Origin of the sequence: Hydrogenobacter hydrogenophilus, assembly GCF_900215655.1 — a bacterium.
Lineage (GTDB): Bacteria > Aquificota > Aquificia > Aquificales > Aquificaceae > Hydrogenobacter > Hydrogenobacter hydrogenophilus.
Genome location: NZ_OBEN01000003.1, coordinates 1 through 57,671, shown reverse-complemented (window position 1 = coordinate 57,671; position 57,671 = coordinate 1). Strand labels below are relative to the sequence as shown.

The window sequence follows — 57,671 nt, the reverse complement described above, 5'->3', positions numbered from 1 at the left end:
TTTATCAGGACCTCCACAGGTGGTTTTGGGAAAAGGTGAGCGCTTCTGCTTACCGCTTCAAGAGCGCTCCTATCAAGAATCTCATAACCCGAGCTTTCAAGCACATGAAGGTCCTCAAGTCTTCCATCAGGTGTTAGCCTAAAGCACACCACCACTCTTCCTTCCCAGCCCATCTTGCGAGCAAGCAAAGGGTATGTTATGCTCTTCTGTACCAAAGAGGATATAACCGATAGTTTTTCCTTAAGAAAAAGCTCCTTCTGAACATTAGATGTTGAAGAAGTGTCCCCACCGCCTGATCCTGCTTCTGCCTTTTTGTTTGATGGTTGAGAGCCTTCTGTGTGCGAGTCTGTGCCTCCTCTTTGATCCTTTCCCTGTGAGATGTTTGTTGTAGGAATAACTTGATTCTGTTCTTGAGCTGACCGCATAGGAGCTTCATGGACCTGGGATGTGCTTTGAATGGCTTGTGTTCTTTGTTTATGGACTACTTCCTGGCGTTTTTCTCTTTTTTCTCCAGTAAGATGTGGAGGTTCTTTCCTTTCTAATTCTTTTTCATATTCAAGAGTTAGGTCTATCTCCACCACTTTAGGGCTTTTGAGAAGCTCAGAATTCTTGTAAAGGGGGGTAAGGACAAGAGGGTACATAAGGAAAAAAAGAAGGTGCAGTAAGAGAGATACTATATAAGCCTTTACGCTCACTTGCATACTTTTACCTCAGTGATGATGGTGGGATGGTGGGAAGTTCATCATCACCCAAATCTGAAAGACACTCACTAAAAGGTATATTATAGGCAAAGCTGAGGCAGCCATAAACACTAAAAGCCTATTTTTATCTGTCAGCAACTTCACCCTATGCCAAAGAATGTGAAGACTCCAAAGACCCGCTATAAAGGGAAACACTTTGAAAACATTAAGCCAAGCTTCTCCTCTTCTTGCGAGAGGTTCTACACTAACACCAAGCCCAAAAGCTTGGGAAAAGCCGTTTACTATGTGGTGATAGTAATCAATGAAGAAAAACTCAAGAGCATGCGACAGCCCACCTACTATCATAAGAGGAGCAAAAGCGCAGCCAAGTATTAGAAGGTTTTCCTTAAATCCCTTCCTTGAAATCTTCTCTACCAACTTAAAGCTTACATAAACAGTAGAGAAGACCAAGACAAGAGCCATAAGCATGGCAACAAAACCTGTCATGTCAACCCACTTGGGAAGTCCAAACGCATTTTGGATGTACTTACCCAAAATTACCCAAGGCATATATTCCGAAAGCCCACTTCTTGAAAGTCCGTGATGGAAACGCATGGTGAAAGTTATAACCGCAACAAGAAGCAGGTAAACCATAACCTCTATGAGTTTGGGATTTTTAATTTCCTTATAAAGGGAGCTTCCCCACTTTCTTATCTCAAACTTTACAGCATCACATACATGAGCACACTCCATACACAAGGTACAGTTAAACATGGAGTTCTTATGGTCAAACTTTGAAGGGTTTAACTCGTAAGGACAGGCAAGGGCGCATTCGGGTTTTTTACACTCTTTACACTCTTCCTGATAAGTGGAAAGCCAAGTAAAAGAAGTCCTTGAAAAGGCAGAATTTACCGAACCTATGGGACATACATACTTGCAGTAAGCCATGCCTCTAAAAAGGAAAAAGAAAGCAAAGGAAAGAAGGGTAAAGAATAGGAAGAAAAGAGCTGTATTAAGGGGACTTCTCAGAAAGTTGGGGAATGTGTAAAGCACAAACCAGTAAGCTGTTATGTTAGAGAAAATAAGCCCTATGTAAGGATTGGCAATCCATCTGGGAGGTCTGAGCTTTAAGCCAAACTTAGTAATGTATTTACCTACAAAGCCATGTGGACACACCATACAGAAAACATTTCCAAGGGTGGGAAGGGTTATGACCATAAAAAAGGGCCAAAAGAGTGACCAAAAGAGTGCTGTAGTGAATATATTTTCCTTGTTTGGTTTTATAAGACCGTATATTATGGCATAGAATAGTAAAAAAAGGGTAAGTAATCTGTAAAACATAAGCATATACCTATTTTTAAAAAGGAAGCCAAGCAGTGGGAAGTTAAATATATCCCTCCTATCCCTTTTTGCTATGAAATGAACCTTCTCTACATGCATGATAAACCTCCTCAAAAGTTATAGCTAACTCTCACCAAAAAGGTCCTTGGTGGTCCAGGTGTGTACCTTTTAACACCAGATGTGTCTTTGGAAACTTCAACAGCGTACTTTTTGTTAAACACATTATCAACCATAAGGCTGACATCAAAGTTCCTCTTAGCGTATCCTAAGCTGAGGCTTGTAAGAAAATGGTATCCTCCGTACTTCTCCGTATTGGCATTGTCCATGTAGTACTCACCCCATGTGTCCGTCTGGAGTCTTGCCCTAAAACCCGAAGGGTGAGAATAGACTGCAAACAGTGAATATTGATGCATGGGTATGTAGGGAAGTCTGTTTCCGTTCCTGCTAATATTCTTCCCTCCAACAAGCTCAGAGAACTCTTTAAACTTATAGTCCGAATAGGCATAAGAAACTCCAACATCTAAACCCTGAAAGAGTCTATAAGAACCTGAAAGTTCAAAACCTTTCTTCTCCGTCTTTCCTGCATTGGTAAATTGGGTGTATCCGTCCGGCTGTATTACCCTTACCACCTCGTCTTTCACACGCATAAGGTAAAGCGCAGTATCCAACGAAAACCTATGATGTCTTGCTTTGAGACCTACTTCATAGTTAATAACTTTTGCAAGCTTCAGGTTTGGGTTAGAAGACAGCTCACTGCTTGAAGGTGTATTAGCACCTGTTGCAACAGCTCCATATATGTTTATTACAGGCGTAAACTTGTATACCAAACCTATCTTTGGACTAAAAGCAATATAAGTCTTTTCCCTTGAGTAAGAAAAGCAGTTTTCTATTGTGCGAGAAGGACACATGCGGTAGTTCCCTGACACAAAGTCGTAGTCTCCCCACTTGTAGCCTGATATATCAAACTTCACCTTGTCAATTCTCACGCCCATATCCAGTATCCATCTATCTTTTTGAATGGATTCTTGGAGGAACGCACCTGCGAGTGTAGTTTTCTGGTTTTGCTTTTCAAGTAGGTCTCCCTTTCTATCAGAAAGGGTACTAACGATTCTACCTGAGACAACTTTTACATCTCTGTACTTGAAGTAATCAGTGTTCTGGTTATCGTGCCTTAAGGTAAAGCCAGAGGTGAGCACACCAAAACTATGTCTATAATTTGCCTGAAGGTCAAATCCGTAAATCCATGTGTTAGCGTCGTTTATCCTACCGATCACTGGGTGGTAGTGTTGCCAGTGGTTGACATAAAAAAGGGGTGTAAGATCAAGGTTTCCAAAGCTTTTGTTAAGCTTGGAACTTAAGAAGAATATCTCCGAGTACCTTCCCATGTGCTTCCAAGGGTCTGCCGTCTGAGGCACTGTGCCAGTACTTTTAAACTCTGACCACTGATCTATACCCTTAGAAGGGTTTACTACAAGAGAGCCCGGAAGCTCAAGCCATGCCTTTGTGTAGCTTATATAGTTTTCCCATGTTCCACCATCTTCAAAGAGATAAGAAGGTTGTAGTGTTATCTGGTTAGTCCAGAACTTGTTGTGGGGTCTCCATGAGTTGTCCGTCTGTCTCCTACTCGCATTAAAGCCCATATAAAAGCCTTTACCCAGTGGTGTTGAGTAGTAAAGGTTATGGTTTTGAGTGTTGTAATCCCCAAGACTCAGCTTTATAAAACCCCCCTTTCTTTCAAAAGGAGAGCGCGTTATAACATTTATAACACCGCCAGAAGCGTTCACCCCCCACAAGGTGGAGTTGGGACCTTTGACTACTTCTACCCTTTCAATGAGGGATGTGTCCACAAAGTCAAGGCGTGTTAAGCTATCTGGGTCTGTGATGGGTACACCGTTTAAAAGCACCATTATTTCCCTCACACCGTAAGGTGCTTTAAGACCCGCACCCCTTATTATCAGTCGTGTGTCGTAGCCTTGGTTTCTTGATGTGATGTTAATTCCAGATATTCCCTGTAGAGCGTCGTAAAGGTTAAACATAGGCTTCTGCTTGAGCTTTTCTTCACCTACCACGCTCACGCTTGCAGGCACTTCTTCCGTTTTCCTCTCGGTCCTGGTTGCGGTAACGCTAACCTCTTCCAGCTGTACTTCCTTAGCCAGCGCACCACTCAAGACCATTAGTATCATCGTCCCTACCATGCGCTCTTTCATTGTTAAACCTCTGATATTTTATAAAATAATAATAACATAAATTTAAAGTTATATTCTCGTTAATATAATACAAAAATTGAAATGGGAGCTGATTTAAAATGATCCCCATGCTCATAGCTCAGGGCGTGAGGAAAAAGTACAAAGGAAGAGAGGTTCTGAAGGGAATAGACCTTAGCGTTGATAGAGGACAAATTGTAGGGCTTTTAGGACCCAATGGAGCTGGAAAAACCACCCTCTTTAACTGTCTTGTGGGTTTCACTTCTGTAGATGAAGGGAGCATATCCCTTGATGGAAAGGACATAACCCACATGCCAGCACATAGAAGGGCAAGGGAAGGAATAACCTTTCTACCTCAAGAGCACACCCTCTTTGAAGACCTCACGGTAATGGAGAACCTCCTCATATTCCTTGAGTTTTTTGAGGATAGCAAGACACGGAGGCTGGCAAGAGCGGAGGAGCTTCTTACGGACTTTGGGCTCTACGAGATAAAGGACATAAAGACAAAATACATATCTGGCGGACAAAAGAGGAGGCTTGAGATAGCCAGATCTCTCATACCCAAACCCAAGTATATTCTTTTTGATGAGCCTTTTGCGGGAATAGATCCCATATTAGTAGCAGACATAAGGCTTATGATCATAAACCTAAAATCCCAGAACATAGGAGTGCTTATAACGGATCACAATGTAAGAGAGACTATAAGGATAGTGGATAAGGTCTATATAATATCCGAAGGAAAGATAATCGCAGAAGGCTCACCTGAGCAGGTAGTTCACCAGAGAGAAGTAAGAGAGGTGTATTTGGGTAAAGACTTCTCTTTTTAACAAGCGGTTATTTAAGAAGAGATTTGAGTTGAAGCAATTTTTGATAAAGACGGAGGGATACTGTTTTCATAGAATTTACTTGTTCCTGCAGAGGGTTAAGGGGGTTTATGGTTTTTGAAACTTCGTGAAATTCACAATGAAACTCTTCTATTTCCATGACTATTCTCTTTACTTCATCAGATGCATCTTGGAGTGTAGGAAGTATTTCCGTGTATAACTTCTTTCCAAAATGGCACGCATTCTCCAATCCTTTGCGCCCACAGTCTTTGTGTTGAAATTCTTTTCTATGAAGAATAGCAAATTTTAGCCTTTTGAGGTATAGCTCATGCTGAGCAATAATTTCTTCTATCATATTCCTTAACTTATCATTCATGTTGCCCATTGGACCTTGTTAACTTACTTATCTGACCAAAGACTCCCTTAAGGAAAAGAAGCCATACAATCGCGTAAGGTATTGCTGAAAAGTAAGTAAAATAGCTACCAAGCGCATCGCAAAACACCATCCACGCTATGCTTATTGCAACATAAGGAAGTAGCTTCCTCAAAAGCGATTCATCTACAAGCTCCTGTATGCTTACATTAATCCCCCTTGACTGTAGCCAATTGTAAAGCATCCTTGGGTTTAGGTGTGATATCCCTCCCATTATAGTCGTGGCGGTAAAACCGTACACAAGAAGGTCCATATGTACCTTTATTAAGAAGGATACGAGGTTTTCGCCTGCCATGAGCACACCCACAAGCACACCAAAAGGTAGGAAAAACATACCCAGTATAAAGTATCTTACTACTAAAGGGATCTCTTTTGGCATACGCCTGTTTGAAAAGACGGAGTAAATGATCCAAAGGAAGTAAGCTATGAGGACTGCTGGCAAAAAGCTTGCCAAAGCTATCAGCCTGTAATTTAATGTGTAAAAAGCTAAGAGGAAGGGAGGCAGTGAAATCAAGCTCGTGTAGAATAAATACTTTCCGTATTTGATGTTCAGTGGCTCCATGTAAAGCATAGGTATCCACGCCAACTGAGTTCCCATCACTGCGTTGAGCATAAATCCCAAGGTAAGGGTGTGTATAGCAAGTTGTAAAGGCACATAACCCATCTGAGAAAGCGGTAAAAAAATAGAGGAGAGAAGGAAGTAAAGATTAGAGAGTCCAAGAAACTTAACAGTTATAGGTTGCCAATTTCTTACGGAAGAGAGCACATGGAAGAAAAAAAGAGTAGAGGTAAATGCGTAAATGTAGCTCGCATAGTAGAACCATCCTGCATAGAAAAGTAAGGAAGTCAAGAGGCTAAGCAAGAATACAAAATAGGAAATAAAAGGAAACTTCAAGGACATGTTTTGGGAGTTTGGGATAAGTTGGTACATGGCGGACATGATTGTGTGTGCTATAAAGCCAAAAACTGCAATTATCCAGACAAACTGGGTGTTTGCATTTAAAGATTTATAGACGAGTGATACAAACAAGTCTGTTATGGCAAGAAGGAAGAAGAAAGGGCTCACCTTTGAGATGTAAAACATATATTAATAGTAAGTAATTACTTATTCTTTGTCAAGAGGTCGTAAGTCAGGGGGACCATCTTGATGGTGTATAAACTCAACAGTAAGAAGAGAAGTAAGGAGAATACTTTTTCCAAATAAGGATTTACCACATCTCCAAAGATAAGTCCCGTTATTAGAGGAGGCAAAGAAAGTAGCAGTCTTTTTACTATCTTTATGTCCATGATCTCTTTGAGCGTAGGGATCTTTTCCTTACCCATCTTTGGGGCATAGAGCCTCCACCAAAGAAGGAAGGGCATTATGTGATAGGAAGCACCTACACTTATAGCGGTCAAAAAGCCGTAAAGCATGCCGTCAGAGTGCAATTTAACAAATCCCAAGTTCAAGCTACCTGCCATCAATACACCCGTAAGAAGAAAAAACCAGCACATAAAAAGACCCAAAATCAGAAACTGCACCGATATATCCAGACCTTTTAGAGGGCTCTTTCTCTGACTGAGCATGCTGTACACACCATAAGATAAGACACCCAAAGAGAGGAGCTGAAGTAAGCCTGCATAGGACACATACATGTAGTTAGAAAGATACCACGCGATGGGAACGAGCAAAGAGCTTAAAAACTGGAAGAAAATATTTATCCATACAATGCTTTTACTTTCAAGGGCTTCGATCTGTAGCATAGGAACAAAAACATAGTAAGAGCCTATCACCACAGGCATAAAAAAGCCTACCGTTATAAGGTGCTTCACGAAGATGGGGTTCTGCTTTAAGAGTAAACCCGCAATAAGATAAAACACGCTACCCATTAGGAAGAATAAAACTATTGGATCTTTGATCTTTCTTGTGTTCATGATTATTAGGGTGGTATGCGCTGTAGTAAGGAGAAGATACATGTGTGGATTTACTTCGTATTTGTATAGAAAGTAGAGAGTGTTCACCAACCATAGGAGTATGTGTAGGTGTATTAGCTTTTCTCCTCTTACAGGATAACCCTGAATGGTAGGGTAGAGCTGGAAAAGAGTACCGGAGATAAGTCCAGGAAAGGCAAAGAATACCAGAAGGTCTATGTAGTTTTTATCCATCAGCTTTAGAAGCAACGACAGGAGTAGAAGGGAAAAGAATAGCAATATATACAGCGAAGTAGACCTCAGAAAAGAAGCAGGCCTTATCATTTTTTGATAAGCTCCCTGAGCTCTTTTAGCATCTCTTGGAACTTTTCGTCTGAAAGCCTCCTTATCTTCTTGGCTTGCCCGAGAGTTACTGTATAAGGCAGTATTTTCCTCAAAAGGGGGTTTTTCAAAGGTGTAAAGCCATACTTTATGAGCACACCAAGAGCCTCTGGAACTCTTTTGAGGAGTTCACCTACATTCGTGTTTTCGTCTATATTAAACTCCAGCTCTTTATCATACTCCTGTTCCTTTACTTCTTTGACCTCACCGCCGTACCATATCCTCAAGAGGTATCCTTCTTCCGTTTCTTTAAGTTCGTACTGGTATCCCATCTCGGATAGTTTGGGTAAAAGGTGAGTAAAGGGTCTTGAACCAAGCACTTCAAGTACATCATCTTTTGAAAGTTTTTCAAGAGCTTGAGCTATTCTTATCATCGGTTGAGGTGGTTCAAGGTTTCTAACATCTATCCTCATGGAGGGTCCTCCCCAAAAGCGTAATCTTGAAGTTTTACATCTGCCGAAAATCCCATGGAATTTATAACCTCTTCAACCGCTTTTAGTAGATAGTTCCCCACAGGGCAGAAGGGGCTGGTTGGCTTTATGACCACTTTAACTTCATTCCCTTTTATCTCAAGCTCCTTTACTAATCCCATTGAAACTATGTCCATGCCAGTGTGCGGATCTATAACGGTTTTTAGCTTTTCCAGAAGATCCCTTTCCATGATTATTTCCTGCCAAAATCCCTGAAAAGGCTATGGCATGCCATACATCCTCTCACCATATGATTAAACTTTTCGTAGGCTTCTTCCTTCTTTTTCTCCTTTATCAGTCGCACTATCTCCTCCGCCGAGCCGTGTACCTCTCTCTCAAAGGTAGGCATAGCTTTTGCAAATTCTTCCCTTTTGGAAGGTTCTATGTAAGCAAGGGGACCTCCTTTGGGCATAGGGTGGTTGGCTATCTCCTTAGCACCACGAATTACAAGCTCGTCGTTGTTCATCAAAAATCCTTCAAGTATGCGAAGCGTTGCGTTGTTTACTATCTGCATCACCTGTCTGAAGGTAATTTCTTCTTGCGCTGATGCTATTGTGAAGAAAGCAAAAAGTACGAGCATGGCAGTAAAACTTCTCATCCTTTCCACCTCCACCTATAAAAGGTAATTCCTATCACTGGCCTAAATTATGATAGTAATCATTTACATATTTATAAAACCTTGGAAGCTTTAACGCCCTGTAAAGATCAACTGTCTTCCAGCTCACCCCTTAGATACTTGTCGTAAGCTGATAAATCAAAATATCCGTGTCCCGAGAGGTTAAAGAGTATAACCTTCTCTTCTCCAGTCTCTTTGCATTTTAGAGCTTCATCTATGGCTGCCTTTATTGCGTGGGAAGACTCAGGAGCTGGAACTATCCCTTCTGTTCTTGCAAAGGTAATCGCTGCTTTGAAAACCTCTGTCTGCTTGTAAGCTACTGCCTCTATGTGTCCAAGATGGTAGAGCTTACACACGAGTGGAGCATCTCCGTGGTATCTAAGCCCACCAGCATGTATGGGTGGTGGGACAAACCCGTGTCCAAGCGTGTACATTTTTATAAGAGGCGTTAAGCCTACTGTGTCACCAAAGTCGTATCTATACTCTCCCTTGGTAAGGGTAGGACAGGCAGAGGGCTCAACAGCTATAACCCTTAGATGGGGTTTATCACCTTTCAACTTATCCGCCAAGAATGGAAAGGATAAACCAGCGAAGTTTGAACCTCCTCCAACCGCACCTATGACTATGTCTGGATAAAAGCCTGCTTCCTCCATCTGCCTTTTTGCCTCTAAACCAATAACTGTTTGGTGAAGTAGAACATGATTAAGAACACTTCCAAGAGAATACTTGGTATCCTCTCTGGTTGCAGCCTCCTCTATTGCTTCACTTATAGCAATTCCCAGACTTCCCGGATGCTCAGGGTCTTTTTCGTAAAACTGCCTGCCTGCGTTAGTGTAAGGGCTTGGTGAAGGTATAACTTCTCCCTTCCAAGTCTCCATAAGAATCCTTCTGTAAGGTTTCTGGTTATAACTTACCCTAACCATGTAAACTCTGCACTCTATACCGAAGAACTGAGTTGCAAAGGATAGAGCGCTTCCCCACTGGCCTGCGCCTGTCTCCGTAGTAAGCCTCTTAACTCCAGAGACCTTGTTATAGTAAGCTTGTGCAACAGCGGTATTGGGTTTATGGGAGCCAGGAGGTGAAACGCTTTCATTTTTATAAAAAATCTTGGCAGGCGTTCCAAGGTACTCTTCAAGATTCTTTGCTCTGTGCAGGGGTGTAGGTCTCCAAAGGGAGAGTATATTCAGTACCTCCTCAGGAATATCTATCCACTCTTGGTCGGAGACTTCCTGCATAACTAATGGCTCAGGGAAGATCACCAATAGTTTTTCTGGAGATACGGGCTTCATTGTCTCTGGATCAAGGGGTGGCTCAAGGGGTTCTGGTAATAGGGGTGCTATGTTTAGCCATTTCTTAGGTATCTCTCCCTCAGGGAGCAAGTACTTTCTCATCTTGGCGCCTCCTTTTCAAGATTATACTCTTGACACTATCCTCTAAGAGCCTATAGTTTTAGGACTATGAAAAGGATAATAAGTTCTATAAATTTGCGTCAGGATAGGCTTCCACCGGGACAAAGATGGATAAGCACTCCGGTGGTTTACGATATAGTAGAGCAAATTCCTGATTGGGATATGAACTCCTACAGATTTAAGGTTTGGGGACTGGTAGAAAATCCTATAGAAATGACTTATGAGGACCTTTTAAGCTTACCATCTGTGGAGCTAATTGCGGACTTTCACTGCGTGACACGCTGGAGCGTTAAAGACATACTGTGGGAAGGTGTACCCACTGCATATATTCTCAACTTAGTAAAACCAAAGGAAGAAGCGCGTTTTGTGATGGTTCACTGTCTTGAGGGATACACTACTAACATGCCTATTGAGTATTTGTTTGAAGAGGACAGTATATTAGCTTACAAGATGAATGGACAGATTATACCCAAAAGGCACGGATATCCTTTGAGGCTGGTAGTACCAAAGCTTTATGCGTGGAAAAGCGCTAAGTATGTTTGGGGTATAGAGCTTATAGAAAGGGATATGCCCGGCTTTTGGGAACAGAGAGGCTATAACATGCGTGGAGACCCATGGAGAGAGGAACGCTATTGGTAAGACTCAACAGATTTATATCCATGTGCGGTATTACTTCAAGGAGAAAGGCAGATGAACTTATCAAAGCGGGTAGGGTAAAAGTAAACGGGCTTATCGTGAAGGAAATGGGCTACAGGATAGACCCATCAAAAGATGTGGTGGAGGTTGATGGAAAGCTTCTCAAATCACCCAAATACAGGTATGTGATTCTTAACAAACCTTGCTGTTATTTAACATCTCTGGCAGAGGGTAAGGATGGGAAGAAAAGCATAAAGGAACTCATAAAGGATATTCCCGAAAGGCTATACCCTGCAGGTAGGCTTGACTACAACGCAGAGGGGCTTTTGATACTTACCAACGACGGAGAGTTAGCTAACAGGATAATGCATCCCAAGTATAAACTTCCCAAAAAGTACCTCGTTTTAGTGGAAGGTAGGGTGGACACTGAAACACTCAAAAACATGAAAAAGGGTGCTGAGCTTGAGGATGGCTTTGCAAAGCCTGACAGTATAAAGCTTATAAAAATGGAAAAGAATCAAACAACCTTAGAAGTGGTCTTTCACGAAGGTAGGAAGCACATAGTAAAAAGGTTCATGGCACACTTTGGACACAAGGTAAAAAGACTAAAAAGGACTGCCATAGGACCCATACAGCTTGGTAAACTTCCACCCGGAAAGTGGAGGGACATGACCCAGCAAGAATTAAAAGCTTTAAAAAAAGCTCTAAACTTGATAACATGTTAAAAGTTGTTAAATTCTATAACCATAATGGGGCGGAAGATTAAAATAAAAAAAGTGTTTACCCCCCCCCCCCCCAACCGTAGAGGGCTTGGCAGACAAGTATTTTCTTGATAGGGAGGAGTATGGTCTATGAAACTTCTTGACTTTTTTAGAAAATCCTCTGAACTGTATTCTTTGGAAAGGGAAGAGTTTGTAAAGGGGCTTCTCAAACTGTGCGCTCAGTTTTTATCCGCTCAAAGAACAAGCCTTTGGAATGTAAAAGGGGACATACTCTTTTGCGAGTATATGTATACAAAAAGCGAGGATGATTTTATTGGTGGACTTCAGGTAAAGAAAGAGAATTGTTTAGAATTTATTGATTACTTACAAAAAGAAAGGGTAATAAGTGCAGAAAAGCCTTTTAATCTAAAGATAAGTGCTTGCATGGGAGAGTATTTGGGCTTCAGAAACACACAATCACTTCTGATAGCGTCCCTAACAACAGAAAAGGGAGAGCTTACTGACTTTATTATGTGCGAACATGATGTTAAAAAAGCCTACAGTGAAGAAGACATCTGTGTACTTCTTTTGTCATCAGTTTACTTAAAGAAGCACTACGAAAGACAAAGAGCGTTATTCATTGCAAATATGTATAAGGTACTGTCTGCGGTAAATAATATCGTGCTAAAGGCAAATAGTAAGGAAGAAGTTTTACAACAGCTCTGTCAGATAATGATTCAAGTTGCAGGATTTAGGATGGTATGGATAGGATTTCTTGACAGTGAGGGGAACCTAAAACCTCATTACACTTGCGGATCGGTAGAGGGTTATCTGGATGAGATAACCATCAATATATACGATGAAAAGCTTAACAAAGGACCTTCCGCAAGAGCTATTTTAGAGCAAAAGGTTCAAGTAAACAACGATACGGAAACTAATCCGGATGTGCTCCCGTGGCGTGTGCAAATGCTAAAAAGAAAGTACCTTTCAAGCTGTGCCTGCCCCATAACGCTAAAGGGTAAAGTCATAGGAACTATAAATCTTTATTCGGACAAAAAGGGTTTCTTCACCGAAGAGATCGTTGGGTTAGTGGAAGAAGTAGGACGGGATGTGTCCTTTGCCTTAGAACACTTAGATACTCTAAAAAATATACAGATCCTGTATAGAGCCATTGAGCAGTCTGATGAGTGGACATTAATAACAGATATTGAAGGTAAGATCCTTTACGCAAATCCAGCAGTGGAACGCATAAGTGGGTATAGTAGAGAAGAGCTTATAGGAAAAACTCCGAGGGTTTTTAAATCAGGGTTTCATGGTAGAGAGTTTTATAAAAAACTTTGGGATACTATACTTTCAGGGGAGGAATTTCACGAGATTTTTATAAATAGGCGCAAGGATGGGAGCCTGTTCTACTTAGACCAAATAATAACCCCCATTAAGGATGATGCGGGCAGGATAACCAACTTTGTTTCTACCGCAAGGGACATAACCTTAATGAGGGAAATTGAGGAAAAAATGCACAAAATAATCAACTATGACCCACTTACAAACTTACCTAAAAGAGATCATTTCCTCAGAGAACTGGAAAGAAACATAAAGGAAAAAAGTGATAGCACTATAGGTGTTTTTCTAATAGATATTCACAACTTTTCCGCCGTTAACGCTCTTTACGGTTATGAGTTTGGAGATAGACTTCTCAAATCCTTTGCAGAAAGACTTATGACACTGCCGGGTTTTTGGGCACGGTATGGAGATGATGCTTTTATAGGGTTTAAAGAATTAGACAGCAAAGAAGAGATATACAACTTGCTTAAAGACATCTTTAAGATGGGTGAGTTAAAGTTAGAAAACTTTAACTATAGGCTTGGTTTTCATGTGGGTATATCCATTTATCCTGATGATGCAAACAACACTTTGGATCTTTTGCATGCTGTAGAGATAGCTCTTAGAAAGGCAGAAGAGAAAGCACCTGGAAGCTTTGAGCTCTATAATGAAGAAGAAAAAGAAAAACTTTTGGAAAGACTAAAGCTTGTAGAAGAGTTAAAAACTGCTTTAGAGAAAGGTGAGTTTCTTTTGCACTTCCAACCTATTTACAGTTCCTTAGACCTAAAGCCTGCTATGGCAGAAGTGCTTCTAAGATGGAACTCAGAGAGATTTGGCTTTTTACAAGCAGGCAGTTTTATAGATATACTTGAAGAGACAGAGCTTATAGTGGATGTTGGTTATTATGTATTTGAACAGTGCTTAAGTATGATAAAGCGGTATAACTTAGAAATTCCTATATCCATAAACCTGTCGCCCGTGCAGATAAAGAGGGAAGACCTTCCGGATAGGTTATCTGAGCTTCTTAATAAGTACAGAGTACCTGCTGAGCTTATTCTTTTAGAAATCACAGAAGGCACGCTTATAGAGGATCTTCAGAAAGCACAAACGCTGTTAAAGGTATTAAAGGAACACGGTTTTTCTATCGTTCTTGACGATTTTGGAGTAAAGTACTCATCTCTGTCTTACCTTACCAGGCTTTCCATAGACTACATAAAGATAGACATGTCTTTTACTAAGGAGGTGGATACTGATGAAAGAGTTCTGAATGTGGTAAAAGCTATAGTTTCCATAGCTAATGTTCTTGGTGCAAAAACTGTTGCGGAGGGTATAGAAAGGCGATCACAGTTAGACATACTTAGGGAAATAGGATGCCATTATCTACAGGGATTTTATCTTGGCAAACCTATGGACATTAGAGACTTACTGAAGCTTTTACGCTCTTAAGTATATCCTGATATTGATATGTTTGGTTTTTTCTTTTTGAAAATTTCAAATCAAAAGCCAAAGGAAATTTTGTAAATTATCAGCTCAGGAGGTAAATGGCATGGAGCTCACAAGACGAAGTTTTCTAAAACTTTCTGGAGCTTCTGTAGGTGTTGGGATCGTTGGAGGTCTTGGTTTTGACCTCACACCAGCCTACGGGCGCGTTAGGGAGCTTAAAATAGCCAAAGCTAAGGTTGCTAAAAGTGTTTGCACTTATTGTTCTGTATCCTGCGGAGTTCTTGTGTACAGTTTGACAGACGGTGCTATGAATGTAAAGCCAAGGGTTATACACATAGAAGGTGATCCGGATGATCCCGTAAACAGAGGTACTCTATGTCCTAAAGGTGCAACCCTTAGGGATTTTGTAAACTCACCCCAGAGGATCACCAAACCTCTATACAGACCCCCCGGAGCCAAAGAATGGAAGGAGATAAGCTGGGAAGAAGCACTCAACAGAATAGCTAAACTTATAAAGGACACAAGAGACAGAACCTTTATAGAAAAGGATCAGGAGGGAAGGACAGTAAACAGATGTGAGAGTATTTTCTGGCTCATGGGATGCACTATGGAGAACGAGCCAGGCTATCTTGGAGTAAAACTGGGGAGGTTGTTGGGTTTAGTGGCGCTGGAAACTCAGGCGCGAGTGTGACACGCTCCAACGGTGGCCAGTTTGGCCGCAAGATTTGGAAGAGGTGCAATGACCAACTCTTGGAACGACATAAAGAACGCGGACTTAGTTTTTGTTATGGGAGGAAATCCTGCGGAAAACCATCCATGTGGTTTCAAATGGGCTATAAAAGCCAGACAGGAAAAGGGAGCAAAGATAATAAGTGTGGATGTGAGATATCATAGAACTGCAGCTGTTTCTGATATATTTGTGCAGATAAGACCAGGTTCGGACATAGCCTTTATGGGAGGATTAATAAACTATGTGCTACAGAACAAAAAGTATGATGAGGAATACATAAAGTACTTCACCAACGCTACTTACATAGTAAAGGATACTTACAACTTTGACCCTTCAACAGGTCTCTTCTCTGGTTATGATCCAGAAAAGAGAAAGTACGATACAAAACTTTGGGATTACGAAAGGGACGAGAAGGGAATGGTTAAGAAGGATATGACCATGGAACATCCCAGATGTGTCTTCCAACTTCTCAAACAGTTTTACTCAAGATACACACCAGAGGTGGTGGAAAAGATAACGGGCGTTCCAAAAGAGAAGTTTCTGGAGGTTGCAAGACTTATAGCGGAAACAGGGGTACCTGACAAGTCTATGACGCACCTGTATGCTCTTGGTTGGACGCATCACTCTTGGGGTACTCAAGTGATAGGCTCTATGGCCATACTTCAGCTACTGCTTGGGAACATAGGTGTGCCAGGTGGCGGTGTAAACGCCCTTAGAGGACATGCCAACATACAGGGAATGACTGATCTTGCTGGGGAAGGTAGATTCCTTCACGGCTATCTTAAACCGCCCACACCTGAGCAACAAACCCTTAAAGACTATATAGAAGCCAACACGCCCAAACCGTGGGATGAAGGCTCTATGAACTACTGGTCTAACTACTCTAAGTTCATAGTTTCTCTGCTCAAGTCTTACTTTGGAGACAACGCAACGCCAGAAAATGAATTCTGCTACTCTTACCTTCCCAAGCAGGACAAGGTCATCTCTTGGGACGAGGCGGTGGACAGGATGTTCAAGGGCAAGATGGAAGGTGTGGTATCAATAGGTGTTAATCTGCTGGCAAACACCCCTAATGCCAAAAAGACTGCGGTTGCTCTTTCTAACCTCAAGTGGATGGTGGTGATGGATCCCTTTGAAACTGAAATGGCTGCATTTTGGAAACACGCAGAAAATCCAGAGAGCATAAAAACGGAAGTGTTCCTGCTTCCTTCCGCAGTGTTTGCAGAAAAGGAAGGAACTAAGACCAACAGTGCCAGGACTCTAAAGTGGCAGTATAAGGCGGTAGAGCCACCGGGAGATGCAAAGGAGGAGCTTTGGTTTATTGGAAACCTTTATATGAAACTCAAGGAACTTTATCAGAAGGAGGGTGGTGTCTTCCCAGACCCCATACTAAAAGCAAGGTGGCCCTTCCAAAACCCGTACCATCCCACTGCAGAGGAGGTGTTAGCGCTTGAGATAAACGGTGTTGCTTTGGATGATATAAAAGATGATAAGGGCAATGTGGTGGTAAAGAAAGGGGAGAGACTCCCAAGCTTTATCTACCTAAAGGACGATGGCACTACCTCCTGCGGTATGTGGCTCTATTGTGGAGTGTTCCCTCAGTCAGGCAACAGGGCAAAGTCAGCAGACCTAACGGATCCTTCAGGATTGGGCATCTACCCCAACTACGGCTACTCATGGCCTGCCAACAGGAGAATACTCTATAATCGTGCTTCTGCAGGACCTGACGGAAATCCCAGGTCTCCTAAGAAAAAACTTGTATGGTGGAATGCCAAAGAACAAAAGTGGGTTGGCTACGATGTGCCTGACATAAAACCAGACTTACCTCCTGAGTATGGACCTTTCATCATGCTACCTGAAGGAAGAGGAAGGCTATACTCCCAGTTTTTGGTGGATGGTCCTTTCCCAGAACACTACGAGCCTTATGAGTCTCCTGTAGAAAACCTTTTGCACCCCAAGACAGACAAAAATCCCGTGGTGAAGGTCTATAAGTCTGACCTTGACCTTTTGGGTAAGCCTGACAAGTTCCCCTACGCAGCGACCACCTACAGGGTTACAGAACACTTCCATTACTGGACAAAACATATTTACGGCACATCCGTGCTGTTCCAAAAAATGTTTGTGGAAATACCTGAAGAGCTTGCCAAGGAGCTTGACATAAAAGAAGGCGAAAAGGTAAGGATAATAACAGCCAGAGGTTCTGCAGAAGCTTACGCACTGCCTACAAAGAGAATAAAACCATTAACCGTAAATGGTAAGAAGGTATATACAGTTGGGATTCCCATTCACTGGGGTTTTGAAGGAATAGTTAGGGGTTCCCTCGCAAACCTCACAACACCCTTTGTGTGGGACCCCAATTCTCAGACGCCAGAGTTTAAGGGCTTTTTGTGCAGGATAGAAAAGGTGAAAGCTTAAAGGAGGTTAGACATGAGTACTGTTACCACAGAAGGAACCGTAGGACTTGGTTTAAAGAGGGTTTCTGCTTCTAAGCTTCCTGACCAAAACATCAAAAGAACAGATACTTTAGCCATACTTGTAGATATATCCAGTTGCATAGGTTGTAAAGGTTGTGAGGCAGCATGCACTCAGTGGCATGACCTTAAACCCCCACTTTTTAAAGAAGGTCAGGACTTTGTAGGTTATCAGTCATACCCAGACCTCATGCCAAGCCTGTTTATGATGATGAAGTTCAAGGAAGGAGAAACAGATAAGGGTATAACTTGGTTCATCACCAAGTACCAGTGCATGCACTGTGGAGACCCAGGCTGTCTAAAAGCCTGTCCTTCCCCCGGAGCTGTAATTCAGTACGAAAACGGTATAGTGGACTTTGACCACTCTAAGTGCATAGGCTGTAAGTTCTGCCTTTCTGGTTGCCCCTTTGACATTCCAAGGTACGATGCGAACAACAAACCCTGGAAGTGCAACTTCTGTGTAGACAGAGTTTCTGCAGGACTTGAGCCTGCGTGCGTTAAGGCGTGTCCCACTAATGCTCTTCACTTTGGCACAAAAGAGGAGATGCTGTCAAGAGCTAAAAAGATGGTGGATCAGCTCAAAAAGAGAGGTTTTGAAAAGGCGGTCATCTATGACCCACCTGGTGTGGGTGGAACTGGATACATATATGTTCTCCCTCATGGAGACAAACCACAGATGTACGGACTTCCAAAAGAGGCAAGTATATCACCTTGGATAAGCCTCTGGAAAGGTCCTTTGAAGATCTTTGGTGCTATAGTTCTTTGGGGTACATTGCTGGGAGCTTTCTTACAGCTCATACTCTTTGGACCAATAAAGGTAGGTAATAAAAAGGAGGGCTAACCATGGAAGAAACAAGACATATGGAAGATGTACAGATAGAAAGATTCAGCAGGTTTGATAGGGTTGTTCACTGGCTTGTAGCTATAACTTTTCTTTATCTTTTCTTTTCTGGACTTGGTATTTACTCTCCTAAGTTTTCGTGGCTACTTACCGTGCTGGGAGGACTTGAATTTACAAGATGGCTTCACCCTTGGGCAGGACTTTTATTTTCCGTAGGAGTGCTTCTTATGTTCCTAAGATGGGCAAAGGACTTTTTCCTTACTTCCGATGATATGGTGTGGCTAAAGAATGTTAAGTATTATATAAAAAGCGAGGAGGAAAAATTACCAGAAGTAGGTAAGTACAACGCAGGTCAGAAGCTCTTTGGTTGGCTTGTGTTTGTAGGTGGTTTGGTGTTTTTAATAAGTGGCATACTTATGTGGTTTCCAGAAAGCTTTCCTATAAGTTTAGTCAGGCTTTCCATATTCCTTCACGATCTTGCTTTTATACTGGTAGGTGCGGGCTTTATAGTGCATGTGTACATGGGAACCATAGGAGTTCCAGGCTCTCTATCGGGTATGATAACTGGCAAGGTCTCCGCTCTTTGGGCTATGAGGCACCATCCTAAGTGGTTCAGGGAGGTGATGAGGAGGTGAGTGTCATGGGGAGTGTGGTCAAGGGTCTGGCGCTCTGCGCCACCCTCTTTTCTTTCTCAATGGCTCAGGAAATAAAGGCACACGCAGACCTGATAAATCAGAAGGGTGAGAAGATAGGCACAGCAGAATTCCTGCAGACAAACAGTGGCGTTCTTATAAAGCTTCGTGCGGTTGGACTTCCACCTAACACAGAACTCGCTTTACATATACACGAAGTTGGGAAGTGTGACCCACCAGACTTTATGTCCGCAAAGGGACACTTCAATCCCTATAAAAAGAAGCATGGGCTTTTAAACCCGGACGGACCACATGCAGGTGACATGCCCAATGTATTTACCGATTCCAACGGAAACCTCAGGGTGGATGTACTAAACACCTTTATAACCCTCAAGCCCAATAAAGAAAACAGCCTTCTAAAAGAAGGTGGCACCGCTCTCATGATACACCACCACCGTGATGACTACAAAACAGACCCAGCAGGAGATGCAGGACCCAGAATAGCCTGCGGAGTTATAAAGTGATGCTCTTCAAACTCAGAGAAAGAGAGTATTATCTGGAAAGGTTAGTGATGCTTAAGGATAAACACGCAGAAGTTGCGCACATACTGGACTTTTTATACCAAGTAGAGCTTTTTAAGAAGGATCTGTATACTCAGATAAAAGATAGCGATTGGAAAAGGCACATAAAGAAAATCTATCACCTTTTTGAGGTATGTGAAGCGCACGGTAGTCCATCAATAAAGGAAGTACTGCGGGAGCTAAAAAAACTCAGCAAGGAGGATTTAATCAAAAAGATGGAAAAATTTTTAAGGGAAAAAACAGCATGCGATGAAGAAAGATTTATCTTTATCAGTTTTTTGAACCCTTTCTTTTCCAAACTGTCCGAGAGTACGGATATCAAAAAAGACCAGTGGTTAAAAAACACCTGCCCCGTCTGCGGTTTTAAGCCGAGCGTTTCTTACATATCTGACGCAGAAGAGGTAGAAGGTGGAAGATACCTAAGTTGTGTTCTCTGTAATACAGAATGGCTCTATAACAGAACAAAGTGCGTAAGGTGTGGAAACGATGAAGATGATTCCCTTGAATATTACTACGACGAAAGAGAAAGGTATGCTCTTTTGCAAGTTTGTAAAAAGTGCAACACTTACATAAAGATCATTGATATGCGGATTGACGGACTTGCTGTGCCTCAGTTTGATGATATTGCCACTCTTTATCTTGATCTGTGGGCAAAAGAAAAGGGCTTTATAAAATTTGAAAAAAGCATCATAGGTTTATGATAAGTAGGCGAGATGTTCTAAAGGTATTTTTAAGCCTTTCTACTCTTTCGTGGGGTAAGAAAATGGAAGATACAGTGATAAAAGGTTGTGTTATAAAAAAAGATAGGCTCTACAGAGTGGACGAGGAAAGGATGATATTTCAATGGGTAAAAGATGAAGGGAAGGGAGTTTATTCAGTAGGCTTTATGCCCATTATGTCTGCTTTAGCCTATCCCTTGTATTCAGTAAAAATAAAGCCTGTGGGTACAGTGCTTGAATACGATGATAATTTAGCGGTGGTGGAAGCTGGAAAAAGGGTATCCACTTTCCCCACACCTATAGGTGGTAAGATAGTTGAGGTAAATCACTCCTTAGAGAAGGATCCATCTGCGCTGGTTAGCTCTCCCTACGAGGCATGGATGGTAAAGATAGCTTCTAACGACACAGACAGTCTCAAAAAGCTAAAGAAAGCACAGGATATACTAAAAACAGTAGAAGCTATAATTATCAGAGAAAATATAGAATGCCTTCCCAAAAGGTAGGGAGAGTGTGGCTGGCTGGTGCCGCCCCGGGACTTCAAATCCCGTGGGGGGTCGCTGGATGCGGTCCCCGGAGGGTTCGATTCCCTTACTCTCCCGCCAAAAGATGACATAAAACAGGGTAGTTTTAGCCTATGAGTTTAATTTTTTTTCTAACAACGTATAAGGGGGTAAGCCATGGAGGTTCTTGACTATAGAGCTTACAAACCCAAACCTTTTACAAAAGAAGAAAGAGCTAAAACCACTGTGCTTTTTGGTGGACTAACATGGAAACACGAAAGGCTTATACAAGCAATGCTTGAAAACATGGGATACAGAGCCCAGCCTCTTCCAGAAATAAGGAGGATAGACCTTGATATAGGTAAGGAGTTTATAGATGTGGGTGCTTGCTGTCCCACCACCTTTACCGCGGGAAACCTTGCAAGAACACTCATGGAAATAGAGAAGAAGGAAGGCAGGCAAAAGGTTAAAGATGAGTATGTCTTTGTTACAATAGGGGCGTGTGGACCGTGTAGGTTTGGACAGTATCACGAATCTTACGAGAGGGTATTAGAAGGTTTGAATCTCAGGGATTTCAGGTTATTCCTGCTGGACCTTCTTCAGATGGAGCAGTCCGCAGATGGTGGAGGACTTGAAATAAATACACCTCTTACCTTAGGACTTGTATACGCCATGTTTATTGGGGACCTTCTTACGGACCTTGAATACGCAACAAGACCTTACGAAGTGAAAAAGGGACAGACAGACCAAGTGCTAAAAGACAGCGTGGAACTCCTTTACGAAAGGCTAAAAAACAGACCAATAAAGGGCAAAAAATTTGGCTCTTTTGTGTGGCATTTGACCACTGACTACTTTGTAAAAGCTTTAAAGGAGGTTAAAGAACTTTGGGATCATATAGAGGTAGACAGGCTAAGGATAAAGCCTAAGGTGAAGATAACGGGAGAGTTCTGGCTTCAGACCCACGAAGGTGAAGGCAACTACAATATAAAAAGATGGCTTGAACAGGAAGGTGCGGAGGTTATACCACCACCTATAGCGGTGTGGATGGACTACCTCATAAATATGGAACTTTTTAAACTTGAGGACAAAAAGGAGTTTATAAAGTTCTATCATCTCAAAAAGGCAGTAGTGTTGTTTTTTGCAAAGCTCTACAGATATACATACGACAAATTAAGAAAATCTCTGAACAACATACCTAATCCTTTGCCAGATCAGAGAACTTTAAAGGACCTTGCCAGACCTTACTTTTATTATAGACTTACCGGTGGTGAAGGACACATGCTCATAGGTAAGGCACTTTATGCCTACAAAAACAGGCAGGCACACATGATATGCGAGCTTTCTCCCTACGGATGCCTACCCAATACCATGTCAGTGGGAGCGATGGCAAAAGTTTTAGGGGACTATCCAGACCTACTTTACGCACCCATTGAGATAAAAGGTGATGCGGAAGTTCATGCTCTTTCAAGGTGTCAGATGATACTCACCGAGGCAAAGAAAAGAGCAAGGGAGGAGTTTGAAGAGGTTCTTGAAAAAACAGGTCTTAGTATAGAAGACATAAGAAACTTTGAGTTAGAAAAGCCAGAGCTAAGAAAGGCTACTTACAAAATACCTCACTACGGGTATGCAGGCACCGCATCTAACTATGTTATACACATAGCTAAGCTTATGGGGAGGTAAGACATGTTTTTGGGCATAGATGTGGGAAGTACAACTTGTAAGTATGTCCTTACAGATGACAGTGGGAATATATTAGATAAAGCTTACGAAAGGCACAACACAAAGCAAGCAGAAAAGGTGCTGGAGTTTCTAACAAAATTGGAAGAGTCCTTTGGCTTAAAGGCAGGAAGGGACAGGGTTTATCTGACGGGTTCTGGAGCGGGACTCATCGCAAAGCTAATAGGTGGTAAGTTCCTTCAGGAGGTAGTAGCGGTAGCAACAGCTGTTGAAAGATTGCACCCTAAGGTACGATTTGTCAGTGAGATAGGTGGTGAGGATATGAAGACCATATTTATAAAAGAAGATGATGGGAAGAGAAACAGACAGGTGTTCATGCAAAATGTGTGTGCAGGTGGTACAGGTAGTTTTATTGAGAAGTCCGCAAGAAAGTTAGGAATACCTCAAGACCTTCTGTCGCGTATGGGTTATAAAGGTTATACCCTTCACAAAATAAGTTCCAAGTGTGGTATCTTTGCTGAAGCGGATGTAAACTCCCTTCTAAAGGCTGGTGTTCCTACAGAAGAGATAATAGCTTCTCTTTTTGAAGCGGTAGTTTACCAAAACCTCTCTCAGCTCACAAAGGGCAACACACCCCTTCCAGAAGTATTACTTCTTGGGGGTCCCAACCTGTTCTTTAAAGGCCTTCAGGAAGCTTGGCGACATCACCTCAGAGAATTATGGAGAGAAAGAGGCATTGGGGACTTTTCAGAAGAAGAAATGGAAAGACTCGTGTATGTCCCAGAAAATTCCCTGTATTACGCGTGCTTGGGCTGTGTCTATACAGCCATGGAGGAAGAGGACGGACTTTACACGGGAAAGGAAAAGTTAGAGTGGTGGGTCAAAGAGGGACAGTATGAGGAGAAGTTAAAAGAAGGAAAGCGTGGGCTTGTAAACTCTCAGGAAGAACTAAGAGTTTTTTTAGAAAAGTACGGGTCTGCAGTTTCTAACAGAGTGAAAACAAAGAAGGCAAAAAAAGTGATTGTGGGCTGTGATTTTGGCTCTACAACTGCAAAGGCGGTATGCATAACACCAGAAAAGGAGATAGTTTTTTCTTGCTACAGTCTCAGCAAGGGCAATCCCATAGAGGACGCAAAGGAGATATTCAGGCAGATAAAGGAATACTTAGAAGACGGAGAGGTGCTTGCTCTTGGCATCACTGGTTATGGAAAGGACTTGCTTAAAGACATATTGGGTGCAGATGTAGCCATTGTAGAGACTGTGGCTCATGCAACAGCTGGACTTCACTTTTTTCCTGATGCGGACTGTATATGCGATGTAGGAGGCGTGGATGTTAAGATCCTGATACTAAGGCAGGGTTCTGTGGTGGATTTCAGGCTAAACTCTCAGTGTTCTTCTGGAAACGGAGCTTTCCTGCAGGGCGTAGCGGAAAAGTTCCACATACCCCTTAATGAGATAGCACAAAAGGCTTTTTCGGCGAAAGCTATGCCTACATTCACCATGGGTTGTGGTGTTTTTCTTCAGAGCGACATAGTCAATCAGCAAAGAAAGGGTTGGCAGGCAGAAGAAATACTGGCAGGACTGTGTCATGTACTGCCTTTGAATGTATGGATATATGCGGGAAACATAAACAACCTCTCTCAGGTGGGAAAGAAGTTCATACTTCAGGGTGGAACCCATAAAAACCTTGCGGTAGTTAAAGCTCAGGTGGACTTTATAAAGTCAAAAGTTCCCGACGCAGAAGTGTATGTACACCCTTACTCAGGTGAAGCAGGAGCCATAGGGTCTGCTTTGGTAGCTTTGGAAATCTGGCAAAAACAGAAAACTACCAAATTTAGAGGTTTTGAAGCCATACAGAACATAGAATACAGAGCCATCACATCGCAGGATACCGTGTGCCACTGGTGTCCTATAAACTGTCAGAGGACCTTTATAGATGTGAAGCTACCCGAAGGAGAGGGAAGACCTTGGAGTAAGGTACCCCTTGAAAAAGGCTGGGTAAGGCTCATAGTGAATAACTCCTGTCCTAAGGGTCTTGTAGAGGACGAGAGAGAGCTAAAAGTGGTAAAAGAACAGATGGAAAAAGTAAAGAAGAATTTCCCCAACATATCCCAAATAGTTAGGAAGTCCGCTTTCAGAAAGCTCAAAAGCGTGTTATAATAAATTACTCATGCTTAAGGATTACAACAAGTATCTTGAATACAGGAACGGAGAGCTTTATCTTGATGGAGTATCCCTAAAGGCTTTAGCAGAGGAATTTGGTACCCCCCTGTATGTTTACAGCGCCTCTTACATAAGAGATAGAGTAAGGGCATACAGAAAAGCCTTTCCCACTGCTCTTATATGCTACGCTGTAAAGGCTAACTTCAATCCCCAAATCATAAAGCTTGTGAAGGAAGAAGGTGCGGGAGCGGACATAGTCTCTGGTGGTGAGCTCTATGCCTCACTCCAAGCTGGTGTAGACCCTAAGAAAATAGTTTACGCTGGTGTAGGGAAAACTCCAAAAGAGATAGAGTACGCTATAAGTTCGGACATACTCATGTTCAATGTGGAATCTCGTATGGAATTAGAAGTGCTTGATCAAATAGCAGAGCGTATGGGCAAAAAGGTAAGGATAGCCATAAGGGTAAATCCCGATGTGGACCCAAAAACGCATCCCTACATATCCACAGGTATGAAAAAGAGCAAGTTTGGCGTGGATATAAAACAAGCAAAGGAAGAGTACGAATATGCAAGAAATCTGAAGAACCTTGAAGTTGTAGGCATACACTGTCATATAGGCTCCCAGATACTTGATGTATCACCCTACATAGAAGCTGTGGAAAAGATAGTTGAGCTTTACCATTACCTCATAAAAAGTGGCTTTGACATAAGATACTTAGACATAGGAGGAGGCTTGGGTATAAAGTATAAACCCGAACAATCAAATCCTGAACCCAGTGATTTAGCAGAAGCAATAAGTCCCATCTTAAAAGATGTGAAGGCAAAGCTAATTCTTGAGCCGGGAAGATCCATAGTAGGAAACTCAGGTGTTTTGATAACTCGTGTAGAATTCTTAAAGGACAAAGGACATAAACACTTTGTTATAGTAGATGCAGGCATGAATGACCTTATAAGACCAGCTATTTATGATGCTTACCATCACATTGTGCCTGTTGAAAAAAGAGATGGGCGTTATATAAAAACGGATGTAGTGGGTCCCATATGTGAAACGGGGGACTTCTTAGCTTTAGACAGAGAACTGCCAGAAGTAGGAAGGGGTGATTACTTAGCGGTGCTGTCTACAGGAGCTTACGGTTTTGCCATGTCTTCTCACTATAATGTGAGACCAAGAGCCTGTGAGCTGTTAGTAGATGAAGGAAAATACAGAGTCATAAGAAAAAGGGAGGATTACACTTACATACTTTCTTTGAATTCTTGAATGTTTCTGACCACTACTCTTTGAAACTATAGAAGATATCACCGTGCCGGTGAGATTAAACTTAATACCATGGTGGAACTTTTAAAGCTTGTTAGGGCTTCCGGTTGAGCTGCAAAGGTAGGTCCGGCGGACCTGGAACATCTTATTAGTGGGTTGAACTTTTATTACGATGAACGCACCCTTTTGGGTATTGGTGATGATGCGGGAGTATATCTATACAATGAAAGTGTATTTATCCATACCGTAGATCTTATAACTCCCGTGGTTAACGATCCATACCTTTGGGGAGCTATATCCACAGCAAATTCTTTAAGCGATGTGTACGCCATGGGAGGTGTGCCTCTGAACGCTCTTGCCATAGTGGGCTTTAACAACTGCGATATGGATGTGAGTATGCTTAAAGAGGTTATGAAAGGATGCGCTGACAAACTCAGAGAGGCAAAAACAGTTCTTCTGGGCGGACACACAATAGATGACAAAGAACCCAAATTCGGTCTTGCGGTGATGGGTGTGTGTCCTGATGGTAAGTATCTATCTCAGAAAGGTGCAAAGGTAGGAGATCTAGTGGCAATCACCAAACCAGTGGGTGTTGGCATACTCACAAAAGCCATAAAAGAAGGAAAGATAAGCGAAAAGGACATAAAGCCAGCCATAGAAAACATGCTACTGCTCAACGACAAAGCGAGCGCGCTTGCAAAGAGACTTGGTGCTACTTCCTGCACAGATATTACAGGCTTTGGACTTATGGGACACGCTTACAATATAGCCAGAAAGTCAGAAGTTAGATTGTCCATAAGGTTCTCCCAAGTTCCCGTATACGAAGAATCCGTATTTTTTGTAAAGCAAAAGATACACCCAAAAGGTGCTGTGGATAACTACAACTTTGTAAAAGAGCACCTGATTAACGAAGGACTCCAATGGTGGCAGGTTCTACTCCTTTCAGACCCAAATACTTCTGGTGGATTGCTCTTTACATTCCCAAAAGATGCGCTACCTTTTGTGGAAAAAGGGGCGCAAGCACTGGGTACAAATGTTTGGATAATAGGAGAGGTGGAAGAAGGCACGGGTATCAGGCTTACGAAGTGAATCACTTAACTTTCTTTTTGCTCTTCTTTTCCTTTTTATCTTTAAGGATCACCTCTTTTATTAGATAGCTTTGGAAAATATTAAGTATGTTGTTGAAGGTCCAGTAGAGCACAAGACCAGCGGGAAAGTTAGCAAACAGGAAGGTAAAGGCTATGGAAGATACATACATCATAAAGTTCTGCGCTTTGTCAGGATTTGGGCTTATAAACTGCTGGGCTATCATAGTAAAACCCATCAGTATTGGCAGTATGTAATAGGGATCTTTTTGCGCTAAGCTGGGTATCCAGAGCATAGATGCAAGCTGAAGGTCCGCTGTTATGGTAAGCACCTTGTAAAGGGCAAAGAAGACAGGTATCTGAAGGATCATGGGAAGACAGCCTGACATGGGGTTAAAACCCACTTGAGAGTAAAGCTTCATGATCTCCTCTTGCATCTTGACAGGATCGTCCTTATACCTTTCCTTTATCTCTTGCATTTTAGGTGCAAGTTCTGAAAGCTTCATCATAGAAAGACTGCTTTTGTAAGTGAGAGGGAACATGAAAAGCCTGACAATTAAAGTAAGTGCCAATATGGAAAACACCCAAGAATGAAGGTGTTCATATATCCAATACATAAAGATAAACAGGGGCTTGACTAAAAGCTTTAGCGTTCCGTAGTCTATAACATCCGAAAGGCCTATCTGCTTTAGTCTTGAATATTCCTTGGCACCTGCGTAGAAGATAAGGGGGCTGTTTGCCTCAACAAGGGTCAGAGTGCTGTTATCCTCCACTCGGTATATCACCACAGAGCTTATCTTCCCTACAAAACCCTTAAAGTAGTACCTGCTTTCCTCTCCTGCAAATCTTATATCCCCAGTTATTACCTCCCTTCCCTTTATGTTTCCTATGTCTATCCTCTCTATGCGATCTTGGATACTCACAATGGGTCCAGAATGAGTATAAAACTCATCTCCCTTAGGGTGGCTTCCTACAAGTACATAGAGGGTAGAAGGTAAGTTTTTTGAAACTACGCGCAGTCTAAAGTATCCCTTCTCGTAGGTAAGCTCCTTTGTAAGACTGATGTTTCCGTCTGAGTAAGTCATGGTGATGGTATTGCCATCCTTTGTCAGCGTGTAGGGGGAAAAGTTAAGCTTTTGGTCTATGTCTGGATTTCCCGTGTATATTTCAAGGGGGTAAGCATTTAGTTTCCTTTCTGTATCAGTGATAAGGTCATAGGAGTACTTCTTGTCCACTATGCGCACCAATTTGCCACCTTCTAAAGCCACAGAAATACTGTACTGTCCCAAATCAAAGCTCTGGACATTTACAGGTTTTTGGGATTCCCTTGTGCTTCCCAGCATAAGCTGGGGCAGGGTAGTTTGGGGCGTTTCTTTCTTAACCTGAGTAGTGGGGTTCTCTTTGGGTGAGAAGTAGTATGTATACAGCTCAAAGGCAAACATAAAAAGAGTTATGACAAGCATTAGGATAAAAAGCCTTTTGAAGTCTATATGATCTTTCTCCATCAAGGGTAATCAACACCTCCCTTTGAAAAAGGATTACACCTTATGATTCTCCAGAGAGCCTTTAGCATCCCTTTTAGCACGCCGTACTTTTCAACAGCAAGGATAGCGTACTCTGAACATGTAGGATGATACTTGCAAGAGGGTGGGTAAAGGGGGGAAATAACCCCCTGCCAAAATCTTAAGAGCAACACACACGCTTTTCTCAAGGGGCAAGTCTCTTTCTACCTTTCTGCCTTCTTCTTTTTATTATCTTCCTTCCGCTTTTGGTGGACATCCTTGCGAGAAATCCGCTCTTGCGCTTTCTTTTGAGATTAGATATTCTTGTTATGTTCCTTTGAGTTGCCATCTATAAACTCCTCACTTAACAAAGAGAAGTATTATGGCTACAAGCAGAGCATAAAGAGCGAGCGTTTCTATAAAAGCTAAGCCTATGAACATAACCGTCTGTAATCTTCCCCCCACTGTTGGGTTTCTTGCTGTACCCTCTTGTGTACCTCTGACCGCGTGTCCCATTCCTATACCCGTTCCCAAAGCTGCAAGACCTATGGCTAATCCAGCACCCAAGTACATGAGGCCTTCTTTTAGGCTTGTACCCTGAGTGGGTTCCTGAGCAAGGGCAACTCCCGTAGCCAAAAGTGTGCTTAGCATCAGCAATCTTGCCTTCATATCAAACCTCCTCTACTGAGTTTTTCATGTCAGTGTCCCTCATGAGAAACTGCACCAGAAAGATAAACTACAGAAAGTATCATGAATATATAAGACTGTATAAAAATCGCCAAGAACTTTATGGCTATGATAAACAAAAGTAGCAAAGGTGATACAGCCATGGTAAAGGGGTTTTTTATCACAAGGCTAACAAGTACCAAAAGCAACAGAGCTCCACCCTTCATGTTAGCAAAAAGCCTCAGAGTAAGGGTTATGGGTCTGGCAAGGTGAGAGATGATCTCTATAAGGAAAAAAACGGGTGCAAGGTAAGGATTAGGTCCCATGAAGTGTTTGAGGTATCCTATCCCATGCAGTCTAAAACCCTCAAAGTTATAAAGTAGGAAAACGCACAGAGCTAAAGCTAAGTTCGTGTTCACATTAGCGGTTGGAGCTTCAAGTCCTGGCACCATGCCTAAAAGGTTGGAGAAAAACACAAAAAGCCCTATGCTGGCAATGAAAGGTGTGTACCTTAATCCTTCCTGTCCAGCATTTTCAAGAAGCATGTTTCTTACAAATCTCAAGTATCCTTCCCATAGAGCCTGAAACTTTGTAGGCCTTATTGAAGGCTTGCCTGCAAACAAGATAAGCCCAAGCGATATCACCATAGCAACTATACCAAGGTAAACATGCTCCATAACACCATCATTATAACACAAATTTATCAGTTCAGAAAAAGTTTATATAAGGCACGCTTATACAAAAGGAATAAAGTTCTAATTGCATTAAAAATGTTTGTTGAGTATATTAGTAAGGTGTAGGAGGTGGAGAGATGAGAACAAAGTGGTTCCTCTTAATCTTTCTCCTTATATCTTTAGCTTACGCTCAAGAGGATGAGATACTTAAAACACCTCTGACCAAAAGACTAACTAACATGAATGTAAGCATAGGTGTGATGAGTATTCAAGAGTTAAAAAGTGCCTTTCCGAGAGCTTATGAGCTTTTGGTAAAAAGTCATGGAGAGCCAAAGGCTTACGATACACACCACCTTGCTGTAGCCTTGTGGAGGGAGGAAAAGGGTAGCATTAAGTACTTGTCTAACTATACTGTTGAAGCGGAAGTTAGATCTCCTCTGCTAAGAGCGGAGAGGAAACCCCTTACCAAATACCCCCATCAGTACGGAGACAACTACGGTGGATGGTTCCAAATGTCAGATAAAGGCTTATACTCTATCAATGTGTACATAAAAGATGACAAGGGAAATGTCTTAAAAGTGAACTTTGATTACCTCATGCAGTGAAAACTAATTTGCCTAACTTATTAGATTATGCCTAACAGATTAGTAAATGCCAAAAGTCCATACCTTAGAAAGTCAGCACATCAGCCTGTGGATTGGTACGAGTGGTGCCAAGAGGCTTTTGAGAAAGCCAAAAGAGAGGACAAACCTATACTGCTCTCCATAGGTGGTGTTTGGTGTCATTGGTGTCATGTGATGGCAAAGGAAAGCTTTGAAAACCCTCAGATAGCCCAGATAATAAACGAGCACTTTGTAGCCATAAAGGTTGACAGAGATGAAAGGCCAGATATAGATAGAAGGTATCAGGAAGTAGTTGTAGCTCTAACTGGTGCTGGCGGTTGGCCCCTGACGGTATTTCTCACACCAGAAGGTAAAGCTTTCTTTGGCGGTACCTACTTCCCACCCGAAGACCGTTGGGGAAGGCCTGGCTTTAAGTCCCTGCTTTTAAGAATAGCTCAGCTTTGGAAGGAGGACAGGGATAGGATCGTAAGATCAGCAGAGCATATCTTTAGAGAGCTTCAGGCTTTTAGTTCTACAAATTTTAAAGACTTTTTGGACGAGGACCTTCTCATAAGAGGTATGGGTGCTCTACTTTCATCTATAGACTACCAAAAGGGTGGTATAGGTAATGCTCCCAAGTTTCACCACGCTAAAGCTTTTGAACTCCTCCTATACCACCATTACTTTACTAAAGAGGAGCTGGTCAAAAGAGCCTTAAGTGTATCCTTGGAAGCCATGGCAAAGGGTGGTGTTTATGATCATCTGCTGGGAGGTTTTTTCCGATACTCCACGGACGATGATTGGCACATACCCCACTTTGAAAAGATGTTGTACGATAACGCAGAACTTTTGAGGCTGTATTCTTTAGCTTACCAAGTCTTTGGAGATGACCTATACAGATACATTGCGGAAGGAATAGTAGAGTATTACAAAAGGTACGGTTCAGACCCAGAGGGTGGGTTTTATGCTTCTCAGGATGCAGATATAGGAATTTTGGATGAAGGCGGATACTATACCTTTACTGATCAAGAACTGGAATCCATCTTAGACCCAGAAGAGCTCAAAATAGCGAGGCTACACTTTGGAACTCGGAGTATGCATTCAGGTAAGATGGTGCTCTACATGAACCTAAGACCAGAGCAAGTGGCAAAAGCCTTAAATGTGTCCGAAGAAAAGGTCAAAGATGTTATCAAAAGCTTGAAAACAAAGCTCCTTCGCTACAGAGAAAATAGAGAGATGCCTTATGTGGACAAAACCATTTACACCAACTGGAACGGACTTATGATAGACGCTCTGTGCGTGTACTATAAAGTTTTTGGAGATAGTTGGGCTCTGAATATGGCTAAAAAAACTGCAAACAGATTGCTAAAGGAAAGATACCAAGAAGGTCAGCTTTGGCACGCAGAGAATGTGGAAGGCTACTCTGAGGACTATATTTTTCTGTCCTATGGGCTTTTATCCCTTTTTGAATTAACCCAAGAAGCCACCTATTTGCAGGCATCTAAGGAACTTATAGACAGAGCCATAGAGCTCTTTTGGGATGAGCAAGGATGGGGATTTTTTGATAGACAAAAAGGCGGAGAAGGACTTCTTGAAGTTAAAACCAAACCTCTGCAGGACACACCTACACAATCAGCAAATGGCACCGCACCTTATGTGCTTATGCTACTTGAGGCAATACTTGGTGATACCAAATACGGAGAGCTTGCGGAAAAGAACTTGATGGCTTTTTCCAAATTCATCAGAGAAATCCCTATGGCATCTCACTCCTACCTTCTTAGCTTGTACGCTTTTCTGAAAGGCATTTTTAAGGTAGAGACCTCAGAACATTTTGAAAGAGCTCTTCGTGCCTTTAGACCCTTTAAGGTGGTTCTCAAGAAAGAAATAGATGGCCTCTTAGTGTGTGAAGGAAAAACTTGCATAAAACACTCCTCACCTGAAGAAGCGGGGCTTTAAAGACTTAGTGTGATAAAATTACATGCATGTTAAAAACTCTTTTCCTTTTACTGTCTGTCCTGAGCTTAGCTTTTTCAAAGGAGCTTATAGCTACTACTTACCCCGTTTACTATCCTCTCAAGTATATAGTGGGTGAAAGACACCGCGTGGAACTGCTAATAAAGTCTCAGGCAGACCCTCACGAGTATGAACTGACACCCAAAGACATCAAAAAGCTTGCAGAAGCAAACTTAGTGTTTTCCTTAGGAGTAGAAAATTGGGAAAAGTACCTTCTTACGGAGCTTCCCAAGGGAAAGCTGGTTTTTTTAAATCAGGGGATAGATCTGATAAAGTACGGAAACTTTCCAGACCCACATGTATGGCTATCTCCCAAAAGGTACATGATGGTTGTAAAGAACATAAATTCTGCGCTTATAAAATGGGAGCCTAATGAAAGAGTCCATTATGAGAGTAGGTATAACAGCTACATGCAAAAACTCAAAGAGCTGGACAGAAAATACCAAGAGACTTTAAAAAACTGCGAGCATAGGATCATCATAACCACGCACAGAGCTTGGGATTATCTGGCAAAAGATTATAACCTCAAAACCGTCAGCTTGACAGGTGTTCATGCAGAGGAGGAACCAAAGCCTTCTCAAATAAAACTCATAATACAAACCATAAGGCGCGAGGGTATAAAGTACATATTCGCAGAAATAGGACAGGATGAAAAGGTAGCAAACTTTATAGCAAACCAAACAGGTGCCAAGGTGCTTTTCCTTAACTCCTCCCTTTTTCCTCAAGAACCTTCCGACAACTACTTTAGTATAATGGAAAGAAACCTTAGAAGTTTAAAAGAGGGACTACAATGCCATCCAAGGAAGTGATAAGGGTCAGCAATCTCACCTTTTACTACAGACAAGAAGAGCCTATTATAGATAACCTTAGCTTTTCAGTATTTGAAGGGGAGTTTTTTGGTATTTTGGGTCCCAACGGCTCTGGAAAAACAACTCTTCTTAGGTTAATTCTTGGATTTTTGAAACCCATAGGAGGCAAGATAGAGCTGTTTGGGGAAGACTTGCGCACCTTCAAAGATTGGAAAAGGGTTGGATATGTCCCCCAAAGATTCTATGTAGAAAGAGCCTTTACAGGAACGGTAGGTGAGCTTTTTAAAGCTGTAGCGCCAAAAGAGAAAGTGGGTTGGATTATAGCCTACCTTCACCTTGAGGATCTGCTGAATAAACAATTTATAAAACTATCTGGTGGTCAACAACAGAGGGTGCTTCTTGCCCTTGCCCTTACTACAAACCCAGACCTTCTTCTCCTTGATGAACCTCTCACAGGCCTTGACATACACGCTCAAGAGCACATAGAGAACATACTAAAGGAAATAAGCAAAACGAAAACTGTAGTTGTAGTATCCCACGATGTGAGTTTTGTGCTCAGAAATGCAAGCAGGATCCTATGCTTGGGTATGCAAGAGTGCAAACTGGTGAAGGCTCAAGAGCTAAAAGGCATGCTAAAAGAACTTTACCGGCTTCACTGACATGACACTTTTAGATTATACCTTTTTGTGGAAAGGTATCCTAAGCGGACTCCTCATAAGTATCTCCACCTCACTTATGGGTGTTTTTTTACTTATGAAGAGGTTGTCTCTTTTGGGGGCGGGACTTTCTCACGCAGCTTTTGGGGGTATAGCTTTGGCTATCTTGTTCAACACAGACCCTATGGTCTTTACTCTCTTTTATACTGTAATATCAGGTTTAGCCATTCAGTTTCTCATAGAAAGAAAGGGGCTACCTGCAGACACTGTTATATCGCTGTTTTTTTCTTTAGGTGTGGCACTCGCAATCATTATCTTAGGCATTACTCAAAATCTTGGCAGTAATATTTACTCGTATCTCTTTGGTAGTATACTGACTGTTTCTGATAGGGAGCTTTTGAGTTCTGTTTTGGTTTGCTTGTTTAGTCTTATCTTTGTGTATGTCTATTACAGGAAACTGCTCCTTATCAGCTTTAATGAGGAGATAGCAGTTTTGAGGGGTGTTAAAGTCAGAACTTTAAATTACTTGCTCATTGGAATGGCTTCTGCAAATATAGTATTTGCAATAAAAGCGGTAGGGCTTATATTGGCTTCTTCCTTTATAGCCATACCGCCTATGACTGCACTTCTTGTTTCTACTTCTTTTCTCTCTACGCTTGCAGTATCTGTTTGCGTTTCTTTCCTTGCCACTCTCGTAGGTATTTTTCTGTCCTTAGAGTTAGACATACCTCCAAGTGGTGCTGTGATCCTTTGCATGGTAATCCTATTTCTTCTCTTTGTTTTCTGGAGGCTTTTGGTCAGTCTAAGAAAAAGGTTTTTATGAGCTTTTTAGCCCTCTTTGGGTCTTTCTGGAACATCTCTTTGGCTACTTTCATAACTGATTTACTGGCACCCTTTGGAAGGTCATATTGCTTTAACCACTCTAAAAACTTAGCTCTTGCAAACATGCTTGCTACGGATACCGCTATGTCCCTTTCACCTTTTGGTTCAAAGATAACTGTGCTTCCAAAAGGATTACGCAAGGAATAGGCATCTATGCGTATTTTAACATTATATTCCAAGCTTTTTATAAGCTCACTGTAAGCTCTGTCTAATATCCTGTTTAAGTTTTTAAACCTTTCGTAAAGCTCGTTCAAAAGCTCTGGCTCGTAAATTATGCACCGTGCATCAACTAACCCAGAGAGACTTTCTACCTTTTTACAGAGTTCTTCATCTTTAAGAAGTTTACAATCCTTGGGAGCTATGGAAAGTACTTTTTTATAAGAAGATGGGAAGATTACTACACAACAAACCACTAAAGGTCCAAACACATCTCCTTTTCCTGACTCATCACAGCCCACCATCACATTCTGAGGTGTTTCTATCAACGAAAGGATAAAGTCCGCAAGATGCTTGCTCTCTTTTCCTTGCAGAAGCAAAGCCCCAGAAGGATAAAGAGTTGCACATGTGCCTTCTTTACACACAGACCACAGAGCATGCGGAACTTCTCGTTCCTGAAAACCCATACCTTTTAGATGCTCTCTGACCTGTCTGTAATACTCTTCAGGAAGTCTTAAACTTACATTCAAAGCAATATAGTATTTTATCGCTATAAAATAATTAAAAAGCCATGAAGTGGGAGGTAAGCTTTTTAGGGCTTGTTTTTGAGTGTGCTTTTAAGCTTGGCTTTTTAAAGGACAGAGTTGAAGATTACGATAGTTTTAAGCAAAAGCAGGTTTTTGCGAAGTTAAGAGGAGAGATAGAAAGTCTTGAAGGAAAGCATGCCTGCCTTCCTGCTCTGGAACTCCTTGAAAGAAACATACCTTTTGAACCTACGGAAAACCCTCCAAAAGAACTAACAGCCTTAGGACATGAAAACTCTTTGCATAACTACCTCTTATTTCTTTTCCTTACCGGCTACTACGAAGGATATTTTTATCAGAAAAAGCTTAAAAAACTAGAGCTTATAAAGTATCACATAGGTGAAGAGAGCTTAAAGGCAGGTATATATCACAACACAGACTTGCTCTTTGTAGCGGACGACACGCTTTATGTTGTTGATTTTAAGCTGGCTGGTGCATACAGTAGAATAAATAAGCTTTTCACTACCAAGGAAGATAGTATCCCTTACAAAGTCTATGGTCTTCCAGTTAATCTATCTTTGGGAGAGCTAAACTTTGAAAGGTTTGTGCGAAATGTTCTCAATGTTGAAGACAAGCTACTTACCCTTAAATCTGCGTCAACAGAGCTAAAAGGCTTTTTGCAAGTTCTTTCCTATGCGGTGGATTACCTTTCTGAGAACCCAAGAGAAGATCTAAAAGAAGTTTGTCTTTCTTTGCTTTACCCTCTTGCGGAGCCATTTGTTGCTCGCTTTTACCTTGAAGGAAATAGTTTAGAACCTTATAGAGAAAAAGTTAGAGAGCTATACGATAAAATAAGAGAAAAAACCTGGGAGTATGAAGAAGTAGACGCCACCTCAAAAGCAAGAATAAGCAGACTAATCAAAGAAACTCAGGAAAAAATAGAGGACCTTATTCAAGAAGTGAAGAGAAGAGAAGAGGAAGTATTAGATATAGAACCAGACCCCATAGAGCAGGCAAGGAAGGATGTGAAGGAAAGACTCGAGTGGTTTTTACAGTTGGATCAGCCCGTTAAAGCCATATGTCTTCTTCATTCTGCAGGGAGCGGAAAAACTTCCCAAACAAGAGATTTGATACTTAACTTGGAAGGAAATCACATAGTTTTTTACTTTGCAACCCGCAAGGTGCTTGTAGATAGAGAATATCAAACCTTAAAAGCAACACAAAGACGGGATTTAGAGCTTATTTATGAAAAAAAGACTACTGCTGAAACTGAAAGAGCCAAGAAGGTAAAAATGAAGGGAGATACAGCTCAAGATATTTCTTTTCAGTCCGGCATAATAAGAAGAACAGTAGACAAAGTTAAAAGTGCCACTACAAAAGATGGAAGACGCTTTATTTGGGCTTTTTTGACACAGCAAGCTATAGTAAACACACATGTAGGAAGAAGCACAACGGAGCACATTAAGGATTATCTTCTGTCGGGACGAATTCGTGAGAACTATACCTTCCACTTTATACTTGATGAGTTTTTAGGACACCAGAATGGTCTTTTTGCCGTAGGGGAACTTTTGAAGTTATTAGAGGAAATAGAACAAAAAGGGGGAAGAGCTAATCTTTACATTTTTGATGCTAACGGATACACACCAGCACTTCTTGAAAAGCTTTTGAAAGAGTATGAAAGGTTTGAAGTTATACCCAGTGCGATAGTACTGACAGAATTTAAACAGGAAATGTCTTTTGAATACAAAGGCATAAAACTCTATTGCTTTGCCAAGCACGGATACCCTTCTCCGAAGATGAATTTAGTAAGAAGGTTTGTGTTTCTTGAAAAAACAAAACTTGAAGAAAGAAGAAAAGAGCTTATCTGTAAGCTTGCACAGATCGTAGAAAGAACATTTACTGACAAAGAGAAAAGCACAGCTCTTATGTTCATTCAGAACAAAGATGACTTAGCTGAGCTTGAAAGAGAACTAAAAAGTAAAGGCTTTGAAACTCTCGTAGCTACAGCGGACTCAAGGAAAAGTCAGGAGAGTATAAATAAAGGGCACCAGGACATAATCCTTTCTACTTCCGCCATATCTCGTGGCATAGACCTGAGCAGGGAGCATAAACCAGTAAATCACATATACGCAGTCATCTACGACTGGGGCATAGAGAACAATCTTGTGGAACTAATCCAATCCATATCCCGAGCAAGGGGAGACAAAAAAACAGAGCAAGAAACAAAAACTCTGCACCTTATATATGTGATACCGCCTACTACCGAATACATACTGGATCATATTGAGGAATACCTTGACGAGGAAAAGGTAGATGGACAAGTAATTGAATTGCTTTACAGAAAACACAGTATAGAACAAAGGCTTGAACTGGACTTTGTAATTTCAAGAATAATACAGCAGTTTCTTAAAAGCTCTGATGGAACTGTGCTTGTGCCTTTACCTAACCAATACAAAACTTACTATATACCCAACAGTATCTCTGAAATTGAAGGTGTGCTTAACTTCATAGATGGTCTATATCAGATAGAAAAAGACAAGGACCTTGACGAGCTCAGGGAAACTCTCCTTAAGGCTCTCTCTGTAAGCGTGGTGAACTTAAAAATAGGCTCTTATGAAAACTACTTTCATCCTTATTTGCTCTTTAGTAGACAAAAGCTTCGTTCAAGCTTTGATGCCAAAAAAAGGAGGAAAGCGGAAGAGCTCGTAGAAAAGCTAAAACCTATTCTTGAAAAGCACAACGAAGACAAAACTAAAGAGTTGCAAGAGATGATGGGGAAGCTTTTACCAGGACAAGAAGACCAAGTTCCCGTGCTTGTACCCGTATATGCGTTGGTGTTGGTAAGGCACTTCTTAAAACCCAAAGAGAAGGTGGAGTTTAAGGTAAAAGGAAGGATAGGAAGAGGTGGTGCAGATGTACTTATGGGAACTGTAGAACCAATGACCAAGTGTTATGTTGGCGATGTGGGTGGAAATGAATATGCCTGTATCACTTTAACAGAAGATTACCCCTACACTGAAGTGTTAAGTGGAAGGTTTGTAAAGTTTCCTGTAGAATTTATAAAAGGGCTTTTGGAGGGATCGTAATGAGCGGGTTTGAATTAAGTGCACGGGAAAAATTGGAATGTATGGAATTTTTTTCAAAGGGACTTACACCAAGTAAAAACTTTGTATATGCAGGTTTTTTCTATCCTGTTGAAGACAACCTAAGGGAAGGCTTGGCTATACTGCTTGACAAACTCATAAAAAACCCTAAGGACTGGCAAACCTTACAAAAAGAGTTTAATGAGTTTATAGAAAAAAAAGAGTACAAACTAAAAGGTCAAGCTATTTACCTCAAGGATAAGGTTTTGTGGTATAAACCTCGTGAGCTTTTTAAAAAAGACAGGAACGCTTTCTTCTACAGGCAAAGAAAAGATAAATACATGCATATAAGAGCGGGTGAGGTTTCTACATACGGAAAATTCAGCAAAAGCTCTGGGCTTGTGTTTTTAAGGCTTATTACACCACCAGAAACAGGTGAGGAAAAACTAAGTAAGGAAAAGGTATGGGAACTTAGAAAAACACTTCTTAGGCTTTGGAAAGACTTAACCAACGACAATGAAGTAAAAAGCTACCTCCATGCTGTTATTTCTTTTTCAGAGAGGCTTGAGAGTGATCTTGCTCCGGGTGATTTTAAAAGCCCACCCATATCCAAACTGTTGAGTTGTCTTGCACCTTTTGACTTTTCCACCTTTGAGAATGCTATACTTTTAAGCAGAGCAAGACTTTTTAGAAGAGAAAAAACGCCTGACGAACTTCTTCAAGAGATAGAACGGTATAGCAAAAGCCTGTGGGAAGATGTGAAGTATGCTATAGAAGAAAAACTTTTAAAAGACTTACTTAATAAAGCGTGTGATGAGAAATTCTTAGAAAGGCTCCGAAGGGATTGGAAGGAAGTTCTCAAAGAGCTTTTAAAAGGAGGAAGAAAAGATAAAACTGTTGGTGTTTTTGTTCAAAAGGGACAGCAGGTGGAGGGTAAGCTGAGCTATGGAGTTTTCAGCATTCCAGAGAAAGAAGTTGAGGTTTTTGTATTTTACGAAAAAAGCCTGGAAGAAAAGTTAGAAGGCTTTAAAAAAGGTTTTGAAAAAGCTATAGAAGAGTATCAAAAATTTACGGGAGGGATTAAGCTAAGCATAAACAAGAAGTTTAGCCTTGACCACCTTATACCCCACTTTGAGGAGCTAAAAAAGATAGATTACTCAAAGGGTGAATTAGGGCTTCATGAATCAAAAATTTTGCTATTTGATTTGCTTTACTTTATAGCAAGGCTAAAGGGATTTGTAGAACTGTCAAAGGAAAGGAAAAAACCTCATGCTATCCTTCTGCTTCTTGATACGGATGTGCGTGAGGCAAACGGTAGCTATCCTTTTTGGGACCACTTTTCCCTTGCTTACGACTTTTTCAGCTTGCCAGTACAAACTTTGAACAAGCAAACCATAAATAATTTTGTTAAATACGGAGAGGGTAAGGTTAGTGGAATACAAGGTATTTACAAAAACCTTTTTATAAGCCTTATGAAAGACCTCAAGAGTCTTGAGTTTGATTTTGAGGACTTTAAGGTGCCAGAGGAATTGACAGTTTATGTAATTCTTGAAAAGCCTTCTGCGGGCTTTTGTTATGAGAGATTCAATCCTAATAATCAGAAAGTTTTCAGACATTACCTTTACGAAGCATACCTTGTGCACATAAAAGGTAGTAAGGTAAGGATTGAAATAGATGACAAGTTTATAGTGCTTGCCGGTGGAGTTGATTTTGAAAGGGATAGGATAATCAAGTGGATAGAAGATAGGGTGGGAAACAACAAAAGGTTTTGCTTTATAACCGCAAGCAAAAAAGAGGAATCATTTATAAATGACATAATAAGCAGGTCTTCTCAGGAGGAAAGAATAAGAAAACAAAGTATTTTTGTAGAGTATGACGAGATACCTATTGCCTATATTTCGGAGAAGGCATCTGAGGACTGTTTTGTGATTTACACCAGCGAATTTGAAAATCTCAAAAAAGAGTTAAAAATAAACACCCAAAAACATACTGTAAGCATAGCACTAAAACCAGCAGACCCCAAGAACAATGACCAACTTTCTTTAAATGGTGAGTGGTTTTACCATTCTGCCCTTCAAGTTTTTTCAACGGAAGGTCCAGGGTGGGAGAAGGACGAGGTCTATATGGAAAAGAAAAGTTTGTTTTTGCTTACAATCCTTGCTCTTTCTCAATACGAAAGCGAGTCATTCCAAACACCTTACGCTAAATTAGAACTCTGGCAGAAGAAGAAAAACCTATACATAAAGCTAAGAAGGAGTCATGGTGATTATACTATGGGACTAAGTGGTATCCTTTACGAACTTTTATACCTTGCCAGCAAGATACCTGGAGATAAGAATATAATGTAATAGGTGCGTAGGTTTTTAGTTTTACTCCTTGGTGCCTTTTTTGTACTTACTCTTTTTGCTATATTTGTGCTTTCCTTTGATCTTCCTTCTGTGGAGAAGCTAAAGGATTGGAAACCTCCAGAAGCCACGCTGATTTATGACTATAAAGGTAGAGTTTTTGGAGATGTAGCAGTTCAAAGAAGGTACTATGTGCCCTTAAAAGACATTCCACCTTATGTAAGAGAAGCTTTTATATCTGCAGAAGACAGGAACTTTTACAGGCACTTTGGTATTGATCCCGTCGCAGTCCTTAGAGCTTTGATAGCCAACTTAAGAGAGAGGGAAATAGCGCAGGGGGCATCCACTATAACTCAACAGCTTGCGAGAAATTTATTCCTCACTCCTGAGAAAAGCTTCAAAAGAAAGCTCAAAGAGATGCTTTTGGCTATAAAAATAGAGAGGACTTTCAGTAAGGACAAGATCCTTGAGATGTACCTAAACTACATATACCTTGGACAGGGTGCTTACGGTGTTGAGGCGGCATCAAGGATATACTTTGGAAAACATGTGAAGGACCTCACCCTTGATGAAGCGGCGCTTCTAGCAGGACTTCCTAAAGCTCCCACCAAATACAATCCCTTTAGAAATCCCGAAAAGGTCAAAGAACGCAGGAACTATGTACTTCAGAGAATGTACGAAGATGGCTACATAACCCAAGAAGAGCTACAACGCTACTCTTCTATGCCCATAAAGGTCAAGTTAGAAAACAGATATTACGGTATGGACTACTTCCTTGACTATGTCAAGGATTACCTTGTGGAGAATTATGGGGAAGCCATTTTGGCAGGTGGATATAAGGTGTATACTACCATAGACAGAGACCTTCAGGCGCACGCGCGGGAAGCTCTAAAGAGGGGTGTAATGAGGGTGGCAAAGGCTAACGGCATACCCTTTTTGCCAGATGATCCTTACGAGGTTCAAAAAAGGTACCAAGAACAGAAAGTGGAGCTAAAGCCTGGAAAAGTTTACATAGGCAAGGTCTTAGAAGTAAACAGCCAAGACCTAAAGGTGGAAGTAAAGGACTACCAGTTTAATGTGCAAATAAATCAAATGCCAGTGGAGAAAGGAGATTATGTGCTTGTTAGGTTTGTAAAGAAAGGAAAGAAAGCAGAGGTCAGTGCGGAGGTACTACCAGATTTAGAAGGTGCGCTTGTTTCTTTGGACGCAAAAACGGGTGCCATAAGAGCCATGGTAGGAGGATACTCCTATCTGAGAAGCCCCTATAACAGAGCGGTTTATTCAAAGCGCCAGCCAGGTTCTGCCATAAAGCCCATCATATACCTTGCTGCACTCATGAAGGGTTATACGCAGGTATCCACAATAGACGCTACACCCAAGAGTTTCTATGATCCTTCCACGGGAAAGGAGTGGACACCCAAAAATTACGAAGGTCAGGAATACGGTACTGTTACTCTCCGGACAGCTCTCGCAAAAAGTATAAACACTGCAACCGTGAACCTTCTCTCTGAAATAGGTTTTGACATGCCTATACAGGTAGGCAGAGACTTGGGAATTGAACTAAAACCCTATTATTCCATGGCTTTGGGTAGTATAGAAGTCACACCCCTTGAGCTTACCTCCGCTTACCAAGCTTTTGCCAACTTGGGCAAAAAGTGTCAACCTTACTTTATAGAAAAAATAGTATCTCCTGATGGAAAGGTAATAGAAAGTCATCAGCCCAAATGTGAGCAAGTGCTTCCACCCCAAGAAGTAAGAGTACTTGTGGATATGCTTAGAGCTGTTGTCCTTGAGGGAACAGCGGTATCTGCCAGCTCTTTTGGAAGGATAATAGCAGGAAAGACAGGCACTACCAACGATTATATGGATGCGTGGTTTGTTGGATTCTCACCTTATATAGTTACTGGTGTGTGGGTGGGTTATGACATGAAAAGAAGTATGGGTAGGGGTATGGCAGGAGCAAAAGTAGCCTTACCCATATGGCTTGACTTTATGTCTGTTGCCGCCTTTATGTATCCCAATGAAGACTTTCCAGTCCCCGAAGGTGTAGTTTTAGTTAACTGTCCTACACCCATGTACTTTGTTGATGGTACTCAAGGTGTGTGCAGTGCAAAGCAAGAAGACGAACTTAAAGGGATAGTGGATCCTGACATACTCAAAAAGATGGAACAAGAAGAACCAAAAGTAAAGGAAGTTCCTTAAAATATTAATGTGCTAAGGGATGTAAACCTAGTACTTCTAACAGTTAGGCTTTTGATCGCTTTGATGTTTATCATGTCCGCCTTTAAAAAACCCACAGAGCAAAAAGCCATCATTGTTTTTCTTACCACAGTGTATGTAAGCTTATCCATACTGCCTTTCCTTTATCCCACAAAGACCAGAAACATAAAAAGGTTCGTTGACCTTATCATGCTACCACCTCTTGCTTTTTTTACCCATGATATTATTAGCACTCTTTCTTTACTTGCGCCTGCAGTATTTTATGTAAATAGATTGCCAGCGGTTTCTCTTTTTCTGTTTTGGGCTTGTGTTCTCACACTTTTACTTGTAGGTGGATTATCCAGCACTCTTTATATTCCTCTGCTTTTTGCACTCTTCCTTTCCGCTGTATCTCCTGACCTTGTTGACAGTATAAGAAAAGAGAGGCACTACATTAAAAAACTTAGGACATCCTATAGGGAACTTTCCAAAAATCTCTCAAGGTTTGAAAAAGAAGCTAAAGAAAGAGAGTATCTGTCTTTTTTACTTGATAGAGCTATAGAGGATAAGTCCCCGGAAGAATTTCTCACGCACATAAAGGAAAGGTTTTCCCTCAAGAAAATAGCCATAATTGCTAAAGGGGACATACAGAGTAAGGACGCACTCTTAGATAAGGAAAGTTTAGCTCTGTATGTACCTGTGTTTTTTGAAAAGGGTTCAGCTTATGTGGTCTTTTACTTCAACACACTCTTTGAACTTTACGATAAAGAGCTGACAAACACCCTTGAAAAGTCTGCTAAACTGCTAAATTTATATATAGTTGGCTTTGATGATAATGTTAAAAAGGACACTATCAAACTTGCGGTGTGAGGTGGTCTCATGAATAGCCTTGGAGAACAATACCAAGCAAAGACTCTTGATCTTTCTGGCCTTATGTGTCCCCTACCTGTAGTAATGACCTCAGAGCATATAAAAAGACTGAGCGAAGGAGATGTGCTCACTGTAATTTCTACAGACCCTGGTTTTGAACTGGACATAAGAAACTGGTGTATGCAAACGGGCAACGAGATTTTAAGTATCAAAAAGGAAGATAACAGAGTGATAGTTCAGATAAGAAAGAGCTCTGTTGGAGCTGAACCATCCCTTTGGTATTGGATAAAGTTTCATGCCTTGGGTGTAAAATTACACATAAGGCACATACTCATGCAATTGAATCCTTTCACAAAAAAACCTGACCATTTTATAACCTTTAGTGCCATATCTGAAGGTACAAGAGCGGAGAAATTCCTTAAAGGTAGAGCAAAACTCATACCTATACCCGACGAAATAGACCCTCGGTGTGGTGTGGTAATGGCTATTAGAGGCTACCAAAAGGCAAAGAGTATATATGATGAACTTCTCAAAAGCGGTTTTGGTGTTGAAGCCATATATAAAAAGGAAGGAAAATCTTACAGGAGAGTTTATCCTTAATGGGCTTTCTTGAAAGCATACTGGAGAGGAAAAAGGAAGAGGTAAAGAGGGCAAAAGAGAGGCGCTCGGATTTTCCAAAAAGAAAGGATGTTCTACCCTTTGAGTCTGCCATGCGCGTGGAAGGTACCAAGATCATAGCGGAAATTAAAAAAGCCTCTCCGTCAGAAGGTAAGATAAGGGAAGTTTCCGTGGTTCATCAGGCAAAGATATACGAGAGTGCAGGTGCCATAGCGGTATCTGTCCTCACAGACCAAACCTACTTTAATGGCTCTCTTGAAGACCTATATCAAGTAAGGCAGACAATAAGACTTCCTTTACTCAGAAAGGACTTTATCATAGACCCTGTGCAGATAGAGGAAGCCCAAGCCTTTGGTGCGGACGCTGTGCTTTTGATCGCACGAATACTTGATTTCTCACTTCTTAAGGATCTTATAGATTACGCCTATGAGCTCTCTTTAACCCCTCTTGTGGAAGTCTTTAGTCTTCAGGAAGGAGAAAGAGCCATCAAGGCGGGTGCAAAGGTCATAGGTATAAACAATAGGGACCTGGACACCCTCAAGGTGGATATGAACCTATCCAAAAGGCTTGCACCCCAGATAAGAAGCATGGGAGCAAGTTATATAATTGCGGAAAGTGGTATAAGTCAAAGAGAGCATGTGGTTGAGCTTGAGAGCTTAGGTGTTGATGCCTTTCTGATAGGCACAACTCTTATGAAAAGTCCAGACCCAGCAAAAAAGCTAAGAGAACTTTTGGGTTATAATGATAATAAGGAGGTAATCTATGAAAAACACTCCCCTTGATGTCCAGCTTTTGGAAGAGATGTCCAATCTTGAGTATTTTATAGTCAAAAGCCCTGTGAACACTCAGGATTTTTGGAAAGAGTGGCAGGAAAAGTTTTCAAGAGCTTACATGTCAAGACTTGCTGTCAAAAAACTTCTCAAGACAAAGAAGTTATCTTACGAAGATGTTAGCAAATACAAAGCTCAGATGCACATTTACGAAGATGTGCTTTACTATCTTGAAACCTTAAAGAATATAGCCATGAACTTAAGAGGTATTTTTACATCCGACCAAAGCGTGGAACTTGATGACGAAGATATAGACTTAGACTTTTGACATGGTGCTCAGAAAGAAGAAACTAAGGGATATAAATGTTTCTGGTAAAAGGGTACTTGTCAGGGTTGATTTTAATGTACCTATAGACCAGCAGGGGAATATAGAGGATGATACGAGAATAAGGGCATCTCTCCCTACTATTGAGTATCTGCTGGATGCAAAAGCTAAGGTCATACTTATGTCGCATCTGGGAAGACCTAAGGGGAAAGACCAGAAGTACAGCTTACTTCCTGTTGCCAAAAGGCTCTCAAGATACTTAAACAAGGATGTGATAATGGCTGAGGACTGCGTGGGTCCTGGTGTGAAGGCATTAGTGGATAAGATGAAGGAAGGAGATGTTGTGCTCCTTGAAAATCTAAGGTTTCATAAAGAGGAAGAGGAAAACGACGAGGGCTTTGCGAGAGAACTTGCAAGTTTAGGAGAGGTTTATGTAAGTGATGCCTTTGGTACATGCCACAGAAAGCATGCTTCTGTTTATACAGTACCTAAAATTCTCAAGCCTGCAGTTATGGGTTTTCTCCTTGAGAAGGAAATATCCTACTTTGAAAAAGCCATGGTAAATCCCCAAAGGCCTGTGGTTGCCTTGCTGGGAGGTGTGAAGGTATCTTCTAAGATAGGTATAATAAAGAACCTGCTCAAAAGGGTGGACAAGATATTTGTAGGTGGTGCCATGGCTTTTACCTTCATAAAGGCTATGGGATACGAGGTGGGAAGTTCTATAGTGGAAGAAAGCTATTTACAGACCGCAAGAGACATAATGGAGATTGCCAAAAAGCTGGGAGTAAAATTTTATCTTCCTGTGGACTTTGTGCTGGGTAAGGAGCTCTCCGAGAGAACTCCCACAAAGCTTGTGCCTTGGCAGGAAATACCCCAAGGATGGATGGGGCTTGATATAGGTCCAGTATCCGTATCTCTGCTTAGAGAAATAATTTCTGACGCTCAGACCATAATATGGAACGGTCCTATGGGTGCTTTTGAGCTTGACAGATTTGAAGATGGCACTTATGAGACTGCCAAGATGCTGGCTAATTCTTCCGCTCTTACCATTGCAGGTGGTGGAGATACAGATCACGCCATACACAGAGCTGGGGTGTATAACTCCATAGATTTTGTCTCAACAGGTGGTGGTGCCTTTTTGGAACTTCTTGAAGGTAATACTCTTCCGTGCATAGAGGTACTTGACAATTTGGAGGACTAATGTGGCTCTCGTAAAGCCATACGGGGGTATACATCCACGCATACACCCCACCGTCTATCTTTCGGAGAACGCAGTTGTGATAGGGGATGTGGAAATAGGCGAGGACTCCTCTGTATGGTACGGTACTGTCATAAGAGGTGATGTCCATTACATAAGAATAGGCAAAAGGACTAACATTCAGGACAACTGCGTAGTGCATGTGACTCGTGAAAGATATCCTACCATTATAGGTGATGATGTCACCGTAGGACATAGGGTAGTTTTGCACGGATGCGTACTCAAAAACCGTATTCTCGTAGGGATGGGAGCTATAGTTATGGATGGCGTAGAAGTAGAGGATTATGTGATCATAGGAGCTGGTGCTCTTCTGACGCCGGGTAAAAAGATACCATCAGGTGTGCTAGTAGCAGGGCTTCCTGCCAAGATAGTCAGAGACCTAAAGCCAGAGGAGATAAAGCTCATAGAGGAGTCATCAAGAAACTATGTAGCTTATAAAAACTCATACTTAGAAACTCATACTCAGAAGCAATGAACCTATAAGCATAAAGAAAGCGCCCGGGAGCAAATGACTAACAGCCTCACCCAAAAAAATCCTGGAATAAACCATGCTAAGAAGTAGGGAAACTCTCTCCATGGCTGCCACATAAGATACAGGGGCGTAAAGAAGGGCTGAGTTATAAAGTAAAGTGCCCAAAGCAAAAAATACACCTAAGACAATAAATCTTTTGTCCTTGTAATTCTCTCCTCTGATTATATGGTGCCTATCTACCAAAAGTAGAGTACCAAAAGACATACAAAAGGTGTAGTACCAGCTGAAAAAGAAGGGGTTGCTGTTTATAACCACCATCTTACCAAAAACCGTATTAAAACCAAAAAGCGATGTAGAGATGATCATGTAAAGACTGCCTACATTTTTCCTAAAAAACTCTGTAGGGGAAAAACCCGTCAAAAACAGAGTTCCCACCATCATAAGAAGCATACCGATAAGTCCCAAAAAGTTTGGAGTTTCTCTCAAGAGTAGGAAGCCAAAGAGGGCAGAAAAGAAGGGCATGAAAGAATAAAAGGACATAGCTACAGAAAGAGGAGCGTACTTTAGTGCCTTTATAAAAAACACGCCTGCCACAACCTCCACAGGAAGCCAAAGAAAAGTGCTGAGTAAAACAAAGGCATCTAAATCCCAAAAAAGCACACCAAGGGGCAGTAAAAGTAAGGAAGCCACGGGAAACCTTACCCATAGCAGTAGGTATTCGTCAAAACCCTTATGTATGAGCTTTTTAGTGATGAGGTCGTTAGTAGCCCAAAAGAAAGAAGACAAGAAAGCAAGCAAAAGACCCAGCATTAAGATAAAATAGTTTAACATGTATCAAGAAAGGCTCTTCACACCCGGACCCGTTGAGATCCCAGACAGGGTAAGAGAAGTCCTAGGCAGGCAGATAATTCATCACAGGACAGATGAGTTCAGACAGGTATTTTTGGAGGTAAGGGAGCTTATAAAAAGGCTACTGGAAGACCCTTCTGACAATTTTGTGCTTTTTTCCTCTTCTGGCACAGGCGCTATGGAATCCGCAATTTTGAATTTCTTTGAAGAGGGGCAGAAGGTTTTAGTAGTCAACGGTGGGAAGTTTGGCGAAAGGTGGCTTCTGCTTGCCAAACATTGGAAGTTAAATGTTATAGAGTACAGTGTAGAATGGGGAAAATCTGCAGACCCAGAACGGATTAGGGACTTTCTTAAGGAACATCCTGACTGTATGGGAGTCTTGCTTCAGATATCTGAAACCTCTACAGGTAGCTACCATCCCGTGGAGGAAATAGCACAGGTATGTAAAGAGAGCGATGCCCTTTTGGTTGCGGACGCTATAACTGCGCTGGGTGTGTATCATATAAGACCTTCTGTAGGTATTGATGTGCTGGTGGGTGGTTCTCAAAAGGCTTTCATGCTACCTCCAGGACTTTCCCTTTTGTGGTTTTCTCAGAAAGCTCAGGATAGGTTAAAAGATAGAGCCTTTTATTTTAGTGTAAGGAAAGAGCTAAACAAACAGAAAGAAGGTCAAACTGCATGGACACCAGCCATAAGTCTCATACTGGGGTTAAAGGAATCTCTTTCCATGCTTTTGGAAGAGGGTATGGACAAAGTGGAGAAGCGCTACAGGGCTATATCAGAAGGCACAAGAAGAGCTATAAGGAAGTTGGGTCTTGATATCTTCCCAGAAATACCTTCCATATCCCTAACAGCAGTAAAAAGCCAAGATGCGGAAAAGATACGCAAAGAGCTTCTAAAGCATCGCATAAGGGTAGCAGGCGGTCAGGATCATCTCAAAGGGAAGATATTCAGGATATCTCACATGGGTGTGAGCGATAAGGATGGGCTTATGCTTATAGGTGTTTTGGAAGTGGTGCTAAAAAAACTGGGCTACAGCGTGCAGTTGGGTAGTGCTGTAGCTGAGTACTCGCAGGCTTTAATGGAATCTGGACTATGGTAAAGTTGATCCTTGTGCGCCATGCAGAAAGTGAGTGGAATCCTGTAGGAAGGTATCAGGGACTTCTTGACCCAGACCTATCTGAGAGAGGAAAACGGCAAGCTAAACTCCTTGCCCAAGAACTTTCAAAAGAACGCGTAGACACCATCTACTCTTCACCTCTGAAAAGAACATACGCAACCGCTTTGGAGATAGCCAAAGTAAAGGGTCTTGATGTTATAAAAGAGGATAGAATAATAGAGATAGACCACGGTGTTTGGTCTGGCATGCTCGTGGAAGAAGTTATGGGAAAGTACCCGGAGGATTTCACAAGGTGGATTGAAGAGCCTCATAAGGTGGAGTTTCCCGGAGGGGAAAGTCTCAGATCGGTTTTCAGTAGGGTAAAGGAATTTCTTGATGATGTAAAAGAAAAGCACAGAGACAAGACGGTGGTTGTGGTATCTCATACAGTTCCTATACGCGCTATGTACTGTGCCCTTTTAGGTATAGATCTGTCTAAGTTTTGGAGCTTTGGCTGTGATAACGCAAGCTACTCGGTGGTGCACATGGAAGAGCACAGGAATGTTATACTAAAGCTTAACATCACATGCCATTTGGGGGACCTTTATGTGGAAGCTCATAAGGCTATTTAGCCTTCTTTTGTGCGGACTTTTCCTTGTGTCAGCAGATATAAAAAAAGAGTTTGATGTGAGCGTTCAGCTAATAGGCAAGTCTACAGAAGAAAAACCCAAACTCTTACCTCCGGAAACTTTACAAATTCAAGAAGATAAATCTATAAACCTGAGCTATAGGCTTTTAGAACCCCCAGATAAGTTGGAACAAACCCAGATAAAACCGCTAAAAGAAGAAGGTGGCATAAGCTGTGGAGAGCCCAAAGATCGCACATCTTACAGATTGGGTGTGGACTACTACTTAGAGGGTAAATACGGACCTGCAAAAGAAGAACTCTCTAAGGTGGTGGCTATGCCATCGCCCTTTAAACCTATGGCAGAGTATGTCCTTGGTGTTATTTACGCTAAAGAAGGAAAAGAAGATAAAGCCTTAGAACTCTTTAGTGATTCTTGTAAGTACTCGCACATGTACCAAAAGGCAAGCTGTGAGTCATACTACGCCCTTAGCTTTAAACTCACTGGCAGGGTACCTCAGAACAAAGACCCCATGTGGGAAGCGGTAGCTAACATAAAGTCTGGCATTATATCAAAGCCCTCTTGCACGGATGCGGTTTTTAAAGAGTACTGCCAGTATGTGCTTGAGTTCTACGAAGGGAAAGAAGGAAACAAATACACGGACAGCCTAAGGCTAAGAAAAGCCATAGTGCTCTATCAGAAAGGTAAAACTCTACAAGCAGAAGAAATATTTAAAGAGTACTCAACACCGGCAAAACCTTACAGAGACATAGCCCTTTATTATCTTGGCGTTATTTCTGCAGAAAGGGGAGATAACAAAGGCGCTTTATCTTATGCAAGCATACTGGAAACTATAAATCCACCCCTTTCGGAAAACCTCTACGGCATAGTGTCTTCAAAGAATGTGCTACTCTCCAGATTGACTTATTCCATTACAGGTGATAAACGCTTTCTTGACAGGGCAGGCATTATAGCCTACAACTCAGGAGATTACAGGCTTGCAGTTTATAACTTTTTAGAATCAGGGAATGTACTTTACGCAGTATACTCCTACATAAAACTTGGAGAATACGCAAAAGCTTACGAACTCCTAAGACAAAAAAATAGAAAAAGCAAGGAAGAGTACCAGTGGTACTTGGAAAGTGCATATTGGTCTGATAAAAGCTTGGAACCCATTTTAGATGAGATAAGGGACAGATATCCAGACCTTTACAGGGAATACACGGGCTGGTTTTACTTCAAAAAAGGCGATTGGGACAAGGCGGTAATCTACCTTGATGACCCTTACTATAAGGCTTTGGCTTACTTTAACATGAAAGACTACAATCAAGTACTGCAATTACTCCAAAACAGAAATTCACTAAAAGAGAGGCTACTTAAAGCAAAGTCTGCGCTATTCTTGGGAGATACCAAGTTGGCAAGGAGCTTTTTAACAGAAAAAGGCGACGAAGAACTTTACCTCATAGGACTATCGTACTTCTTAGAAGGTAATTACCAAGCATCTATTCACTACTTTAATTCCATATCCCAAAACAGTCCGCTCAAACCAAAGGCTCTTTTAAAACTCGGAGATGCCCTTTATAACGAAGGAAAGCTTGATCTTGCAAAGGAGTACTACTACCAAGTTCTGAGCAATTATCCCAATTCTGAGTATGCCAAGTACGCCACACTTGCTCTTATAGGTATGGGTGGTAAGGAGATTGGGGACAAACAGATGGAAACATTGCTGGAAAACTACCTTAAAAATTACCCTAATTCTCCCATGTCTGATGAGCTCAGATACCAGCTTGCCAAAACATACATAAAGAGCGGTCAGGAAGAAAAGGCAAAGGCTATACTTATTGAGCTTATGAACAGTCCACTCAAATATAAGGCTATACTTGAGCTGGCACATTTGGAAAGAGACCCAGGGAAAAAAGCCGTGCTTCTTTACAAAGTCTACAAGGAAGGTAATGCTCAAGAGAGAAAACAAGCCCGCGATGAGCTTATAGAGTTTTATACGCAAGTAGGAGACAAAAAGAGCATTGCGGACCTCCTTGCAGAAGGTGAAGATGAGGATAAAGTCAAGGCAATAGGTATATACATGTCCTTAGGGGATGATCAAGATGCTCAAAGGTTGGCAAAGGCTCTTATGCAAAAGAGATACAGAACTCAGGAGTTTGAAACCTATCTTTTAGAGCTTTATAAGACATCCCAAGACAGAAGTTATCTGGATTATCTTAAGCTTAGCAAAGACCCACAAATAAGACCTCAGGCTCTTTATCTGTCCGCTCTTGATTACCTGAAAGAAAACGAAAAAAGGAAAGCCTTAGAAGACTTAGTGGACATAACGGTAAATCATAAAGATTCGCCTCTTTATAACAAAGCGGTAATAGAGGGTGCTAAAGTGCTCATAGAACTAAATGCAAAGCGTGATGCGTCCTGTTTTCTTGAAAAAGCTAATTTGGAAACCGCTTCAAAAGAGGAACTAAGTGTGATAAACTCTCTCAGAAGGGAACTACCTAAATGTGAGGTGAGGTAAGATGGACACTCTCTTTAGCTTGCTTGAAAAAGGAGGATTTGCAGTTTATGTGCTTGTTTTTCTTTCCCTCGTCTCTTGGGCACTCATTGTAGAACGGCTTTTTAACCTTAGGTTTGGGAGTATGCTGTCCAAATCCGTCAAAGATGTAAGATCCCTGCTTGCAAGTGGAGATGTAGAAGGTGCTCTAAAGCTACTCTCTTTGGATAACTCACCCGCAAGCCAAATACTCTATCGTTTGCTGGAAGAGTACAAAGAAGGTAAGGCGGACAAAAGAATACTCATGTCGGATCTTAGCTTTGAGGTTTCTCTACTTGCTCCCAAGGTGGAAAAGAACCTCGCCTTGCTCTCTACCATAGCGAGCGTTTCTCCTCTTATAGGTCTGTTTGGTACTATAACAGGTCTTATAAAGGTATTTTCCGCTTTTGCAGTTGCACAGACAGAGCAAGGTGTAGCTCTTTTAGCTACGGGTATCAGTGAAGCGCTCATATCTGCAGCCACAGGTCTTGCGGTTGCGATACCTGCGTTGCTCGCTTACTGGATCTTTAGGATAATGGGCAACAGCATTCTTGACAGGATAGAACAAGAGCTTACAGAAACCCTGAGGGTCCTCAAATGAGAAGGAAAAGGCTAAGCTACGACGAGAGGGCTTACATAGATGTGGTGCCTTTGGTGGATACGCTTCTTGCAGTGTTTCTGTTTTTGGCAATACTTGCCTTTCAATCCCCTATGACCTTCCTTGCGGTTAAGCTTCCTTTTGCTCAAGAAGGTGAAAAAAAGGTGCTCACCGTTATGAGGGTTCAAGTTTTAAAGGATGGTTCTTATGTATACGAAGGAAAAACCTTAAGCCTTGATGACTTGGATAAACAGATACAAAGTAAAAAACCAAGCTCCTTAGTGATAGAGGCTGACGAGGATACACTTCACAAGTATGTGGTTGCACTCATGGACATAGCCAAAAGGGAAAAAGTTCAGGATGTGATCATAGCTACAAGAACAAGAAGGTGATGTTCTTTCTTAAAAAAATTCTTTCCTCCCTTTTTCTACCACCAGGCTTTTTTATATTGGCTTTCCTACTAATAAGCTTCTTTGAAAGAAAGAAAAAGTTTACTTACTATTTTTCTATGACCTGTGCTCTATGCCTTTATTTGCTTTCTATAGAGCCTGTAAAAGATGCTCTCTTCACACCATTAGAGAACGAGTTTCCCGTGCCTGAAAGGATAGAAGGAGATGCCTTGGTAGTTTTAGGAGGAGGCTCTTACAGTACAGGAATACTCAAAGAAGACTCCATGAAAAGACTTCTGACCGCCCTTACTCTTCATAAAAAGACGGGTCTGCCTATCATACTTTCAGGTGGAGCTGAGAACCTTCCCGATGCGGAAATCATGAAGTCTATTCTCTTGGACCTTGGGGTAGACAAAAGGGACATGATAACGGAAGTCAGAAGTAGGGATACCAAAGAGAACGCCATGTATGTTAAAAAAGTGTGCCAAGAGAGAAATTACAAAAGAATAGTTCTGATCACCTCTGCCTATCACATGCCAAGAGCGGTTTCACTTTTTGAAAGAGAAGGACTTCACATTACACCCTATCCCACAGACTTTAAGAGAGATATGAAATATAATCTTTATAGTCTGCTTCCCAAAATGAGCGTACTTAACGATTCTGTGAAAGCTCTCCGTGAATACTTTGCCCTTATGTCCCTTAAGCTTCCAATACAGCTCCCTTAGAGGCTGAGCTTACAAACTTCACATACCTTCTGAGCCAAGGACTTCTTATCTCCTTCTGTTTGGGTACAAAGCTTTCCATTCTCTTTTTGAAATCTTCCTCGCTTATCAGCAGTTCTATTCTCCTATTGGGTATGTCTATGAGAATCTCGTCCCCGTCCTGCACTATGCCTATAGGACCACCACTTGCTGCCTCAGGGGATATGTGTCCCACACACGCACCGCGCGTTCCACCGGAAAATCTCCCATCCGTTATGAGAGCCACCTTATCACCCAATCCCATACCCATTATGGCAGATGTGGGAGACAGCATTTCCCTCATACCAGGTCCACCCTTTGGACCCTCATAGCGTATAACCACCACATGACCGGGTTTTACTTTACCTCCCAGTATACCTTCTATGGCCTCTTCTTCTGAGTCAAAGCATATGGCTTTTCCTCTAAAGGTAAGCATTTTAGGGTCCACACCCGCAGTTTTTACCACAGAACCCTCTGGAGCTAAATTACCAAAGAGTATAGCTATACCACCTTCTTCAGAATAAGGATTCTCCACAGTTCTTATCACGCTTCCATCTGCGTCTGGTGCTGACATAGCTATTTCCCTAAGAGTTTTAAGGCTGACGGTAATTTGATCAGGATGAGGAAGATAACCACCCCTTATGAGCTCCTTGAGAAGTGTGGGGATGCCTCCCACATAATCAAGATCCTGTATGTGATACTCAGAAGCAGGTGATATCTTACAAAGGGTTGGCGTCTTCTTTGATATTTCGTTTATCCTTGAGAGGGGATAGTCTATACCAGCCTCTTTGGCTATAGCTAAAAGGTGCAGTATAGTGTTAGAAGAGCCTCCCATAGCTATATCTACCGCAAAGGCATTATCAAAGGTTTCAAGGGTAAGGATATCTCTTGGTCTTATGTTTCTTTTGAGAAGCTCCATTATCTGTCTTGCCACCTGCCTTGCCAAAAGCTCCCTCCTTGGGTCTACCGCAGGGATTGTGCCGTTCCCCGGAAGTCCAAGACCTAACACTTCCGTTATACAATTCATAGAGTTAGCAGTAAACATACCAGAACAGCTCCCACATGTAGGGCAGGCATGCTCTTCTATAACTTTCAGCTGTTTCTCGTCCATTTTTCCTGTTTTGAGCTGTCCTATACCCTCAAAAACGCTTATGAGGTCTACCTTTTTACCGTTTACTTCTCCAGCCAGCATGGGTCCACCGCTTATGAATATGGTAGGAATGTTAAGCCTTGCAGCTGCCATAAGCATACCCGGAACTATCTTATCGCAGTTAGGAACACATATAAGAGCATCAAGTTGGTGAGCTTCTACGACGGTTTCTATGCTATCCGCTATGAGCTCACGGGAAGGCAAAGAGTAATGCATACCGTAGTGTCCCATGGCTATACCGTCATCTACCCCTATAACATTAAACTCTATAGGAACACCACCCGCTTTTCTTACCTCTTCTTTTATAGGCTGTACGAACTCTCTCAGATGCACATGTCCCGGGATGATGTCTATGTAAGAGTTGGCTATTCCTATAAGAGGTTTATCAAAATCATCATCAGAAAGTCCACAAGCTCTAAGTAAAGCCCTGTGAGGCGCTCTTTCTATCCCTTTTTTAACCTTATCACTTCTAAACATGATACTTAACCTCCGTAAGTCATTATTTCTCTTATAAGCGTTGCTGGCTCTACTTCCTTTGGGCACACATGATTACACTTGTTGCAAGAAAGACAGTGATAGAGATTACCTTCTTGTATAGCCTGTACGAGTCTCACTTGAGAATTTTCTTCCCTTGGATCTTCTAAGAACCTATAGAGTTTTGCAAAGATAAGGGGACCTGCGTACTCCTCTTCCATCACCTGCGGGCAGTAGGATTGACATGCAAAACACAGTATGCAATCCGCAGAGCTTTCTAACTTTTTGCTCACTTCTGGGGGTATCCTTGGGTCTCCTGCATACTCCTTTATCCAAGCCCTGATCTCTTTTATCTTTCTTATTACCTTCTCGTTATCCACCGCCAAGTCCCTTATTACCCTAAAGCCCTTGAGGGGTTCTATGATCACCTCCGTGTTGGAGATGACATAGGGTAGGACCTGTTCCTTACAGGCAAGCTTTGGAAAGCCGTTTATATACACGGTACAAGTGCCACATATACCTGCCCTACAGAACTGCCTAAAGGTAAGCGTCTCGTCATACTGCTCTTTTATCTTCTGAAAGGCAGAGAGAAAAGTCATGCCCTCTTCGTAGGGGACCTCAAAGCTTTGGTAATAGCATGTTCCCTTTTGGGGGTCTTCTCTTCTTATCCTCAGGCGCAAAACCATGCTATAAAAATATACACCTTTTTAGATGAAATGACCTAAGCGTTGCCTTCTATTATTGCTATCTCTTCTGGAGTGAGTCCGTAAAGCTCATAAACAAGCTTATCTATCTGTTTTTCAAGTTCTTGGACTTGGGCTTGTTTGGTTGGGTTGGTTTCGTAGTCCTCAGATTGGGTAAGGTTTAGTATTTGATCTACAAGGTTTTCTATCTGCTGGACTATGTGCTGGTTTTGGGGGGTAATTTTCTTTATTGGCAATCTTCCCATATAATACTCGTCAAAATGCATAGTTCTTACCGCTCTGTTATAAATAAACCAATAATAGAACCATTCCGCAAGTCGTGAATTTAAAATTCCAAGTATGTATTCATATGAATAGTCCTTTGACAATATATATGTATTCATAACAGTATCCAGCGTAAGCAAACCATCTTTATCGTAGGTAGCCATAACTATAATTCTGTCATAAGGATTTTTTACATGAGCTATGATGTTTTGTGAAACGATTTTAGGCTTCATCAGTTTTTGGACTTTTTGGTTATTTAACCCTTCACTTGATAAGGCTACTTTATCTAACGGTTTGATGGTTCTATACTTTTTTATGTTATCACCTCTTAAAACTTCATAGCCTTCTTGTGCCAATCTGCTTTGATATTGCAAACCTCTAAAGGTTTTAGTTATAATGCCTAATGGTTCGCTACCACTAATGAGTTTTTGGTAGATGGTAAGCTTTTGATTGTCTATATATATTGGTAAAATTCCTAACTTTCTTGCCAAATCAGAACTTATCTGTGAATTTATCTGTATTTTGTCTCTCCAGTAATCACCTGTTTTGAAGATATAATTCAAGCTATGATTTTTCAATTTTCTACATATAACTATCACTTGCTCCAACTTTACCCTTTGGAAAGCTTCAGTTATATCTACGAGTGTAAGGAGTTGGTTTTCCTCTAAGATAAGCTTTCGGGTATTTTCCCAGCTTTGAGACTGTTTAAAAAATAGCAAAAAAGCTCCCCACAATGGGGAGATAATATTAGAATGAGAAACAAAAAACACAAACAGATCGTAAAGTTCATAG

The 57,671-nt window shown here is 41.6% G+C and carries 53 protein-coding genes, 1 tRNA gene and 1 pseudogene (1 of these 55 running past the window's edge); 35 read left to right on the top strand and 20 right to left on the bottom strand.

Annotation, left to right across the window (positions count from 1 at the left end):
- The 3 genes in view from CP948_RS04100 to CP948_RS04090 are tightly spaced (at most 11 nt apart) and all read right to left on the bottom strand, a layout consistent with a single transcriptional unit that may run on beyond the window.
- On the bottom strand, positions 1 to 701 hold the 5' portion of the coding sequence (locus CP948_RS04100; RefSeq protein ID WP_096601443.1) for a TonB family protein. Its footprint begins 28 nt before the window's first position; the window shows 701 of its 729 coding nt (coding positions 1-701); the start codon lies at positions 699 to 701; the stop codon falls past the left edge of the window.
- Between the two features lie 9 nt (positions 702 to 710).
- Entirely contained in the window at positions 711 to 2,120 is a 1,410-nt protein-coding gene (locus CP948_RS04095) for a 4Fe-4S binding protein (RefSeq protein WP_096601440.1), read from the bottom strand.
- A gap of 11 nt (positions 2,121 to 2,131) precedes the next feature.
- Entirely contained in the window at positions 2,132 to 4,228 is a 2,097-nt protein-coding gene (locus tag CP948_RS04090; RefSeq protein WP_245810082.1) for a TonB-dependent receptor, read from the bottom strand.
- Between the two features lie 107 nt (positions 4,229 to 4,335).
- On the opposite strand from CP948_RS04090, the gene lptB reads away from it, so the two are divergent.
- Positions 4,336 to 5,052: an LPS export ABC transporter ATP-binding protein gene (gene lptB / locus CP948_RS04085; RefSeq protein ID WP_096601642.1), complete on the top strand. Its 717-nt coding sequence runs from the start codon at positions 4,336 to 4,338 to the stop codon at positions 5,050 to 5,052.
- Positions 5,053 to 5,059: 7 nt separating this feature from the next.
- Here lptB and CP948_RS04080 read toward each other — a convergent pair whose 3' ends face one another.
- The 7 genes from CP948_RS04080 to CP948_RS04050 all read right to left on the bottom strand — a co-directional run bounded on the left by CP948_RS04080 (position 5,060) and on the right by CP948_RS04050 (position 10,251).
- Positions 5,060 to 5,404, bottom strand: a complete 345-nt coding sequence (locus tag CP948_RS04080) for a CZB domain-containing protein (protein ID WP_180764086.1) — start codon at positions 5,402 to 5,404, stop codon at positions 5,060 to 5,062.
- Positions 5,405 to 5,417: 13 nt separating this feature from the next.
- A complete protein-coding gene (locus CP948_RS04075; protein ID WP_096601434.1) occupies positions 5,418 to 6,566 on the bottom strand; it encodes a hypothetical protein in 1,149 nt (382 codons plus the stop codon).
- A 17-nt stretch (positions 6,567 to 6,583) separates the two neighbouring features.
- Entirely contained in the window at positions 6,584 to 7,627 is a 1,044-nt protein-coding gene (locus tag CP948_RS04070; RefSeq protein ID WP_245810081.1) for a hypothetical protein, read from the bottom strand.
- Positions 7,628 to 7,713: 86 nt separating this feature from the next.
- Positions 7,714 to 8,187, bottom strand: coding sequence for a DUF1858 domain-containing protein (locus CP948_RS04065; RefSeq protein ID WP_096601427.1), 474 nt, complete (start codon positions 8,185 to 8,187; stop codon positions 7,714 to 7,716).
- Positions 8,184 to 8,435, bottom strand: a complete 252-nt coding sequence (locus CP948_RS04060; protein WP_245810080.1) for a metal-sulfur cluster assembly factor — start codon at positions 8,433 to 8,435, stop codon at positions 8,184 to 8,186. Before CP948_RS04060 ends, CP948_RS04065 begins: the two co-directional genes overlap by 4 nt.
- A gap of 2 nt (positions 8,436 to 8,437) precedes the next feature.
- On the bottom strand, positions 8,438 to 8,842 hold the full coding sequence (locus CP948_RS04055; protein WP_245810079.1) for a hypothetical protein: 405 nt from the start codon (positions 8,840 to 8,842) through the stop codon (positions 8,438 to 8,440).
- Between the two features lie 107 nt (positions 8,843 to 8,949).
- Positions 8,950 to 10,251, bottom strand: coding sequence for a TrpB-like pyridoxal phosphate-dependent enzyme (locus tag CP948_RS04050; protein WP_096601421.1), 1,302 nt, complete (start codon positions 10,249 to 10,251; stop codon positions 8,950 to 8,952).
- Between the two features lie 66 nt (positions 10,252 to 10,317).
- Here CP948_RS04050 and CP948_RS04045 point away from each other — a divergent pair, with 66 nt between their 5' ends.
- The 14 genes and pseudogenes from CP948_RS04045 to selD form a co-directional block, all read left to right on the top strand.
- The gene (locus tag CP948_RS04045; protein ID WP_096601418.1) at positions 10,318 to 10,908 is read left to right on the top strand and encodes a sulfite oxidase-like oxidoreductase; all 591 of its coding nucleotides are present in this window, start codon (positions 10,318 to 10,320) and stop codon (positions 10,906 to 10,908) included.
- Complete coding sequence (locus CP948_RS04040) at positions 10,884 to 11,630, top strand: pseudouridine synthase (RefSeq protein ID WP_096601414.1); 747 nt, start codon at positions 10,884 to 10,886, stop codon at positions 11,628 to 11,630. The genes CP948_RS04045 and CP948_RS04040 overlap by 25 nt, the downstream gene beginning before the upstream one ends.
- Positions 11,631 to 11,756: 126 nt before the next feature.
- Positions 11,757 to 14,375, top strand: coding sequence for a bifunctional diguanylate cyclase/phosphodiesterase (locus tag CP948_RS04035; RefSeq protein WP_096601411.1), 2,619 nt, complete (start codon positions 11,757 to 11,759; stop codon positions 14,373 to 14,375).
- 100 nt (positions 14,376 to 14,475) lie between these two features.
- Positions 14,476 to 17,517, top strand: a complete 3,042-nt coding sequence (gene fdnG / locus CP948_RS04030) for a formate dehydrogenase-N subunit alpha (protein WP_096601408.1) — start codon at positions 14,476 to 14,478, stop codon at positions 17,515 to 17,517.
- A gap of 12 nt (positions 17,518 to 17,529) precedes the next feature.
- A complete protein-coding gene (fdxH, locus tag CP948_RS04025) occupies positions 17,530 to 18,414 on the top strand; it encodes a formate dehydrogenase subunit beta (protein ID WP_096601405.1) in 885 nt (294 codons plus the stop codon).
- A gap of 2 nt (positions 18,415 to 18,416) precedes the next feature.
- Positions 18,417 to 19,049 (top strand): formate dehydrogenase subunit gamma, encoded by a 633-nt coding sequence (locus CP948_RS04020; RefSeq protein WP_096601402.1) that lies wholly within the window; start codon positions 18,417 to 18,419, stop codon positions 19,047 to 19,049.
- 5 nt (positions 19,050 to 19,054) lie between these two features.
- The gene (locus tag CP948_RS04015; protein ID WP_096601399.1) at positions 19,055 to 19,570 is read left to right on the top strand and encodes a superoxide dismutase family protein; all 516 of its coding nucleotides are present in this window, start codon (positions 19,055 to 19,057) and stop codon (positions 19,568 to 19,570) included.
- Positions 19,570 to 20,328 carry a formate dehydrogenase accessory protein FdhE gene (locus CP948_RS04010; protein ID WP_245810084.1) on the top strand — a complete coding sequence of 253 codons (759 nt, stop codon included), beginning with the start codon at positions 19,570 to 19,572 and terminating at the stop codon, positions 20,326 to 20,328. Before CP948_RS04015 ends, CP948_RS04010 begins: the two co-directional genes overlap by 1 nt.
- A complete protein-coding gene (locus tag CP948_RS04005; protein ID WP_096601393.1) occupies positions 20,325 to 20,849 on the top strand; it encodes a biotin/lipoyl attachment domain-containing protein in 525 nt (174 codons plus the stop codon). The genes CP948_RS04010 and CP948_RS04005 overlap by 4 nt, the downstream gene beginning before the upstream one ends.
- Positions 20,849 to 20,948, top strand: a tRNA-Sec gene (locus CP948_RS08850). Before CP948_RS04005 ends, CP948_RS08850 begins: the two co-directional genes overlap by 1 nt.
- Positions 20,949 to 21,023: 75 nt before the next feature.
- The gene (locus tag CP948_RS04000) at positions 21,024 to 22,526 is read left to right on the top strand and encodes a hypothetical protein (protein WP_096601390.1); all 1,503 of its coding nucleotides are present in this window, start codon (positions 21,024 to 21,026) and stop codon (positions 22,524 to 22,526) included.
- Between the two features lie 3 nt (positions 22,527 to 22,529).
- Positions 22,530 to 24,683, top strand: a complete 2,154-nt coding sequence (locus tag CP948_RS03995; RefSeq protein ID WP_096601387.1) for a BadF/BadG/BcrA/BcrD ATPase family protein — start codon at positions 22,530 to 22,532, stop codon at positions 24,681 to 24,683.
- A 10-nt stretch (positions 24,684 to 24,693) separates the two neighbouring features.
- Entirely contained in the window at positions 24,694 to 25,944 is a 1,251-nt protein-coding gene (gene lysA / locus CP948_RS03990; protein WP_096601384.1) for a diaminopimelate decarboxylase, read from the top strand.
- Between the two features lie 120 nt (positions 25,945 to 26,064).
- A pseudogene (selD, locus tag CP948_RS03985) lies at positions 26,065 to 27,030 on the top strand (selenide, water dikinase SelD); the annotation flags it as partial.
- Position 27,031: 1 nt separating this feature from the next.
- On the opposite strand, the gene yidC reads toward selD, so the two are convergent.
- From yidC to atpB, 5 genes are read right to left on the bottom strand one after another with little or no spacing between them, the layout of a single operon-like run.
- Entirely contained in the window at positions 27,032 to 28,531 is a 1,500-nt protein-coding gene (gene yidC, locus CP948_RS03980) for a membrane protein insertase YidC (RefSeq protein ID WP_096601378.1), read from the bottom strand.
- Positions 28,531 to 28,737, bottom strand: a complete 207-nt coding sequence (yidD, locus tag CP948_RS03975; protein WP_096601375.1) for a membrane protein insertion efficiency factor YidD — start codon at positions 28,735 to 28,737, stop codon at positions 28,531 to 28,533. Before yidD ends, yidC begins: the two co-directional genes overlap by 1 nt.
- Positions 28,734 to 28,877 carry a 50S ribosomal protein L34 gene (rpmH, locus tag CP948_RS03970; RefSeq protein ID WP_096601372.1) on the bottom strand — a complete coding sequence of 48 codons (144 nt, stop codon included), beginning with the start codon at positions 28,875 to 28,877 and terminating at the stop codon, positions 28,734 to 28,736. The genes yidD and rpmH overlap by 4 nt, the downstream gene beginning before the upstream one ends.
- 11 nt (positions 28,878 to 28,888) lie before the next feature.
- Positions 28,889 to 29,197, bottom strand: coding sequence for an ATP synthase F0 subunit C (gene atpE / locus CP948_RS03965; protein WP_096601369.1), 309 nt, complete (start codon positions 29,195 to 29,197; stop codon positions 28,889 to 28,891).
- Positions 29,198 to 29,226: 29 nt separating this feature from the next.
- Positions 29,227 to 29,871, bottom strand: coding sequence for a F0F1 ATP synthase subunit A (gene atpB / locus CP948_RS03960; protein ID WP_096601366.1), 645 nt, complete (start codon positions 29,869 to 29,871; stop codon positions 29,227 to 29,229).
- 134 nt (positions 29,872 to 30,005) lie between these two features.
- Between atpB and CP948_RS03955 the strand changes: the two genes are divergently transcribed.
- From CP948_RS03955 to CP948_RS03935, 5 genes are read left to right on the top strand one after another with little or no spacing between them, the layout of a single operon-like run.
- Positions 30,006 to 30,473, top strand: a complete 468-nt coding sequence (locus CP948_RS03955; protein WP_096601363.1) for a hypothetical protein — start codon at positions 30,006 to 30,008, stop codon at positions 30,471 to 30,473.
- A gap of 27 nt (positions 30,474 to 30,500) precedes the next feature.
- Positions 30,501 to 32,426 carry a thioredoxin domain-containing protein gene (locus tag CP948_RS03950; RefSeq protein WP_096601360.1) on the top strand — a complete coding sequence of 642 codons (1,926 nt, stop codon included), beginning with the start codon at positions 30,501 to 30,503 and terminating at the stop codon, positions 32,424 to 32,426.
- A 26-nt stretch (positions 32,427 to 32,452) separates the two neighbouring features.
- A complete protein-coding gene (locus CP948_RS03945) occupies positions 32,453 to 33,292 on the top strand; it encodes a metal ABC transporter substrate-binding protein (protein ID WP_096601356.1) in 840 nt (279 codons plus the stop codon).
- Positions 33,274 to 33,951: a metal ABC transporter ATP-binding protein gene (locus CP948_RS03940; protein ID WP_096601353.1), complete on the top strand. Its 678-nt coding sequence runs from the start codon at positions 33,274 to 33,276 to the stop codon at positions 33,949 to 33,951. Before CP948_RS03945 ends, CP948_RS03940 begins: the two co-directional genes overlap by 19 nt.
- A 1-nt stretch (position 33,952) precedes the next feature.
- A complete protein-coding gene (locus CP948_RS03935; RefSeq protein ID WP_096601350.1) occupies positions 33,953 to 34,771 on the top strand; it encodes a metal ABC transporter permease in 819 nt (272 codons plus the stop codon).
- On the opposite strand, the gene rnhC is transcribed toward CP948_RS03935, so the two are convergent.
- Positions 34,746 to 35,516 carry a ribonuclease HIII gene (gene rnhC / locus CP948_RS03930; RefSeq protein ID WP_096601347.1) on the bottom strand — a complete coding sequence of 257 codons (771 nt, stop codon included), beginning with the start codon at positions 35,514 to 35,516 and terminating at the stop codon, positions 34,746 to 34,748. The genes CP948_RS03935 and rnhC overlap by 26 nt on opposite strands.
- 41 nt (positions 35,517 to 35,557) lie before the next feature.
- On the opposite strand from rnhC, the gene CP948_RS03925 reads away from it, so the two are divergent.
- The 9 genes from CP948_RS03925 to CP948_RS03885 are packed head-to-tail and all read left to right on the top strand — an operon-like array spanning position 35,558 to position 47,453.
- A complete protein-coding gene (locus CP948_RS03925; RefSeq protein ID WP_096601344.1) occupies positions 35,558 to 38,596 on the top strand; it encodes a helicase-related protein in 3,039 nt (1,012 codons plus the stop codon).
- Complete coding sequence (locus tag CP948_RS03920; protein ID WP_096601341.1) at positions 38,596 to 40,941, top strand: hypothetical protein; 2,346 nt, start codon at positions 38,596 to 38,598, stop codon at positions 40,939 to 40,941. The genes CP948_RS03925 and CP948_RS03920 overlap by 1 nt, the downstream gene beginning before the upstream one ends.
- Positions 40,942 to 40,944: 3 nt before the next feature.
- Positions 40,945 to 43,140: a penicillin-binding protein 1A gene (locus tag CP948_RS03915; protein WP_096601338.1), complete on the top strand. Its 2,196-nt coding sequence runs from the start codon at positions 40,945 to 40,947 to the stop codon at positions 43,138 to 43,140.
- Between the two features lie 9 nt (positions 43,141 to 43,149).
- Positions 43,150 to 44,007 (top strand): hypothetical protein, encoded by an 858-nt coding sequence (locus tag CP948_RS03910; protein ID WP_096601335.1) that lies wholly within the window; start codon positions 43,150 to 43,152, stop codon positions 44,005 to 44,007.
- 9 nt (positions 44,008 to 44,016) lie between these two features.
- Positions 44,017 to 44,607 carry a sulfurtransferase TusA family protein gene (locus CP948_RS03905; RefSeq protein WP_096601332.1) on the top strand — a complete coding sequence of 197 codons (591 nt, stop codon included), beginning with the start codon at positions 44,017 to 44,019 and terminating at the stop codon, positions 44,605 to 44,607.
- The gene (gene trpC / locus CP948_RS03900; RefSeq protein WP_096601329.1) at positions 44,607 to 45,407 is read left to right on the top strand and encodes an indole-3-glycerol phosphate synthase TrpC; all 801 of its coding nucleotides are present in this window, start codon (positions 44,607 to 44,609) and stop codon (positions 45,405 to 45,407) included. Before CP948_RS03905 ends, trpC begins: the two co-directional genes overlap by 1 nt.
- Complete coding sequence (locus tag CP948_RS03895) at positions 45,388 to 45,723, top strand: hypothetical protein (RefSeq protein ID WP_096601326.1); 336 nt, start codon at positions 45,388 to 45,390, stop codon at positions 45,721 to 45,723. Before trpC ends, CP948_RS03895 begins: the two co-directional genes overlap by 20 nt.
- Before the next feature lies 1 nt (position 45,724).
- Positions 45,725 to 46,921, top strand: coding sequence for a phosphoglycerate kinase (locus CP948_RS03890; RefSeq protein ID WP_425479802.1), 1,197 nt, complete (start codon positions 45,725 to 45,727; stop codon positions 46,919 to 46,921).
- Position 46,922: 1 nt separating this feature from the next.
- On the top strand, positions 46,923 to 47,453 hold the full coding sequence (locus tag CP948_RS03885) for a gamma carbonic anhydrase family protein (protein WP_096601323.1): 531 nt from the start codon (positions 46,923 to 46,925) through the stop codon (positions 47,451 to 47,453).
- Here CP948_RS03885 and CP948_RS03880 read toward each other — a convergent pair.
- Positions 47,427 to 48,281 (bottom strand): DMT family transporter, encoded by an 855-nt coding sequence (locus CP948_RS03880; RefSeq protein ID WP_096601320.1) that lies wholly within the window; start codon positions 48,279 to 48,281, stop codon positions 47,427 to 47,429. The genes CP948_RS03885 and CP948_RS03880 overlap by 27 nt on opposite strands.
- Between CP948_RS03880 and CP948_RS03875 the strand changes: the two genes are divergently transcribed.
- The 6 genes from CP948_RS03875 to CP948_RS03850 are packed head-to-tail and all read left to right on the top strand — an operon-like array spanning position 48,280 to position 54,272.
- Complete coding sequence (locus tag CP948_RS03875; RefSeq protein WP_096601317.1) at positions 48,280 to 49,401, top strand: pyridoxal-phosphate-dependent aminotransferase family protein; 1,122 nt, start codon at positions 48,280 to 48,282, stop codon at positions 49,399 to 49,401. The genes CP948_RS03880 and CP948_RS03875 overlap by 2 nt on opposite strands.
- Positions 49,395 to 50,030 (top strand): phosphoserine phosphatase PspA, encoded by a 636-nt coding sequence (gene pspA / locus CP948_RS03870; protein WP_096601314.1) that lies wholly within the window; start codon positions 49,395 to 49,397, stop codon positions 50,028 to 50,030. Before CP948_RS03875 ends, pspA begins: the two co-directional genes overlap by 7 nt.
- Positions 50,005 to 52,545 (top strand): tetratricopeptide repeat protein, encoded by a 2,541-nt coding sequence (locus tag CP948_RS03865; protein WP_096601311.1) that lies wholly within the window; start codon positions 50,005 to 50,007, stop codon positions 52,543 to 52,545. The genes pspA and CP948_RS03865 overlap by 26 nt, the downstream gene beginning before the upstream one ends.
- 1 nt (position 52,546) lies before the next feature.
- Complete coding sequence (locus tag CP948_RS03860) at positions 52,547 to 53,161, top strand: MotA/TolQ/ExbB proton channel family protein (protein ID WP_096601308.1); 615 nt, start codon at positions 52,547 to 52,549, stop codon at positions 53,159 to 53,161.
- A complete protein-coding gene (locus tag CP948_RS03855) occupies positions 53,158 to 53,550 on the top strand; it encodes an ExbD/TolR family protein (RefSeq protein ID WP_096601306.1) in 393 nt (130 codons plus the stop codon). Before CP948_RS03860 ends, CP948_RS03855 begins: the two co-directional genes overlap by 4 nt.
- On the top strand, positions 53,550 to 54,272 hold the full coding sequence (locus CP948_RS03850) for a YdcF family protein (protein WP_096601304.1): 723 nt from the start codon (positions 53,550 to 53,552) through the stop codon (positions 54,270 to 54,272). The genes CP948_RS03855 and CP948_RS03850 overlap by 1 nt, the downstream gene beginning before the upstream one ends.
- Here CP948_RS03850 and ilvD read toward each other — a convergent pair.
- The 3 genes from ilvD to CP948_RS03835 form a co-directional block, all read right to left on the bottom strand.
- Positions 54,247 to 55,914 (bottom strand): dihydroxy-acid dehydratase, encoded by a 1,668-nt coding sequence (gene ilvD / locus CP948_RS03845; RefSeq protein WP_180764085.1) that lies wholly within the window; start codon positions 55,912 to 55,914, stop codon positions 54,247 to 54,249. The two genes, CP948_RS03850 and ilvD, sit on opposite strands and share 26 nt — an antisense overlap.
- Before the next feature lie 5 nt (positions 55,915 to 55,919).
- A complete protein-coding gene (locus CP948_RS03840; protein ID WP_096601302.1) occupies positions 55,920 to 56,597 on the bottom strand; it encodes a succinate dehydrogenase/fumarate reductase iron-sulfur subunit in 678 nt (225 codons plus the stop codon).
- A gap of 35 nt (positions 56,598 to 56,632) precedes the next feature.
- The coding region (locus CP948_RS03835; protein WP_274536692.1) for a TaqI-like C-terminal specificity domain-containing protein at positions 56,633 to 57,671 on the bottom strand (1,039 nt) is incomplete at its 5' end.

Bases quoted from the DNA above. Each gene is read 5' to 3' on its own strand.
- CP948_RS04070 (WP_245810081.1), bottom strand. From the start codon at position 7,627: ATGGATAAAAACTACATAGACCTTCTGGTATTCTTTGCCTTTCCTGGA.
- CP948_RS04095 (WP_096601440.1), bottom strand. From the start codon at position 2,120: ATGCATGTAGAGAAGGTTCATTTCATAGCAAAAAGGGATAGGAGGGAT.
- CP948_RS03855 (WP_096601306.1), top strand. From the start codon at position 53,158: ATGAGAAGGAAAAGGCTAAGCTACGACGAGAGGGCTTACATAGATGTG.
- CP948_RS03925 (WP_096601344.1), top strand. From the start codon at position 35,558: ATGAAGTGGGAGGTAAGCTTTTTAGGGCTTGTTTTTGAGTGTGCTTTT.
- CP948_RS04065 (WP_096601427.1), bottom strand. From the start codon at position 8,187: ATGAGGATAGATGTTAGAAACCTTGAACCACCTCAACCGATGATAAGA.
- ilvD (WP_180764085.1), bottom strand. From the start codon at position 55,914: ATGTTTAGAAGTGATAAGGTTAAAAAAGGGATAGAAAGAGCGCCTCAC.
- CP948_RS03940 (WP_096601353.1), top strand. From the start codon at position 33,274: ATGCCATCCAAGGAAGTGATAAGGGTCAGCAATCTCACCTTTTACTAC.
- CP948_RS04010 (WP_245810084.1), top strand. From the start codon at position 19,570: ATGCTCTTCAAACTCAGAGAAAGAGAGTATTATCTGGAAAGGTTAGTG.
- atpE (WP_096601369.1), bottom strand. From the start codon at position 29,197: ATGAAGGCAAGATTGCTGATGCTAAGCACACTTTTGGCTACGGGAGTT.
- yidC (WP_096601378.1), bottom strand. From the start codon at position 28,531: ATGGAGAAAGATCATATAGACTTCAAAAGGCTTTTTATCCTAATGCTT.
- CP948_RS03895 (WP_096601326.1), top strand. From the start codon at position 45,388: ATGAAAAACACTCCCCTTGATGTCCAGCTTTTGGAAGAGATGTCCAAT.
- CP948_RS03935 (WP_096601350.1), top strand. From the start codon at position 33,953: ATGACACTTTTAGATTATACCTTTTTGTGGAAAGGTATCCTAAGCGGA.
- CP948_RS04015 (WP_096601399.1), top strand. From the start codon at position 19,055: ATGGGGAGTGTGGTCAAGGGTCTGGCGCTCTGCGCCACCCTCTTTTCT.
- pspA (WP_096601314.1), top strand. From the start codon at position 49,395: ATGGTAAAGTTGATCCTTGTGCGCCATGCAGAAAGTGAGTGGAATCCT.
- CP948_RS03905 (WP_096601332.1), top strand. From the start codon at position 44,017: ATGAATAGCCTTGGAGAACAATACCAAGCAAAGACTCTTGATCTTTCT.
- CP948_RS04090 (WP_245810082.1), bottom strand. From the start codon at position 4,228: ATGAAAGAGCGCATGGTAGGGACGATGATACTAATGGTCTTGAGTGGT.
- CP948_RS03865 (WP_096601311.1), top strand. From the start codon at position 50,005: ATGTGGAAGCTCATAAGGCTATTTAGCCTTCTTTTGTGCGGACTTTTC.
- CP948_RS03880 (WP_096601320.1), bottom strand. From the start codon at position 48,281: ATGTTAAACTATTTTATCTTAATGCTGGGTCTTTTGCTTGCTTTCTTG.
- lptB (WP_096601642.1), top strand. From the start codon at position 4,336: ATGCTCATAGCTCAGGGCGTGAGGAAAAAGTACAAAGGAAGAGAGGTT.
- rpmH (WP_096601372.1), bottom strand. From the start codon at position 28,877: ATGGCAACTCAAAGGAACATAACAAGAATATCTAATCTCAAAAGAAAG.
- CP948_RS04005 (WP_096601393.1), top strand. From the start codon at position 20,325: ATGATAAGTAGGCGAGATGTTCTAAAGGTATTTTTAAGCCTTTCTACT.
- CP948_RS03890 (WP_425479802.1), top strand. From the start codon at position 45,725: ATGGTGCTCAGAAAGAAGAAACTAAGGGATATAAATGTTTCTGGTAAA.
- CP948_RS03850 (WP_096601304.1), top strand. From the start codon at position 53,550: ATGTTCTTTCTTAAAAAAATTCTTTCCTCCCTTTTTCTACCACCAGGC.
- CP948_RS03945 (WP_096601356.1), top strand. From the start codon at position 32,453: ATGTTAAAAACTCTTTTCCTTTTACTGTCTGTCCTGAGCTTAGCTTTT.
- fdxH (WP_096601405.1), top strand. From the start codon at position 17,530: ATGAGTACTGTTACCACAGAAGGAACCGTAGGACTTGGTTTAAAGAGG.
- CP948_RS03995 (WP_096601387.1), top strand. From the start codon at position 22,530: ATGTTTTTGGGCATAGATGTGGGAAGTACAACTTGTAAGTATGTCCTT.
- CP948_RS04080 (WP_180764086.1), bottom strand. From the start codon at position 5,404: ATGATAGAAGAAATTATTGCTCAGCATGAGCTATACCTCAAAAGGCTA.
- CP948_RS04020 (WP_096601402.1), top strand. From the start codon at position 18,417: ATGGAAGAAACAAGACATATGGAAGATGTACAGATAGAAAGATTCAGC.
- CP948_RS04075 (WP_096601434.1), bottom strand. From the start codon at position 6,566: ATGTTTTACATCTCAAAGGTGAGCCCTTTCTTCTTCCTTCTTGCCATA.
- CP948_RS04045 (WP_096601418.1), top strand. From the start codon at position 10,318: ATGAAAAGGATAATAAGTTCTATAAATTTGCGTCAGGATAGGCTTCCA.
- CP948_RS04040 (WP_096601414.1), top strand. From the start codon at position 10,884: ATGGAGAGAGGAACGCTATTGGTAAGACTCAACAGATTTATATCCATG.
- lysA (WP_096601384.1), top strand. From the start codon at position 24,694: ATGCTTAAGGATTACAACAAGTATCTTGAATACAGGAACGGAGAGCTT.
- CP948_RS03955 (WP_096601363.1), top strand. From the start codon at position 30,006: ATGAGAACAAAGTGGTTCCTCTTAATCTTTCTCCTTATATCTTTAGCT.
- CP948_RS04055 (WP_245810079.1), bottom strand. From the start codon at position 8,842: ATGAGAAGTTTTACTGCCATGCTCGTACTTTTTGCTTTCTTCACAATA.
- CP948_RS04050 (WP_096601421.1), bottom strand. From the start codon at position 10,251: ATGAGAAAGTACTTGCTCCCTGAGGGAGAGATACCTAAGAAATGGCTA.
- CP948_RS03860 (WP_096601308.1), top strand. From the start codon at position 52,547: ATGGACACTCTCTTTAGCTTGCTTGAAAAAGGAGGATTTGCAGTTTAT.
- CP948_RS03840 (WP_096601302.1), bottom strand. From the start codon at position 56,597: ATGGTTTTGCGCCTGAGGATAAGAAGAGAAGACCCCCAAAAGGGAACA.
- trpC (WP_096601329.1), top strand. From the start codon at position 44,607: ATGGGCTTTCTTGAAAGCATACTGGAGAGGAAAAAGGAAGAGGTAAAG.
- CP948_RS03950 (WP_096601360.1), top strand. From the start codon at position 30,501: ATGCCTAACAGATTAGTAAATGCCAAAAGTCCATACCTTAGAAAGTCA.
- atpB (WP_096601366.1), bottom strand. From the start codon at position 29,871: ATGGAGCATGTTTACCTTGGTATAGTTGCTATGGTGATATCGCTTGGG.
- CP948_RS04000 (WP_096601390.1), top strand. From the start codon at position 21,024: ATGGAGGTTCTTGACTATAGAGCTTACAAACCCAAACCTTTTACAAAA.
- CP948_RS03920 (WP_096601341.1), top strand. From the start codon at position 38,596: ATGAGCGGGTTTGAATTAAGTGCACGGGAAAAATTGGAATGTATGGAA.
- CP948_RS04035 (WP_096601411.1), top strand. From the start codon at position 11,757: ATGAAACTTCTTGACTTTTTTAGAAAATCCTCTGAACTGTATTCTTTG.
- CP948_RS03875 (WP_096601317.1), top strand. From the start codon at position 48,280: ATGTATCAAGAAAGGCTCTTCACACCCGGACCCGTTGAGATCCCAGAC.
- CP948_RS04060 (WP_245810080.1), bottom strand. From the start codon at position 8,435: ATGGAAAGGGATCTTCTGGAAAAGCTAAAAACCGTTATAGATCCGCAC.